The following is a 48929-nucleotide window of genomic DNA, read 5'->3' on the forward strand; positions in this document are numbered from 1 at the left end:
GCGGCCCTCCGTGCCGCCTGCGGCGCGGGCGACGTGGCGGCCGTGATCCTGCGTCTCGCCGCCACCGACGAGCGCGGGCTCACCGCGCAGGTCAAGCAGGTGGCGCCGGTGGCCCAGGAGCACGGGGCGGCGCTGGTGGTGGCCTGCCCGGGCTTCACCGGCGATCTCGCGACGGTGGCGATCCGCGGCGGCGCCGACGGCGTCCATATCGACAAGCCCCGCGACCTGAGGGACATCCGGGACCGGTTGCGGGACGGCCGCATCCTGGGGGTCGGCGGCACGGAGACCAAGCACGCCGCCATGGAAGCCGGCGAAGCCGGGGTCGATTACCTGATGTTCGGCGGCCTCTATCCGGACGGCGTGGCGCCCGACGCCGAGACGGTGCTGGCGCGTGTCGCGTGGTGGGCCGAGATTTTTGAGACGCCGTGCATCGCCGTCGCGACGAGCGCCGACACCATCGGCCCCCTCGCCGCGACGGGCGCGGAGTTCATCGGGCTTGAGAGCGGGCTCTGGCTGTCCGATCCCGCCGCCGTCGGTCAAGCGCAGAACGCGCTCTCGCGGGGGCCGGCGCGATGAGGCGCGCGATCTATCCCGCGCTCGCCCTCGTCGGCGCGCTGTGGGCTGTGCCGACCTGGGCAGCCGGTCCGAGCGATCCGTCGAAGGGCGCGTCACAGCCGATCGGCTCGCCCAATGCCGGACCCGGCAAGAAGCCGATGCCGGAACTACCGAGCCCCTACACGCCGAACTACACCCGCGGCGCGGTCCCGCCCGCTAACGGCCAGCCGGCGGATCTCGCCTATGGCGCGTATCAGCGCGGGCAGTACGTCACCGCCTTCCGGGAGGCAACCAAGCGCATCGAGGCGAACCCCAAGGACGCCGCCGCGATGACGCTGCTGGGTGAGCTGTACAACCAGGGTCTCGGAGTGAAGCAGGATCCGGTCAAAGCCGCCGATTGGTATCGTCTGGCTGCGGCTCAGAACGATGCCGCCGCCATGTCGTCCCTGGGTCTGATGGCGCTCGACGGCCGCGGCATGCCGAAAGATGCGAAGGCCGGTCGTCGCTGGCTGGAACAGGCGACAGCCCACGGCTCACCCACGGCAGCCTACAATCTCGGATTGATCCTGCTCGGAACGGGCACTCCGGCAGACGAGGCGGCCGCGGCCGCGCAATTCCGCAAGGCGGCCGATGCCGAGATCGGCCCGGCGCAGCACGATCTGGGCGTGCTCTACCTCCAGGGCCGCGGCGTGCCCAAGGATGCCAGCAAGGCGGCATCCCTGTTCCGGCGTGGCGCCGACAATGGCGATCTGGCCAGCGAGATCGAGTACGCCATCCTGCTGTTCAACGGGAACGGCGTCACCAAGGACGAGCGTTCGGCGGCTCGCTACTTCCTGCACGCCGCCTCGCGGGGGAACGCGATCGCGCAGAATCGCATCGCGCGGCTCTACGCGGTCGGCCGCGGGGTGACCAAGAATCCGGTCGAGGCCGCCGCCTGGAATCTCGCTGCGGCGGGCCAGGGTCTGTCGGATGCGTGGCTGGATCAGACCCTCTCGGGCCTCTCCGCGGACGAACGGGCACGCGCCGAGCGGCTCGCCAACGAGCGGATCGAGCAGCGCTGAGGCGCTATCCCTCGGCCTTCGACCAGTCGACGCCGGCTTCCAGTTCCGGCAGCAGGACGACGCTCTCCTGCTCGTTCGGATCGGTCCGGGCGATCACGGCCGTGACCGGCTCGGATTGGCTGCGGTTGTAGGGCAGGTGCGGCACGTCCGCGGCGATGTAGACGAACTCGCCAGCCCCCGCGATCGCATGATGCTCCAGGCGCTCGCCCCAGAAGCAGCCCGACACACCCGACAGGACGTAGATCGCGGTCTCGTGCGATTCGTGCTTGTGCGCGTGCGCGCGCTCGCCGGGGGGAATTTCCAGCAGCTGCATGTGCAGCGCCTTCGAGCCGACCGCCTCGGCCGAGATCGCCGGACGGTAGAGGTGCCCCTGCTTGCCGCGGAACGGGGCGCTCTCACGCACCACGCGCAGCCCCCCCTCCGGGGTATCGGAACCGAAACTCATGCGCCCTCTCCCACCCTGAAGGCGGAATCGACGGGAAGCTGCATGCCGTTCACCAGCGCATTGGTCTGGTTCGCCATGCCGACCACCGCCAGGAACTCGCCGTGCTGCTCTGGCGTCAAGCCCTTCGCCCGCGCCGCGGCCGTGTGCGAGTGGATGCAGTAGGGGCAGCCATTCGCGATCGAGACCGCGATATAGACCAGTTCCTTGGTCAGCGGATCGAGCGTCCCGGGTCCCATGACGGCCTTGAGCCCGGTCCAGGTCCGCTCCAGCAGGGCGGGATCGTTGGCGAGTCCCCGCCAGAAATTGTTGATGAACTCCGAGCCGCGGGTGGTCCGGATATCCGCGAAGACCGCTCGGACTCGCGGATCCGCCTCGGCTTCGGCATCACTCAGAAGCGTCACAGTTGCCATGGGTGGCTCCGTCAGAGCTTGCAGGCGCCTTCCAGAGCGCGGTTCTCGGCGTCCGAGAACAGGCGCGAGCGGATATGGAACCGCTTCTCTCGGCCATTCTCAAGCGAGAACATGCCGCCGCGGCCCGGCACCACGTCCAGGATCAGGTGCGTGTGCTTCCAGACCCCGAATTGCGACCGGCTGATGTAGAAATCCGCACCGCCGACCTGGCCGAGATGCACGTCGCCGTCGCCGACGAGGAAGTCGCCGACCGGGTAGCACATCGGCGAGGAGCCATCGCAGCAGCCGCCCGACTGGTGGAACATCACCGGGCCGTACTCGGCGCGAAGTTCCTCGATGAGCTCCAGGGCCTTCGGCGTCGCGGTGACCCGCAGCGGCGTGCCGTCGGCACCGACCTGCTCGGCGGTCGTGGCCTCGCTCCCTGCATTCAGGCCCATGCAATCCTCCTCAACACGATGATCGATATGCGTGCGCAGCGCAGGATTTCCACATTCGCGTCACCAGAACAGCCAAGCTGGTGCCAAATCCCTCAGGACCGCGTTGCTCGCCGAGAATGCGCCCCATCGGGGCGACTTGGAGAGCCCTGCAGGCTGATCGCATCATGAAACCACGAAAAGCCGCCCCTTGTCTGGCCGTCGTCCTCGCCGCGATCCTGGCGGGTCCGGCCAGCGCGGATCCGCTGACGCTGCGGGTCCAGCCCCGGACCCAGCCGCTGTTCCTCCAACACGCATGGCATGTCGCCGGGAACCCGAACGTCACACCCGATAACCCGATGGGCGTCGTCGGCTGGGATGGGCCGCCCGACGACGTGCCGAGCGTGAGCGCCGATGCCGGCCCGATGCCGCCCGGCTCCATCGCCAACGTGCCCTTCGAGGGTTTCGGGTACGGCGTCTATTGATCGGCCGGTCGATCCTGGTGCTCGCGGCGCTGGCGAGCGTTCCCGCCCTGGGGCGCGAGGCTGTCGATGCGCCCGCACACGCAGCTGAGCTGCGGACCTGTCTGAACCATGTCGAATGGGTGGCGCCGCCCGATGCCGTGATTGCGGACCGGTCAACGTTCTGCGCCTGCTATGCCGAGGGGGCAGTGAGGGCGCGCCTTTGGGAGCTTGAGCGGGCCGAGGCCAATCAGGGCGAGGAGGTCCGCCACCCCGTGGCCGGCCGCACGATCAGTCTCCACGACCGGAAATCGGCTGCGATCGCCGCATCGTGCCTGAAGCACTGACGCCAGCTTCGAAAAAGCCCCGGCCTTGCGGCTGGGGCTGAAGTTGTCTCGGGGGATCAACCCGGGAAGAAGCTCAGAAGAAGCCGAGCTTCTTGGCCGAGTAGCTGACCAGCATGTTCTTGGTCTGCTGGTAGTGATCGAGCATCATCTTGTGGGTCTCGCGGCCGATGCCGGACTGCTTGTAGCCGCCGAAGGCCGCGTGGGCCGGGTAGGCGTGGTAGCAGTTCGTCCAGACGCGGCCGGCCTGGATCGCCCGGCCGAAGCGGTAGGCGCGGGTCCCATCGCGGGTCCAGACGCCGGCGCCGAGGCCGTAGAGCGTGTCGTTGGCGATGGAGAGCGCCTCGGCATCGTCCTTGAAGGTCGTGACCGACAGGACCGGCCCGAAAATCTCCTCCTGGAAGATGCGCATCTTGTTGTGGCCGCGGAACACCGTCGGCTTCACGTAGAAGCCCTCGGCGAACTCGCCGTCCTTGACGTTGCGCTCGCCGCCCGTGAGCAGCTGAGCCCCCTCCTGCCGGCCGATGTCGATATAGGAGAGGATCTTCTCCATCTGCTCGCCCGAGGCCTGGGCGCCGATCATCGTGGCCGGATCCAGCGGCGAGCCCTGCGTGATCGCCTCGACGCGCTTCACCGCCCGCTCGATGAAGCGATCGTAGATCGATTCGTGGACCAGCGCCCGGCTCGGGCAGGTGCAGACCTCGCCCTGGTTCAGGGCAAACATCGTGAAGCCTTCCAGCGCCTTGTCGAAGAAGTCGTCGTCCTCGTTGGCCACGTCGGCGAAGAAGATATTGGGCGACTTTCCGCCGAGCTCCAGCGTCACCGGGATCAGGTTCTGCGAGGCGTATTGCATGATGAGGCGGCCGGTGGTCGTCTCGCCCGTGAAGGCGATCTTGGCGATCCGCGGCGACGAGGCGAGCGGCTTGCCGGCCTCCAGGCCGAAGCCGTTGACGATGTTGAGCACGCCCGGGGGCAGCAGGTCGCCGATCAACTCGGCCAGCACCAGCACGGAGGCCGGGGTCTGCTCGGCGGGTTTCAGGACCACACAGTTTCCGGCCGCCAGCGCGGGCGCCAGCTTCCACACCGCCATCAGGATCGGGAAGTTCCACGGGATGATCTGGCCGACGACGCCCAGCGGCTCGTGGAAGTGGTAGGCGACCGTGTCGTGATCGATCTCGGAGATCGAGCCCTCCTGCGCCCGCACGCAGCCGGCGAAGTAGCGGAAATGATCGATCGCCAGCGGGATGTCGGCGTTGGTGGTCTCGCGGATCGGCTTGCCGTTGTCCCAGGTCTCGGCCAGCGCGAGAAGGTCGAGATTCTCCTCCATCCGGTCGGCCATCTTGAGGAGGATGCGGGCGCGCTCGGCCGGCGCCGTCCGGCCCCAGGCTTCGCGGGCGGCGTGGGCGGCATCCAGCGCCTTCTCGACGTCCTGCGCGTCGGAGCGGGCGACCTCGCAGATCACCTTGCCGGTGATCGGCGAGGTATTCTCGAAATAGCGGCCGGCCGCAGGGGCGACCCACTGGCCGCCGATGAAGTTCTCGTAGCGGGCGGAGAAGGGCGACCTGACCTTGGAGTCGCCGAGGAATTCCGGCTTGTTCATCGCTCTGTTCCCTCCATTGGCCCCGGCCTCGCGAACCGCGGCTCTTAGGCTTTAGCTGACGCTCGGGCGGCCGCTTCGCGGGCCGCATCCAGTTCCGCTATGGTCACAGCCAATGGCTTTTGGCCTGTCGAATCAAGGTGGACTTTTGGCCAGTGCGCGAGTGACGGGATCCTACGCCGATCCGATCCTGATCGCGAGGGGACAATGACGGGCGCGGTTCCTGTCGTGGAAAGCGTCGGTTTTCTGACGCTGCAACGACGTTCCGCGCCGGAAAACTGCATCGAGCGGATGCCTGCGAACAGAGCGATCACCGCATCAGGGCGAGCGGCAGCGTCAGCGCGGCGAGCGGAATCGCCGCCAGGGCCGCGGCCCGGAGCGCTGTCGGCCGATACGCGATCAAGGCGACCACGGCGAGCGCCGAGCCGGTGAGCGAGCCGATCCACTGGACGGGACCGAAACACCAGCCGACGGATGTGACCGCGGCGGCGAAGGACAGTCCGAGACCCGACCAGCCGGCCGCGCGCAACCCCCTGATCCGGGATCGGGCGACCGGTGTGCGGATCACCGCCCGGTGATGCCGATCCTGGCTCAAGGCGAGGGCAGAGAAGCCCGAGAAGGCGAGCAGGAGGCTCAGCAACAGGGCCGGCGCGGTCACGCTTCAGCCGTCCCATGCAGGCGCTCCTTGGCCGGGCGCCGTGCGAGCGCACGCCGCCCCGCGAGCCGCGCCGCGAGAAACAGCAGCAGACCCAGGAGCGCCATGGCACCATCGAAGCCCACGAACCGGACCTGGCCAGCGGTCATGGAATCGATCACCGGAATTGCCAGGAAGGCGAAGGCCGGCACGGTCAGAGCGATCGACCAAGCCCGCGGCCGCGGGTAGAGTGCGGACGCCATAGCCGCCAGCACCCAGACGGTGAAGAACGCCCCGACCTCCCAATCCGCCCGAGCGTCGAGCGTGACGGGGAGCAACCGATTGGCGAGGAAGTAGGCGGCGAGGCCCGTAGGAAGTCCGGCGATGGTGCCGAGATTGAGGATGCGGACGAGGCGCAGGCCAAGACCCTCCGGAGCGGCGTTCTTCGGAGCCCGCGCGACGGTCCAGAGCACGAGCCCCGTCGCCACCGTGCCGGCCCCCATGAGGCCGCAGAGGAAGAACAGGAACCGCAGCGGCGCGGCCGCAAAATGCGCCTCATGCAGGCCGATCATCACGGCACCGGTCCGCGTGGCCGCACCGGCCTCGCCCACACGTCCGAGTTCCACGCCGGTCGCCGCATCGTAGGCGATCTGGGGATGCAGATGGGCGAGGCCCGGCGGTTCCTCGAAATAGGCGGTCACGGTCGCTGCCGCGTCGCCCGGATTCGAGACCGTTACGTGTTCGGGCGTCTCGCCGGTCGCCGCAATGGCGCGCGACACGATCTCACCGAGGGGCAGCCCCGCGCCCGGCCGCCCGGCCGGCGGGCGGCCGGCGATCATGAGGCCCGCATCCGCGTAGTACCGCCGGATATCGCCGTGGTAGCCCGTCTTCACCGCCCAGGGCATCAGCATCGACGCGAGCGTGACGAGGCCCGTATAGACGATCATCAGGTGAAACGGCAGCGCGAGGACCCCCATGACGTTGTGCGCGTCGAGCCAGCCGCGTTGCGCCGAGCGGTCACGCCGGAAGGTGAAGAAGTCGGCGAAGATCCGGCGGTGGGTCACGATCCCGGATATGAGCGCGATCAACAGGATCATCGCGCAGGCGGAGACGATCCACCGCCCCCAGATCGGCGGCATGTTCAGCTCGAAGTGGAAACGGTAGAGAAAATCGCCGCCGCGTGTGTCCCGCACCGTCGAGCGCTCGCCGGTCGCCGGATCGAGCAGAGCGTGATGGAACGGGCCGCCGATCGTCTGCCACCAGTAGACCTCGACAGCCGTCATGTCGGCGTTCGGCAGCTTGATGGACCAACCCGCGGCCTCGGGCATCGTCTTTCGGAGGAACGTTCCCGCACCGGTCGCCGCGGCGACGGGATCGGGTATCGCGTCCGGCAGTTCCGGCCGCATCCAGTGCGAGATCTCGGTCCGGTAGTAGCTGGCAGTGCCCGTGACGAAGATCGCGAACAGGACCCAGCCCACCACGAGGCCCGACCACGTATGCAGCCATGCCATCGACTGGCGGAAGCTTTTCGGCCGGTTCACGCGGCACCCCCGGCCTGAAACGCGCCCGCGCACCACAAGGCGGCGATCAGCGACGCTGCGGCCAGTCCCAGGACCAGGGCGGCACGCCCGACGGTTCGGGCGGCGAAAACCCAGATCACCGCCGCTGCCATGATGGCGAAGCTCGCGATCATGCCGGTCGATACGGCCTCGGGCCTGGCGACTGGGAGAACCAATGCCAGCAGCGCGCTCGCCAGGGCGGCGACCCCGTATCCCCCCACGATGGCCAGGAGGACCCGGGCAGCGACCGCCAGCCGATACGCGCGCACCGTGCCTCGACGGGCGTTCACTCCACCGGCGCTCATGGCGCCACCTCGCGTATCCGTGAACCCATGCCGCGACCTAATCGCGACCGCCGGGATGGCGCAACGGCTATGTTCCGGAACGATTCCAGTGAAGCGATAAGGACTTAGAACGAGTCTGAACTGTCCGTGCGTAACACCATGGAAGACCGGGAAGGCCCGCTCGGCCAGACAGCCCCTCATCCGGAGGGGGATGCACGACCGACATCGACGAACAGGTCGGGTCGATCACCGCACGCGAGACGACGGCAGGATCGTACGCAGGCAGCAAGGGGCCTCAGCGCCCGGACGGTGAAGCGACGCGGCCCGGCTCGGAGCGGTGCAGCGCCAGCGCCGCATCCCGCGCACTCGGCGGCAGATCGGCACCCGGTTTGACGATCAGCAACGGCGATTCGTTCGTCGACCGATCGTGCTCATGGCCCCGGGCGTAGCCGGCATTGATCCCGGCATAGAAGCCCGTGAAATCCCCGGCACGGGCCACGCCGGGGAGGGCGAGGAGAAGCATCGAAAGCAGAATACGGCGCATCGCGGACTCTGAAAACGAAGTGAGCGACGGCTCCGACCGGAACCGCCGCCCTCTTCTCTCCGTGCGGATCGCGGCGGCAAAGCGGCCGCGATCGCCTTAGTCTTCGACGTTGATGCTCTGGGCTTCGCGGCCCTTCTGACCCTCGACCACGCCGAGGGTGACCTGCTGCCCCTCGGCCAGCGAATCGAGGCCGGCACGGGACAGGGCCGAGCGATGGACGAACACGTCCTTGCCGCCGTCATTCACCGAGACGAAGCCGAAGCCCTTGGCCGGGTCGTACCACTTCACGGTGCCGGTCATCTCCACGGAGGGACCGCTGGCGAAGCGGCCACCGCCGCCGCCGCCACCACCATAGCCGCCACCGCCGCCACCATAGCCGCCGCCGGCCGCGCCGTAGCCGCCGGTGCGCGGACGGAACTCGCGGCGCGGCGCAGGTGCCTCGGCCGTGGACGTGTCGACGCTCGTGACGCTGGTGACCTGCGGGCCCTTCTGACCCTGTGCCGTGGTCACCGTCAGGCGGGTTCCCGGCATCAGATCCGCATGGCCGGCTGCCTCGACGGCGCGGATGTGAAGGAAGGCGTCGCCGCCGCCGTCACCCAGCTCGACGAAGCCGAAGCCCTTCTCCTTGTTGAACCACTTGACCGTAGCATCCCGCTCCGGCCCGGAAGCGACCGGTGCCGCGCCCCGGGACGGACCACGGTCGAACCCACCGCCGCCGCCGCCGTAGCCGCCGCCACCGCCCCCGAAACCACCACCGCCGTACCCGCCGCCGAATCCGCCGCTGGGAGGAGCCTGGTCAGGCCATCTCGGCTCGCCACTCTCGTCGAAGCCGCGCTTCTGCGGCCCTCTGAAATCACGACCACGTCCCATAGAAAGCTCGCAAAAACCGTCCGCCGCCCTTGTCTCGAATACCGCGTGCGCGCCATCCCAGACAGCCCACGCCCCGCACTATCATTACCCCAGGTCGCGGTAACCAAGAATAACGCCCCAGTCCTGACGCAATCGGGCCTTGACCGCAAGGACCTTCTTGGCTCAAACGCGCCCGTTTCGTTACTTTCTTGCGGTCAACAACGCAGGCACCGCACGCTGCCCGACACAATCTTTCGCATGTGAGAGAACGTGTTAGCGAAGCGCAAACGGTCCCCGGGTAGCGTCGGTGCCGCCTCCCGCATTGCGACCGGCCATGATCGCGACCCCGACCTTCCCCGATCTTTCGGCCCTTGTCGTCGACGAGAGCCTCTACATTCGTCGAATCGTGCGCGACATGCTGATGCGCGTCGGCATCAAGCGGGTTCTGGAGGCGCCGGACGGTGCGGAGGCGCTGGGCGTCCTGGCGGAGAGCAAGCCCGACATCAGCATCATCGACTGGGATCTGTCGATCCTGTCGGGCGAGGAGTTCATCCGCCTCGCGCGCACGCCCACGACCTCGCCCTGCCCCACCATTCCGATCATCCTGATGCTCGCCCAGCCCCGCCGGAACGTCGTGGACCGCGCGGTGGCGCTCGGCGTCAACGAGATCATCGCCAAGCCCTTCTCACCCAAGACCCTCTGGTCGCGCCTCGACGAGGTGATCAACCGCCCCCGCCCCTACTCCCAGGTGAAAAGCCTCCTGCGTCCGATCCCGCGCCGGGCCGGAATGATGAAGGCGGTCGCCTGATCGCGGGCGGCGATCGGACGTTGCAGTTCCCTGCCGAGCCTGTAGGGTCATAAGTCAGTTCAGGCCGAGCACCGCGCTCCCGGCCGACCCGAAGGATCGACGGCCGCGCCGATGAGGGACGAGACCGCCGCGGCCGCGCCGTCCCGAATCCAGATCGGCGCAGCGCCGCCCCAACCGCCCGGCCCGCTGACGGGCCGCGAGCGCCGTCGCCCGGCCTACGGGGCGCTGGACCTTGGCACCAACAATTGCCGCCTGCTGATCGCCGAGCCGACCTTCAGCGGTTTCCGCGTGATCGACGCGTTCTCGCGGATCGTCCGGCTCGGCGAGGGCCTCGGCACCTCCGACCGGCTGAACGAGGCCGCGATCGAGCGCACCGTCGAGGCCCTGCGCATCTGCCGGACCAAGATGCAGGCCCGGGGCGTGCAGCGGGCCAAGGTGATCGCTACGGAAGCGTGCAGGCTCGCGGTGAACGGGGCAGATTTCGTCGAGCGTGTCCGCCGGGGCGTGGGCCTCGACCTTGAGATCGTCGATCGCCAGACCGAGGCCTATCTCGCTGTCACCGGTTGCGCGGCGCTCGCCGACCCGCTCGCCGAATCGGTCGTGATCTTCGATATCGGCGGCGGCTCCACGGAGATCGCGTGGCTCGACGGCGCGGCCGCCAACCCATCGACTGACCCGACGCTTCGGATCCGGGCTTGGGATTCCCTCCCCGTGGGTGTCGTGACTTTGGCCGAGCGCCACGGCGGTGCCGAGGTCACCCGGCGCATGTTCGAGGGCATGGTCGAGGAAGTGGCCGAGAAGCTCTCGCCCTTCGCGATCCGGGCAGCGGCGGCCGCGACGGCGTCGCACTTCCACCTTCTCGGCACGTCGGGCACCGTCACGACGATCGCCGCCATGCATCTGCGGCTCGCGCGTTACGAGCGGCGACGCGTCGACGGCCTGTGGATGAACGACGCCGCCGTCACCACCGCCATCGACGACCTGCTCGACACGCGGCTGGAACAGCGGGCCGACAATCCCTGCATCGGCCGCGACCGGGCCGACCTCGTGCTTGCCGGCTGCGCGATCCTGGAGGCGATCCGTCGGGCCTTCCCGTCCGACCGCCTGCGGATCGCCGACCGGGGTCTGCGCGAAGGCCTGCTGATGAACATGATGCGGGAGGACGGGGTCTGGAACCGGAAGGCAGTTCGATGAAGGCATTGCCGATGGCGGCATCGCCGATGAGAGCAGCACGATGAGCGACCGGCGCGGTGGGGCGAGTTCCGGCGGTGGTGTGCGCGGGGAACTGAAGCAGCGGGTCAAGACCGGCCGCGGACGAACCCTGTCGCAGAAGCGCTGGCTGGAGCGTCAGCTCAACGATCCCTACGTGGCCCGGGCCAAGCGCGAGGGCTACCGGTCCCGCGCGGCCTACAAGCTCATCGAAATCGATGAGCGCTACAAGTTGCTGCGACCCGGTCAGAGGATCGTCGACCTCGGCGCGGCACCGGGGGGCTGGTCGCAGGTCGCCGCGCGGGTGGTGGGTCCCTCCGGCAAGGTCGTCGGCATCGATCTCCTCGAGATCGAGCCGATGGCCGGTGTCGCGTTCATCACGCTGGACTTCCTCGATCCAGAAGCACCGGCCACGCTGACCGCGCTGCTCGGCGGCCCCGCCGATCTCGTGATGTCCGACATGGCGGCCAACGCGACCGGGCACAAGAAGACCGACCATCTGCGCATCATCGGCCTCGCCGAGACGGCCGCGGAATTTGCCCGCGAGGTGCTCGGGCCGGGGGGGGCCTATCTCGCCAAGGTGCTGCAGGGCGGCACCGAGGGGGCGCTGCTGAACGACCTGAAGCGCGACTTCGCCGTGGTGCGCCACGTGAAGCCGGCGGCGAGCCGGGCTGATTCGAGCGAACTCTACGTGCTGGCGACCGGCTATCGCGGGCCGCAGGGCGGCACCCGCTCCTCAGACGAGGGCTGAGCGCGACCACGATGCTGGCCGCCTGGGCGCTGTCGCTGCTCAATCCGGCGCCTTTGGGCCTGCGACGGCGGGGTTACGTCCGGCAGAGCGGATTGCTCCACGCCCGGTCGCGCCGCTGCCGCGCCGCCTGGGCACCGCATCTGGAGCGGGCGCGGCGCGTGATCGCCGCCGCCGCCGAGGCGACAGCGCAGCGTGGGCATGCCGTCATCCTCGGCTCCGGGCTTCTCGACGACGTGCCCCTGGACCGCCTCGCCGCTCTCTTTGCCCGCGTGACCCTGGTGGATGCGGTCCATCCCTGGCCGGCGCGATGGGCGGCCGGGCGTCACCCCAATGTCCGCTTGGTGACCGCTGAGATCAGCGCGGGCCTGACCGGGGGCTCGGCCGCGTTCTGTGCGGGGGCCGATCTGATCGTCTCAGCCAACCTGCTGTCGCAGATCCCGATCGTGCCGCTCGATGTCTATGAGGCAAGGGGCCGGGAAGCGCCGCCCGGCCTCGGTGCGCATCTGATCGAGACCCATCTTGCAGCCCTCGACGCCGTCGCACGGGGGGCTGGGCGAGTCTGCCTGATCACCGACACGGTCCAGCGTGAGGAGGTTCGCGCCGGCCGGATCACCGACAGTCTCGATCTGATGTTCGGGGTCGCCCTCCCCCCGCCGGAGGCGGCATGGGACTGGGACATCGCACCCTTCGGCGAGGTCGGCCGCGGGCACCGTCTGATCCACCGGGTCCACGCCTATCCCGATTGGCGCGCCGCTCGGGCGTGACCACCGCGTAAGCGAAGGGCCGCCCCGATTGCCCGGAGCGGCCCTTCGACGTCACCGATCGGGATCGGTTTCGACTTATTCGGTCGCTGCGTCCTCGGCGGACGTGCGGGCCTCGCCCTCCTCCGCCACGCTCTCGAAGCGCGGGCGGCGGCGCCGACGCGGCTTGGCGGCCGGAGCCTCCTCGGCAGCGGCTTCCGGCTCCGGACCCGCCGGCGGCTCGGCCGCCGGGGCGGGCCGGGCCGGGGCCATCAGGAAGGCCGGCAGGCCGGCCGGATCCTCGGCGGCGACGGGCGTCGCTTCGCGGCGGCGTTCGCGCCGGGGGGCGGATTCCGCCCGTGCAGCCTCGCTGCGGGGAGCCCGCTCCGGGCGTGCCTCCGAGCGAGGCTCCTGCCGGGTTTCTTGCCGGGTCTCTTGCCGGGCCTCCTGGCGTGGTTCCGCGCGCATGGTCTCCCCGCGCCCGTTATCGTAGCGGCCCTGATCGGCCCGGACATCCTGGCGGTTCTCCGGCCGGCTCTCTTGGCGGCTCTCTTGGCGGTTCTCCTGGAACCCCTCCTGCCGGTTGTCGCCGCGCTCCTGCCGATAGTCCGGCCGGCCGTAATCCTGACGGTCCTGCCGGTTGGCCTGCCGCTCCTGCCGGTAGTCCGGGCGCTGGTAATCCGGCCGCTGGTAATCCTGGCGCGGCTGGTCCTGCCGGCGGTAGTCCTGGCGGCCATTGTTGTCGAAGCGACGCTGGTCGCGGTTCTGGAACCGGTCCCGGTTCGGGCGTCCGTCCTGATTCAGGTCGCCGCGCGTCTCGTAGGGCTGAGGCTGCTGGCTCGGATCGCCGTCGTCGTAGCCGTTATAGGCGTGGCCGTTCTGGGACGCGCCGTTGCCCTGACCGTCCTCGTCACCCTCGTCCAACTCGTCGTCGTAGGGTCGACTGGCATAACCGCCTGTATTGGCAGGACGAGTCTGCTCCTGAGCACCGGAGACAATCCGGAAATAGTGCTCACCGTGCTGAAAATAGTTCTCGGCAGCAACCGGATCGCCCGCCGCCAGCGCATCGCGCGCGAGCTGGGCGTATTTGTCGGCGATGTGCTGTGCGGTGCCGCGGATTTTGACGTCGGGACCGTTGGATTCGTACGAGCGCGTCAGCGGGTTCGGACCTTTCGGCCGATTCCGGCCGCGCATCCGTCGATTCTGGTTTGGTCTCATCGGTCTGTAATGACCCTCGTTCACGCAAACGACTGTCTTCGGAGGCGCCCGATCGGGAGTTCGAGACGCGAACCGGTCAAGCGCACCCGGCGGCGCCGCGCGTGTGGCCGCACAGCGACCGTCGCGTCTGTCTGACCATCCCTCGCACCGCGTGCCCGGGCCAGGCACCGGAAACCAGCTGATTGTCAGGTTCGAGTGCAGTTAAACCGCCGCGCCGTCACGCGCGCTCTGGTCCAACGGTTTGGGGATCAGCGAACCCATCGGCGACCTGTGGTCGTCACCGACCATAGCGTTGTCCGTCTTAACGAACCGTTCGCGATCTTCAAGTCAACACTAGCGTTCCCCGGCTCAGGCAACAAGCATTTTTTCGACGCGACGGCGCTCTGTCGAAGTGGGGGCCGCTCGGGCCCAAGAGAGCGCGCCTATAAGAGCGACGCGCCGCGCCTTGATTGCGGCGCGGTCGAGCCGGGATCTATCGGAGCCCGGGCCTGACTTGGGGATCCCGAGAGGCTTTGGGAAGGCCGAAGCACAAGACGCGATCGTGGCCGGCCAGATCGCGGGTCAGGCCGCGATCCGTGAAGCCGGCCGCAGCGGCAAGGCCGCGGACCGCTGCCGCCTGATCGTAGCCGATCTCGAGGGCGAGCGCTCCGCCAGGAGCGAGAAGGTTCCGCATCCGGACGCCATCGAGGATGCGTCTGTAGGCATCGAGGCCGTCGGCTCCGCCGTCGAGGGCCGCCAGCGGATCGTGCATCCGCACCTCCCGATGCAGCCCAGGGATGACGTCGCGCGCGATATAGGGTGGGTTCGAGACCACGAGATCGAAAGTTCCCTGGATCGCGTCGCACCAATCCGCCGCGGCGAAGGCCGAGCGTCTACCGAATCCGTTCGCCACGATATTGTGTCGTGCCGTTGCGAGCGCCGCCGCCGAACGGTCGAGCCCGATCCCGAAGGCGCGGGGAAGCTCGCTGAGAAGTGCCGCCAGGATGCAGCCCGAGCCGGTACCGAGGTCGAGACAGCGCAGCGGCGCGCTCCGGTCCGGTACGGTCGCGAGTGCGGCCTCGACCAGGATCTCGGTATCGGGCCGCGGGACCAGGGTCTCGGGTGCGAGCCGGATGGGCAACCCCCAGAACTCCCAGCTGCCGAGGATGCGGGCAACCGGCTCGCCGGACAGGCGCCGAGCCAGGGCGGCATCCAGCGCGGCCGCTTCGCCATCGTCCAGGGGACGATCCCCGGCGAGGAGCAGGTCGCGGGCCTCAAGCCCGAGGATCCCGAGCAGCAGGAAGCGGGCATCGCCCACCGCTTGGCCGAGGCCGCCCGCCTCCAGCGCCGCCGTGCAATGCCGCAGGGCGGCGCGGCGGGTCAGGCCCCGGCTCGATCCCGACATCGCCACGCCGCTCAGGCCATGCCCTCGGCCGCGAGCAGTTCGGCCTGATGCTCGGTGATGAGCGCGTCCACCACCTCGTCGAGGGCGGTCCCGGCCATCACTTCCTCGAGCTTGTAGAGGGTCAGGTTGATCCGGTGATCGGTCACGCGCCCCTGCGGGAAATTGTAGGTGCGGATGCGCTCGCTGCGGTCGCCCGAGCCGACCTGAGCCTTGCGGTCGGCCGCCCGGGCGGAATCCTTGGCGCTCCGCTCGGCCTCGTAGAGCCGGGCGCGCAGCAGCGCCATGGCGCGGGCGCGGTTCTTGTGCTGCGACCGCTCCTCCTGAACGAACACCACGATGCCCGTCGGCAGATGGGTGATGCGGATCGCCGATTCCGTCTTGTTCACGTGCTGGCCGCCCGCACCCTGGGCGCGCATCGTGTCGATCTTCAGATCCGCGTCGTTGACGTGGATGTCGACCTCCTCGGCCTCGGGCAGCACCGCCACGGTGGCGGCGGAGGTGTGGATCCGCCCCTGCGTCTCCGTGTCGGGCACGCGCTGCACCCGGTGGGCGCCGCTCTCGTATTTGAGGCGCGCGAACACGCCCCGGCCCTTCACCTCGGCCACGACCTCCCGGAAGCCGCCGACCGTGCCCTCGCTCTCGGAGATGACCTCGACCCGCCAGCCCTTCGACTCGGCATATTTCGCGTACATGCGGAACAGGTCGCCGGCGAAGAGCGCCGCCTCGTCACCGCCGGTTCCGGCGCGGACTTCCAGGATGGCGCTCTTCTCGTCGGCCGCGTCCTTGGGCAGCAGCAGGAGCTGCAGGTCGCGATGCGCCGCCTCCAGCGCGGCCTGCGCCTCCGGCTTCTCCTCGGCCGCGAGCGCCCGCATCTCGGCATCGGTGCCCGGCTCGTCGATCAAAGCCTCGACGCCGGCGAGGTTCTCCAGGGAGGCCCGATAGTGGCGGATCGCCGCCACGACGGGATCGAGATCGGACAGCTCGCGCGAGAGCTGGACCACGGTGTCCGGGTCGCCCTCGCCCGAGGCGAGCTGCGCCGTGACGATATCGTGCCGCGCCAGGATGGCGTCGAGGCGCTCGGTGGGAAAGGGGATCATCGCCCGTGTTTCTAGAGCTCTGTGCGCGGCGTCCCGGTCGGGGCGCGGATCACGTCTCGGACGCGGAAAGGTGTTGGTCCGCAGGTTCGAGACCTGGCGTCCAGTTCTCCTCCACGCGTCTCCCGTTCGAGAGCGAGACCCGCGGCGCGCCGCCCGAGAGCGTCGTGGCGTTGCCGTACAACCCCGACCGGATATCCGGCAAGGGTCCAGCTTCTAGATAGGGACGCCGTTTGCATGCGCGAAGGCGGTGAGCGCCGGGCGCAGGGAATCGCCATCGTGCATCCGGGCCATCTCGGTGTCGATGAGTTCGGCGACCGCCTTGGCGTCGAGACTCAGCACCATCGCCTTGACCGGTCCGATGGCGGCCGGCGACATCGACAGGTCCCGGTAGCCGAGGCCGATCAGCGCCATCGCGTCGAGGGGGCGGCCGCCAATCTCACCGCAGACCGTCACCGGGCAGCCGGCGGCGTTCGACCGCTCGGCGATCAACCGGAACGCCCTGAGCGCCGCGACGCTGAGCGGATCGAACCGGTTGGCCACCCGGCGATTCTCGCGATCCACCGCGAACAGGAACTGCATCAGGTCGTTCGAGCCGACCGACAGGAAGTCGGCCTCCCGGGCGATCTCGTCGATCTGGAACAGCAGCGAGGGCACTTCGATCATCGCGCCCAGCCGGCAATCGGTCGGAAGCGCGTAGCCGTGGCGCTTGAGATAGGCCTTCTCGCGCTCGACGATGCCGCGGGCGCGGACGAACTCGTCCACCGTGGCGACCATCGGGAACATGATCTTGAGCGGGTCGCCGTTCGCCGCCTTCAGGAGCGCGCGGAGCTGCATCCGCAGCAAAGCCGGCCGGTCGAGGCCGATGCGGATCGCCCGCCAGCCGAGCGCCGGGTTCTCCTCCTCGAGCTTGGCCATGTAGGGCAGGATCTTGTCGCCGCCGATATCGAGGGTGCGCACCGTCACGGGCTTGCCCTTCGAGGCGGCGAACACCTTGCGGTAGAGTTCCTGCTGCTCGGCGGCCGAGGGCATGCGCTGCGCCACCATGAATTGCAGCTCGGTGCGGAACAGGCCGACGCCCTCGGCGCCGGTCTCCTCCAGATGGCTGAAATCCACCAGCAGCCCGGCATTGAGGTGCAGCCCGACCCGCACCCCGTCGCGGGTCCGGGCCGGCACGTCGCGCAGCGCCCGGTACTGCTCCTGCCGGCGGGCGCGTAGCCGCACCATCTCGGCATAGGCGGCCTCGACCTCGGGGCCGGGCCGGACATGGATCTCGCCCGCCACACCGTCGACGATGATGGCATCGCCCGCGTCGCAGAGCGCCGCGGCGTTCTCCACCTCGCCCACGGCCGGGATGCCCAGCGCCCGGGCGACGATGGCGACATGGCTGGTCGGGCCGCCCTCCTCCAGCACGATGCCGCGCAGCGTCGAGGCCTCGTAGTCGAGGAGCGCCGCTGGACCCATGGTCCGGGCCACCAGGATGGCATTCTCGGGCAGGACCAGCACCCCAGCCGCCTCGGGGCCGATCAGGGCGCGCAGCAGCCGGTTGGCCAAGTCGTCGAGATCGTGCAGCCGCTCCCGCAGGTACGGATCGGACTGCCGCAACATCTTGGCGCGGTTGTCCGACTGGACCCGCTCGACCGCCGCTTCCGCGGTCAGGCCGGAGGCCACCGCCTCGCGCATGCGCCGGAGCCAGCCCTTGTCGTGGGCGAACATCCGGACGGTCTCCAGCACCTCGCGGGATTCCGCCGTGCCGATCCGGTCGCCGCGCTCCACCAGGGCGTCGATCGCCGAGCGCACCTCCTCGATCGCCTCGTCAAGCCGGGCGACCTCGCGCTCGACGTTCTCGGCGATCAGCGTCTTCACGACGACGCGGGGCTCGTGCAGCACCACGTAGCCGAGGCCGATCCCATCGGCGAGGGCGATGCCCCGGGCCAGGACCGGGCGGCGGGCGGCAGTGCCGGCATCCGGTGCCAGCCCCTCCAGCTCGCCCGAGGCGATCATCTCCGAGAGCACCATGGCGGTGGTCTGGAGCGCCTCGATCTCCTCCTCGGAATAGACCCGGTAGGTCCTGTTCTGAACGGTCAGGACGCCGAGCGTGTTGCCGGCGCGCAGCAGCGGCACCCCGAGGAAGGCGTGATAGGCCTCTTCGCCGGTCTCCGGCCGGTACGAGAAGGCCGGGTGGTTCTGGGCGTCGGAGAGGGAAAGCGGCTCGGCCGTGCGGGCGATGAGGCCGACGAGGCCCTCGTCGGTGCGCATCCGGGTCTGGTGGACCGCCTCGCGGTTCAGGCCCTCGGTGGCGAACAGCTCAAGGGTGTTGTCATCCCGCAAGACGTAGACCGAGCAGACCTCGGCCACGACGTTGGCGGCGATCAGGACGACGATGCGGTCGAGGCGCGCCTGGGGGCTGACCGGCTCCGCCATCGCTTCGCGGAGGCGGCGCAGCAGCAGGCGCGGGCCTCCGGGCGCAGCGGGCATCGTTTCGTCGTTCCAGCGTCGGTGAGCGGCCTTGGCGTCGACCACCCTGCAACCTTGGCGCCAAGCTCGGGACGGCCGGCGCCGGATGGACCGTGCCGCACGCTCCAGACACGCTCTGGGATCGGCGAAACGGCCCGCGACAGTTCAGGTCACACCATGCGCCCTGATCGAAACCGCGTCGTCCCAGGCTCAGGCCTGATCAAGGCCGTATAGCGAGTGGAGCGTGCGGACGGCAAGCTCCGTGTAGGCGGCCTCGATCAACACGGAGAACTTGATCTCCGAGGTGGTGATCGCGCGGATGTTGATTCCCTTCTCGGCGAGCGCCCGGAACGCCTTGGCGGCGACGCCCGCGTGGCTGCGCATGCCGACGCCGATCGCCGAGACCTTCACCACATCGGTGGCGCCCTCGATCTGCGCGTAGCCGATCTGCGTCCGCGCCTCGTCGAGGATCTTCCGGGCACGATCGTATTCGGCGGACGGGACCGTGAAGGTCATGTCGGTGGTCGACTGGTCGCCCGACACGGTCTGGATGATCATGTCGACGTTGATGTTGGCGTCGGCCAGCGGGCCGAAGATCGCGGCGGCGACGCCGGGGCTGTCCTTGACCTTGCGCAGGGTGATCTGGGCCTCGTCCCGGGAAAAGGCGATCCCGGTGATGATCTGCTGTTCCACGATGTCGTCCTCGTCGCAGATGAGGGTGCCCGGGCGCGCGGCGTCCGGCGGATCGAAGGAGGAGCGCACGGTCGTCGGCACCCGGTGGACCATGGCGAGCTCCACCGAGCGCACCTGCAGCACCTTGGCCCCCAGCGAGGCCATCTCCAGCATCTCCTCGAAGGTGACCCGCTCCATACGGCGGGCCTTCGGCACGATGCGCGGATCCGTGGTGTAGACCCCGTCCACGTCCGTGTAGATGTCGCAGCGCTCGGCGCCGATCGCGGCCGCCACCGCTACCGCGGAGGTGTCGGAGCCGCCGCGGCCCAGCGTCGTCACCCGGCCGGTCTCGGCATGGATGCCCTGGAAGCCCGCGATCACGGCGACCTCGCCCTTGGCGAATCCGGCTTCGAGGTTCTTCGGGTCGATCTCGGCGATGCGGGCCGAGCCGTGCGCGTCCGAGGTCACGACCGGGATCTGCCAGCCCTGCCAGGAGCGGGCCTTCAGCCCGTCCTTCTGCAGCGCGATCGCCAGGAGGCCGGCGGTGACAAGCTCACCCGAGGCGACGACGGCGTCGTATTCTTTCGGATCGTAGAGCGGGTTGGCGTCCTTGACCCAGTCGACCAGTTCGTTGGTCTTGCCCGACATGGCCGAGACGATCACGGCGACGTCGTAGCCGGCCGCCACCTCGCGGGCGACGTGGCGCGCCACGTTGCGGATGCGATCGACGTTGGCGACGGAGGTGCCGCCGAATTTCATCACCAGACGGGGCATGGTCTCTCGATCGCGGGGTCCCGATGGCGCGGGTTCTTCGAAAGCTGCTGGACAGAACCGAAGCGGGTCGGTCCCAAGGGTGTGGGGCGGGTACAAGCGGCTCGGTAAGGTGTCAACAACCGGCCAAGCAGGACGCCCCGATGGCGCCTGCACGCCGCGGCGACTCCGATGACGCCGTCGTGCTAAGGCGCAGGCAGACTTTCGAGGACGGGACGCGCATGGACAGGGCAGCCACGGATCGCGGCAATGGCGGATTCGTCGACCACGGCGAGGTTGCCCGCTTCGATGCGCTCGCTGCGACGTGGTGGGACGAGGCCGGGCCGATGCGGGTGCTGCACCGCTTCAACCCGGTGCGACTCGCCTATCTCCGCGACTTCCTCTGCCGCCATCACGGACGCGATCCGCGCGCGCCCTTCCCGCTCCATGGCCTCACGATCTGCGATGTCGGCTGCGGCGGCGGCGTGCTGTCGGAGCCGCTGGCCCGGCTCGGCGCGACCGTGACGGGGCTGGACCCGGCCGAGCAGAACATCGCGGTGGCCCGATCCCATGCCGAGGCGGCGGGCGTGCCGGTCACGTATCGCGGCGAGACGATCGAGGCGGTCGTGGCCGCGGGCGAAAGCTTCGACGCCGTGCTGATCATGGAGGTCGTCGAGCACGTCTCCGACATGCCGGCCTTCGTGCGCACGGCCTGCGCGGCGGTGAAGCCGGGCGGGATGCTGTTCGCCGCGACGCTCAACCGGACGATGCGCTCCTTCGCGCTCGCGATCGTGGGCGCAGAGTACGTCCTCGGCTGGCTGCCTCGGGGCACGCACAAGTGGGAAAAATTCGTGACGCCGGACGAGCTCGGCCGCGCGATCCAGGCGGGCGGCCTGTCGGTGACCGATACGGTCGGCGTGGTCTACAACCCGCTGACCGACGGCTGGCGCACCGGCCGCGACAAGGCGGTGAACTACATGGTCGCAGCCGAGCGGCGGAACTGAACTGCGCTCCCCCTTCGCCGTTGGCACTCCGGCGGAGACGACGGCGATGCTCGAGAAGATACCCAGCGTTGTGGGCGAAGCCCTGTCGGGCCTGAGGGCCGGCATCGAGAAGACGGCGTTCCACGAAGTCTTTCCGGACGTTCCGGCCTCGCTCACGCTGAGCAGTTCCGCCTTCGCCGATGGGGCCGCGATGCCGGCCCGCTTCACCGCGGATGGCGCGGGTGTGTCGCCGCCGCTCGCCTGGAGCGGCCTGCCGCCGGGCACGGAATCCCTGGTGCTTCTGGTGGAGGATGCCGGCAGCCCGACGCCGCATCCGCTGGTCCATCTGATCGCCTGGAATCTCCCCGCCGGTCTGGCCGGCCTGGGCGAAGGGGATGTCTCGAAGCCCGCCACCGATCCGAGCCTTCCGCTCGGTCGGAACAGCTTCCTGCAGACGGCCTGGCTTCCGCCGGATCCGCCCAGCGGTCACGGCCAGCACGCATATCTGTTCCAGATCTATGCCCTGCGTCAGCGCCTCGACCTCGCGGAAAATCCGGGTCGCGGGACTCTTCTCAAGGCGATGGAAGGCCTCGTCGCGGCCAAGGGCATGCTGATCGGAACTTACGCGCGTGCATGAATGTCAACGGATTTCGCTCGATATGGGCGAGAACCTCACGCAATGCGTTGTGCCAAGGTTGGAGTGCTTCTAGTATTGCTCTGAGCATCCCCGAGGTCGGGCAGCACCTTCGAAGCGTGATGGGAGAGCAGGCCTGTGGGGGTCGACGCGCGGCCAAGGCGGCGGGGCAGTGAACGTGTGGCACGCGCGCTCGCCGCGTCGGATGTCGGCACCTGGGAATGGCATCTCGACGACGGGGTCCTGCGCTGCGACGCGGTCGCGGCGGCGATGCTTGGTGTGCCCCGGGCCCGGGGCGACCGCGGCAGCACCTTCGCGGTACTGCTCGACCGCGTCCATCCGGACGATCAACCACGGATCGGTTCGCTGATCGACGACCGCCGCCGGCGAGGCGGCCTGTTCGTGGCCCGATTCCGGACGGTTCCGGAGGCCGATGACGTGCGGTGGGTTCTGGCACGCGGGCGCTTCAATCGGGATGCCGGGGATCGCGTTGGCGAGGCGCGCGGGATCGTCATCGATGTGACGGCGAGCAGCCAGGATGGCTTTCTCGACGACGCCGCCTTCTCGGCCGCGGAGGACGCGACCGGCGGACTCGATCGGGTGGCCGAGCTGGCGCTGATGCTGTTCGAGTCGGCGGCCTCGAACCTGCGCCAGCAGGAGTTCGATCGGCTCAAGCCGGTGCTCGACGTCCTGCTGCACGAGATCGGGCGTCAGCTCGTGGAGCTTCCGCCTACCGCGCATCTCGACATCATTCACTGAGCCTCATGACCCGGCTGCGCCTTGCCTTGCCGTGGGGAATCCTGATATGGCGGCGCCATTCCGCGATGCGTGTGCCGTGATCGCCGGACGCGAGCGCGCGTCCAGCCCCGCGACGACGTTCCCGATACACTTTCCATGGACGGCCCTCCGGGCTCGAGAGACCGATGAAGATCCGCAACTCCCTCAAGTCCCTGCGCGGCCGCCACCGGGACAACCAGCTCGTGCGCCGCAAGGGCCGGGTCTACGTGATCAACAAGACCCAGAAGCGCTTCAAGGCTCGTCAGGGCTGAGCCAAACAGTCTGGCCAAGGTCGGACTCCTGCAGCCGCTCCCGCTTGGGCGCGGCTGTTTTCGCATGCGCGGCACCGCGGCGCGTTGACGGGTCGGTCGGCGGGGCACACTCTGGCGGCATGATGCCGGCCCGCCTCCTCGCCGCCCTGGTCTGCCTCTCGGCGCTGACTGCCGCGTCACCCGCTGCACGGGCGGCGCCGGAGCCGAATCGCCAGGGTCGCACGGCGCCGGAAGCGAAGCCCGCGCCGAAGCCCCCGAGCCTCGACGATCTGTTCGCCCGCCTGCGCGCCAGCGAGGATCCGGTCGAGGCCAAGGGCATCGCGCGGCTCATCGAGCGGCGCCTCGCCGGTTCTGGCAGCCCGACCGCCGACCTTCTGACGGATCGTGCCCGTCAGGCCGTCACGGCGCACGACTTCCCCCTCGCGGCCGAGCTGATGGACCGCGTGACAGCCCTTGAGCCCGACTGGTCGGAGGGCTGGAATCGGCGCGCCACGGTGTTCTGGCTGCTGACCGACAAGGACGATGCGATCGGCGACCTGAAGCGCGCGCTGGTCCTGGAGCCGCGCCACTTCGAGGCCTGGGCGGCTTTGGGCCGGATCTACGAATCGCAGGAGGACAAGGCGCGGGCGCTGGCGGCCTTCCGCCGGGCCAAGGCACTTTACCCGCAGATGGACAAGATCGGCGAGGCGATCGACCGCCTCGCGCCGGAGGTCGACGGCCGCGACCTGTGACCCGGGTCCTCGGTATTCTCCTCACGCTCGCGGCCCTGCCCGTTGCGGTGCTGGGCCTCGTCCTAATCCTCGGTGTGCTGGCGACCCTCGCCATCACGATGCGGGTCAGTGCCGCCTACCCGCCGGCCGGCCCCTTCGTCGCCGTGTCCGGCGGGCGCCTCGCCACGATTCAGGACGGTCCGGCGGATGGTCCGCCGATCGTCCTCCTGCACGGCGCCTCGGCCAACGCATCGGACCCGATGGAGGGCATCGGCCGCCGCCTCGCCGCGCGGGGCTTCCGGGTCATCGCCTTCGACCGTCCGGGCTTCGGCTGGAGCGACCGCATCGCCGGCGCCGGGGCCGCCGCACCGGCCGTGCAGGCGCGCCTGATCGCGGAGGCCTTGACCGAGATGGGGGTCGGTCCGGCGATCGTGTTCGGCCATTCCTGGGCCGGTTCGCTGGCTCTGGCGCTCGCCCTCGATCACCCGGAGCGGGTCTCGGCCCTCGTCCTTGCGGCGCCCGTCGCCATGCCGATGCCGGACCGGCTGCCGGGTCTGCCCTGGTACTGGCGGCTCGCCGTTCAACCGCCCGTGGCGTGGCTGCTCAGCCGCACGGTCGGGCCGCCGCTGGCGCAGCGCTTCCTGCCGGAGGCGGCCCGCCGGGTGTTCACGCCCCAGCCGGAACATCCGGACTATCCGGAACTCGCCCGGGCGGCGCTGGTCCTGCGGCCGGGTACGCTGCTTGCCAACGTGCAGGATCTGCTTGGCCTCACGAAGGCGCTGGCCGCCCAGGCTCCACGCTACGGCGCAATCCGGATGCCCACCCTGGTCATCGCCGGCGAGGCCGATCCGATCGTGCGCAGCGCGGAGCAGGCGGTGCCGCTCGCGCGTGCGATCCCGGGGGCACGGCTGGTCCTGCTGCCGGGGATCGGCCACATGCTCCAGTACGTGGCATCGGAGCGCGTGACGGAGGAGATCGCACGGCTGTCTGCCGGTTCCACCAATGCGGCGACGGCGGTTCCCGCCGCCCATTGAGGCGCCGCTTTCTCAACGCGGAGCGGAGCCATCCAGGCCGGTGCAACGGCCGCAGATGTTGCGCGGCCCTCAAGTCGATCCGCTTGCGATCCCCACAGGTGGGAGCCTTCGGCCCCTGAACCCGAAACCCCTCATGCCAGCCCTTTCAAGGTGTTTGGGCTAGATGCAGGGATCCCACCTATGCCGCTTCTAACCGACTGATGGATCAGGCGTATTCCCCATCCCCCTTGCGGGGAGGGGCCGGGGGTGGGGGTGGCGCAGACGGCACCGCAGCGTTCAATCCTGAGCCACCCCCACCTCCAACTCCTCCCCGCAAGGGCGAGGAGCGCGCGTCCGGTCGGTCTCCCGCCGGTCCGAATACACCTAAAAGGGCTGGCCGGTCACGCCTTCTCGGCATGCTCGCGGGTGATGAAGGTGAGCCGCACGAGATTCGTAGCCCCGGGCGTGCCGAAGGGCAGGCCGGCCACGACGATCACCCGATCCCCCACCGCCGCGAACCGCTCGCGGACCGCGAATTTGGCAGCCCGGAACGACATGTCGTCCACGTCGCTGGCGTCCTTGGTGACGATCGGATGGGTGCCCCAAGCGAGCGCCAGCCGGCGTGCGGTCTCGCGCCGGGGTGTCAGGGCGATCACGGTGGCGTTCGGGCGCTCGCGCGACAGGCGCAGGGCCGTCGAGCCGGAACTCGTCCAGGCCATGATGGCGTCGAGGTCGAGGGCGTCCACCATCTGGTGCGCGGCCGCCGCGATCGCGTCGTTGGCCGTGTGATCCGGCGTCGCGCTTTGTGCCCGGATGATCGACCAGTAGAGCGCGTCCCGCTCCACCTGCTCGGCGATGCGGCTCATCGTTTCCACCGCGGCGATCGGGTGGGCGCCCGAGGCGCTCTCGGCCGACAGCATCACGGCATCCGCGCCCTCGTAGACCGCGGTGGCGACATCCGAGACCTCGGCGCGGGTCGGGACCGGCGCCGTGATCATCGATTCGAGCATCTGGGTCGCGACAACGACCGGCTTGCCCGAGCGCCGGGCGCTGCGGGTGATGCGCTTCTGCACGCCCGGGACCTGCTCCAGCGGCATTTCCACGCCGAGATCGCCGCGGGCGACCATCAACCCGTCCGAAATCTCGATGATCTCGTCGAGGCGGGTCAGAGCCTGCGGCTTCTCGATCTTGGCCATCACCAGGGCCCGGCCGGCGCAGACCTTCTTGACCTCGGCGACGTCCTCGGGCCGCTGCACGAATGAGACGGCGATCCAGTCGGCGCCGGCATTGAGGCCCGCGTCGAGATCCGCCCGGTCCTTGTCGGTCATGGCCGGCACCGGGATCACCGTATGCGGCAGCGAGACGCCCTTCCGGTTGGAGATGCGGCCGCCGACCTCGACCCGGGTCACCGCCCGGTTCTCCGACGTCTCGACCACGGACAGCCGCAGCTTGCCGTCATCGAGCAGGATCGCGTGGCCGGGCTCCAGGGCCTGCAGGATCTCCGGATGCGGCAGGTGGCAGCGCGCGGCATCGCCCGGGGTCGGGTCGCCGTCGAGCACGAAGGTCGCGCCGGCCTCGATCATCGCGGCGCCCTCCGCGAAGGTGCCGAGCCGCAGCTTCGGCCCCTGCAGATCGACCAGGATCCCGATCGGGCGCTTGGCCTCGCGCTCGACGGTCCGGATCGCCTCGACCTTCTCGGGCAGCTTTTCCCGGGGAAGATGGCTCATGTTGAGCCGGAACACGTCCACGCCCGCGCGGAACAGCCGCTCGATCATCTCGGGCGAGTCGGAAGCCGGCCCGAGGGTGGCGACGATCTTCGTGCGGCGCGAGCGTTTCAAGCGGGATCCTCCGGGCGTTCTCAGCGCAAGCCGCCGGGCGTCGTCGGCTCGCGTGACGGGTTGGGACGTTGACTACGGTTTGGCGGGCGCGTCCGCCCGGTTCGGATCGGTCAGCTGGATGGTCCAGCTCTTCTGCTCGCCGGTATCGACCTCGAAGAAGCCGTTCCGGTCGTAGCCCCGCGCCAGGCAATCCTCGATCCCACGGATCGTGAATTCCGAGTCGCGGGTGCACATCAGCGAGCGCCCGCTCCACTCGCCGCCGCGCGAGTAATCCACGGCAAAGACGTAGTAGAAGCGCGCCGCCAGCGCACCCTTGAGCAGCGTCTCACAGGCCTTGGGCGCGAGATCCCACCAGCCCTCCGTGACCCAGCCCTGCGGATCGCGGTAGCCGAGCGAGATGCCGACCTTGCTCCCCGTCTGGTTGCAGAGGCGCAGGTCGGCCTTCGCGGGGGCCGCGCCGAGGAGCGCGAAGCCGAGGACCGTGAGGACGGGAAGGAACCGAACCGCCGGGAGGCGAACCTTAATCGACGAGGATGATGCGGCAGTCGTTGACATTGGTACAGGTCGGGCCGGGGTTCACGAGGTCGCCGAGGGCCGCGAAGAACGCGGTGGAGTCGTTCTGATCCAGCATCGCGGCCGGGTCGAGGCCGGCGGCGCGGGCGCGCGCCAGGGTGGTGGGATCGACGAGGCCGCCCGCGGGATCGGTGGCGAGGCCGCGGCCGCCATCGGTGCCGTCGGTGTCGGCGCTGATGCCTGAAATGCCCGGTTCCCCCGCCAGCGCCACCGCGAGCGCCATCGCGTATTCCTGGTTCGGGCCGCCATTGCCCTCCCCCCGGATGGTGACGGTGAGTTCGCCGCCGGAGATCAGCGCGACGCGCTGGCCGGCTTGCCTGTAGCGCTTGGCCGCGACGGCGTGCTCGGCGGCGACTTCGCGGGCCTCGCCTTCCAGGTCGGCGCCCAGCATCACCGGCTCGTAGCCGGCTGCCCGGGCCGCCTCGGCCGCCGCGTTCAGGGCGTCGATCGGGCGGGCGATGATACGGTATTCCGCCCGGGCGAAGGCCGGATCACCCGCCTTCGGGGTCTCGTTGTTGGGGTCGTTGAGCAGGCGCACCGCCTCTTCCGGCAGCGGGATGCCGCGGCGCTCGCAGATGGCGCGGGCATCCGCCAGGGTGGACGGGTCGGGCACGGTCGGCCCCGAGGCGATCACCGCCGGATCGTCGAAGGGCACGTCCGAGATCGCCAGCGTCAGGACCCGCCGCGCGTTGCGGGCGGCGAGCGCGAGGCGCCCGCCCTTGATCCGGGAGATATGCTTGCGCACCGTGTTGATCTCGCCGATCGGGGCGCCTGAGCGCAGCATCGCCCGGGTGATCGCCTGCTTCTCGGTGAGCGTCAGGTCGCCGGCCGGGGCGATCCAGTTGGCCGATCCGCCGCCGGAGAGCAGCACCAGCACCTCGTCGTCCGGCCCCGCCTCGGTGGCGAGCCGCAGGGCCTCCTTGGTCGCCGCGATGCCGGCCTCGTCGGGGACGGGATGGCCGGCCTCGACCATGTGGATCCCGGGCGCCTCCCGCCCGTAGCCGTGGCGCGCCACCGCGAGCCCGACGATCCGGTCGTCGCCGAGCCCGTGCTGCTGGCGGTAGAACCGGCTCGCCACGGCGCTCATGCTGCCCGCGGCCTTGCCTGCACCTAAGATAATCAGCCGTCCTGGGCTCGGCTCGGGCAGGTGCGGCGGCAGGGCGAGATCGGGATGCGCTGCTCGGATCGCCGCCGTGAGGAGGCTGTCGAGGAGCGCACGCTGGGCCTGAATCGCGGGATCGACGGCGGGCGCGGCAGTCTCGGTCATGGCGTCGGACGGGCTCCTCTCTTGACCCGATCGCACGATCCCCGCCCGTTTCTTGCCTGGGCGGCGGGCCCGTTTCTTGCCGTGAGCGCACGATCCTTGATAGGTGATCTGCCCGAGCCTTCGCCCCACGGCAAGCGCCATCGGCGCCCCCGCACAGATTGGAAGACCTGGGAGCCCCGTGACCTGTCCGGAGACTGAAGCGGCCGCCGCACCGCATCCCTGCGAGATCATACCCGGCGATCCGGCCTGCGGCCTCGTCATCGCCTGCGATCACGCTTCGAACTACGTGCCGCCGGATATCGATCTCGGGCTTCCGGCCTCCGAATTCGCGCGGCACATCGCCTACGACATCGGCGCCGCCGCGGTGACGCGGAGCCTGGCGGCGCAGCTCGGCGCCCCCGCGATCCTGACCAATTTCTCACGCCTGATCATCGACCCGAACCGGGGCCGCGCCGACCCGACGCTGGTGATGCGCCTGTCCGACGGCGCGGTGGTGCCGGGCAATGCCCGGATCGACGCGGCCGGCAAGCAGGCGCGGATCGCCCGCTTCTACGCGCCGTTCGACGCCGCCATCGACGCGGCGATCGCTGCCGCCGAGGCTGCCGGTCGGCCGCCCGCGATCCTGACCATGCACAGTTTCACACCGTACTGGCGCGGCATTCCGAGGCCCTGGCAGGTCGGCATCCTGTACGACCGCGACGAGCGCTTCTCCCGGCCGCTGATCGAGGCGCTCCAGGCCGATCCGGCGGGGCTGACTGTCGGCGACAACCAGCCCTATGGCGGCGGTCTGCCGGGCGACACGATCGACCGCCACGCCACCGCGCGGGGCCTGCCGAACGCGCTCGTGGAAATCCGCCAGGATCTGATCGCCGCCGAGGCCGGTCAGGCGGAATGGGCGGACCGCTTCGCCCGGATCCTCCGGCCGCTGATGGCGGCTTGATCCCGGCCTCTGCGATCCCGAGATCCAGTGCGCTCCCGAAGTCAGGCAGGCGATTGATGAACGATCTCGAAGAACGCACGCGCATCGAACTCGAAGCGGCGGTGTTTCGCCGGCTGGTGGCGCATCTGCGCACGCGCACCGACGTCCAGAACATCGATCTGATGAATCTGGCGGGCTTCTGCCGGAACTGCCTGTCCAACTGGCTGAAGGATGCCGCCGACGAAAAGGGCGTGGCGCTCACCAAGGATGCGAGCCGCGAGGCGGTCTACGGCATGCCGTATAATGAATGGAAGGCGAAGTATCAGGCCGAGGCCAGCGCCGCGCAGCAGGCGGGCTTCGCCGCCAATCAGGCCAAGGGGCATTGAGCCGCCGCGAATCGGTTCAGCTTCCGGTAAGTTCGCCCCGTTAACCACGGGTCAGGGCGCAACTGCGCCGTGTAGTCCGGAGAGCTCCATGAACGCCCATTCGATGCCCACCGCCGCCCAGCGGCCCGGCGGCGACGTCTCGTCGGCCGAAGGCGTGGCCGCCGACGAGCTGAAGCAGTTCATCGAGCGCCTGGAGCGTCTGGAGGAGGAGAAGGCCGGCATCATGGGCGACATCAAGGAGGTGTTCGCCGAGCTGAAGGGCCGGGGCTTCGACGCCAAGGCGGTGCGCACCATCCTGCGGATCCGCAAGCAGGATCACAGCGAGCGCCAGGAGCAGGAGGCCATCCTCGAGCTCTACATGCAGGCGCTCGGCATGGCGTAGGCGGCTTTGCCCGTGCCGGTTATCGCATCCGGCACGGGGCTCCGCTGCCGCAACGCATGTTTGAGCATGCGCGGGTGAACGTACGCCGCTCACGGGGACAGACGTCCAAACCTCGCCCTCATCCTGAGGCGCCAAAGCGCAGCGGAGGCCTCGAAGGAGGCCTCCAGCCAGCACTGCGATCCCTGGACGCCCCCTGCGAGGCCCGCTTCGCGGTCACCTCAGGATGAGGTTTCCTCTTGGGATGACAGGTCCACTCAGCGCACTGGCATCGTCAGTGGGCCTTGGCCGGCGCCGAAGACCCTTCGTCGATCAGACCCAGCGTCCGCCCCGGATATCCGGCGGTGTCGAAATAGCGGGTCTCGCCGACCGTCTGATAGCGCAGGATTGTGGTCAGGCCGGTGGCGTCCGGTTCCGAGCGCAGGACCCGGCTCTCCGCCTGCGGCGTCGCGCCGTTCGCCAGCGCCTCCGTGAGAACCCGGCCGACCAGCGTGCCTTTGGCGGGGATGGTCAGATCGAGGATCCGCGCGATCGTCTTGCCGAGATCGGCGTTGCTCGCCGGTACCGGGCTCTCAAGGCCGGCGCGGAAGCTCGGGCCCGCAGCGCCCATGACGTTGCGCGTATCGGACCGCGAGAAGCTGCCATGCATGCCCTGGCCCTGCTGCAGCACCGTGTCGGAGACCTCGACACCGCAGGTGGTCGGATCGGCGCAGCCGGTGGAGAAGCTCCGGAAGTTGACCACGATGGCGGGCATCGGCGTCAGGGCCGAACCGTCCAGCGCGATGGCCGAGAGCGGCAGCGTCCCCGCGATCGGACCCAGAGCAGCGCTCACGAACAGCCCGCTGACGTAATCCTGCCTGGACAGGGCCTCGACCACGCGCTGGGCCAGGGCCCTGTCTCCGTTCGGGATGTAGACGAGGTCCGAGCCGCCATTGGCCGCCACCACCACGTCGGGCTTGGCCGGGTCCGTGCCGATCAGGCCGTTCGCCCGGCTCGGGAAGCTGCCGGCCCCGAGCTTGGCACCCTTGGCGTCCGGATCGAACAGGGTGAGACCCAGGGCGTGGGCGATGTCGATGGCGAGGAAGCCCGGCGGCAGCTGGCGGCTCGGCACGCCCTTGTAGCTCTGGGTCGCCGCGAAGCTGGTCGCGCTCTCCTTGGAGATGGTCGAGAAGCCGTGATCCGAGGTCAGGATCACGTCGGTCGTCTCCGCGAGACCCTGATCCTTCAGCGCGGCCAGCAGGGTGGCGAGGTTGGTGTCGGCGTTCCGGATCGCCGCGAGGGTGGTCGGACCGTTGATGCCCGGAACCAGCCGCCCGAGACTGTCGCCCTGGTTGTGCTGCGTTCCGTCCGGGTCGCGCGACCAGAAGACCAGCACGAACGGCTTCCTGCGATCCTTGAACAGCGGCAGCACCGCCTTGGTGGCGACGTCCGCGAAGTAGGCCTGCTGCTCGACGTTGGCTGAGAGCGTCCCCGGCGTCTCGGCATCGCCGGACGGGCCGTTGGCGCCGCGGGTCGGCGCCTGCACGGGCAGGCCGACCGCAGCCAGGCGCGCCTTGATCTCGTCGCCCAGCGGGATCCCGCCCGCGCGCCCCGTGCTGTCGTCGATCAGGATCGTCTCCTGACCCGAGCGGGCGGTGTGATCGAAGACCGTGGACGGGCCGAGCTTGCCGATGCTGGCGGTCGACAGCCCCTTGGCGTGGGCCGCCCGGAGGATCGTCTGCTCGTTCAGATAATTGCCGGCGAAATGCTCGTCGACATCGCCGAGGACGGGGTCGTTCTCCAGGAACGGCGTGAGGCTCTCGCCCGCGCCCGGGACCGGGAAGGCCGTGTAGATCGTGTTCCCGAACTGGCCGGTATCGCCGAGCATGTGCCCCGTCGATATCGCGGTGGCGTTCGGCATCGTGAAGGTCGGGAACAGGGAATGGGTGTTGGTGAACCGCACGCCGGACGTCATCAGCCGGTCCATGGTCGGCGCGTTGGCGGCATTCACCATGCCGTAGCGCAGACCGTCGGCGACGAAGAGCACGACGTTACGGGGCTCGGCCTGCGCTCCGGACGCAGCCAGGAGCCCCAATCCGATCAGGCAGGAAGTGAGTGCGCGCCGCACGACGAATCTCCGATTGTTCCGGAGACCGGGGTGAGCGGAGCCCATGACAGGCGCGTGACAGGGGGCTTGGGGACCGCCGTTTCTCCCCTCTGCGGGGCAGGCCGGGTCGGGAGAGGGAAGCGACGGCGCAGGATAAGCGCTGGCCTTCATGAAGGCTGCGCCCCGTTCTGAACCCGGGTTCCCCTCCCCCGCAGAGGGGGGAGGGAGGGGGCGTCGCGGGTTCCCGTTCGGGGGATGCGGGCTCGGCTGCCGCATCCCCGTCGCGCTCAGCCTCAGGCCGCGCGCTTGGCGCCGTTGAGCAGCTTCCGGTTCACCAGCACCTCGGCGATCTGCACCGCGTTGAGCGCCGCGCCCTTGCGCAGGTTGTCCGAGACGCACCAGAAGTTCAGGCCGTTCTCGATGGTCGCGTCCTCGCGGATGCGCGAGATGTAGGTCGCGTCCTCGCCCGCCGCCTCGTGAGGCGTCATGTAGCCGCCGTTCTCGCGCTTATCGATCACCAGCACGCCGGGGGCGGCGCGCAGGATCTCGGTGGCCTGCTCGGGTGAGAGCGGACGCTCGAACTCGACGTTCACCGCTTCCGCATGGCCGATGAAGACCGGGACGCGGACGGCGGTCGCCGTCAGCTTGATCTTCGGATCGAGCATCTTCTTGGTCTCGGCGACCATCTTCCACTCTTCCTTCGTGTAGCCATCCTCCATGAACACGTCGATGTGGGGGATGACGTTGAAGGCGATCCGCTTGGTGAACTTGCCGCCCTGCTTGATCTCGCCGGCGGTGAACACGGCGCGGGTCTGGTTGAACAGCTCGTCCATCGCCTCCTTGCCGGCGCCGGAGACCGACTGGTAGGTCGAGACCACGACGCGCTTGATCGTGGCCGCCTCGTGCAGGGGCTTGAGCGCGACGACCAGCTGCGCGGTCGAGCAGTTCGGGTTGGCGATGATGTTGCGCTTGGTAAAGCCCGCCACCGCGTCGGCATTCACCTCGGGCACGATCAGCGGCACGTCGGCGTCGTAGCGGAACGCCGAGGAATTATCGATCACCACGCAGCCCTGCTGGCCGATGCGCGGCGACCACTCCTTCGAGGTCTCGCCACCGGCCGACATCAGGCAGATGTCGGTGTCGGAGAAATCGTAGGAATCCAGCGTTTTGACCTTGAGCGTCTTGTCGCCGAAGGAGACCTCCTGGCCCTGGCTGCGGCGCGAGGCCAGAGCCACGACCTCGTCGGCGGGGAAAGCCCGCTCGGCCAGGATATCGAGCATCTCGCGGCCCACGTTGCCCGTGGCGCCGACGACGGCGACCTTGTAACCCATCTCTCGTCTCCGCGCGGAAAACCCCGACCGATCCGGGCGCCGCGCTCCTGCCAGTCATATCGGCCGAAGGATCGTTCGTGCCGGACAGCGCCCGCCAAACGGACGCGGCCGCAGATCACGTCCTCGACGGAGGTGGGATCGACGGCCTGTCCGAGCAAGGCGCGCATGGGAGAGCGCTGTCAAGGCCGACAATGAGGCAACGATCGATTCACCCTGAAGCGGGGAATCCGGTGACGACATTGGGACCGCCAGGGGAATTCAATCCTTAGCCCTGACGATCGCCGGCGGATTACGAGGTTCTCCGTCCGCGGGATGTCATGGTGGCTGGGTCGGGAGAGGTACGGGAGGGGCGCGAGCCCTCCGGTCTGATGAGCTGGGTGGCACTGTCGCCCGGCGCCCTTGGATTGCGTCTGGTGATGGCCTCGGCGCTGATCGCCCTGTTGTGCGTCTGCGCGTGGCGTCCGGGTCGTGGGACGGGTTCGCGCGCCGGGGGGCTGTCCGCGGCGCTGGAGCTGACGACCGGCTTCAAGCCCACGGCGCAGATCGAATCCGTTCCGGCGCCTGTCCGCGCCGCCCTTTTCGATCTCGCGGAGCCCGGCATCGATCCGGTGCGCGTGACCGCCGGGATCGATCCGCGCACCGGCCTGCGCGAGGATGTGTTGAGCCGTGGGAATGTCGCGGTCACCGAGGCCCCGGCGCTGCGGGTGACGCTCACGCGCGGCAGGGAGGCGAACGCGGCGACCAGCCTCTTCATCCTGATGGCCCGGCGCGCCGCGGCCGGTCCGGCCTTCGACCGGCCGGCGCTGGCGGTGATCCGGACCGGATCGCACGGCAGGATCCAGACCAAGTTCGGCGCGGTCGATACCCTGGAGATCACCTTCGGCAATCCCGCGCCGCGGACCTGCCTGGGTTTCGTCACGCGTGACACCGGGTTCCGGCTCGACGGATGGTCCTGTGCGCCGCTCGGACAGCCGCCTGCCGCCGAGGCGCTGGCCTGCTCGCTCGACGCGCTGAGCCTCGTCGATCTCGCCGATCCCGAGACGACGGCCGCCTTCTCGACGGCAGCCCCCGCGTCGCGATCCTGCCCCCTGACGAAGGTCGCGGACGCGTCAGGGCGGAACGGACCGGCCGGGCAAAAATCGCGAAATAAAAAATGAGGCATGAGTGTGGCAAATCGCACAAGCTCAGCCTTGGGAGCGGAACAACAGCCCCGCCCAAGCGTCTTACCGTCAAAGGCGTCGAACTGTTAAGCTTCGCTCGCCATACTCGTGGCACTCACAGTCAAGGTCAGCCATGCGCTCGCTCAGGATCGCACTTCTTGGTGTCATTGCCGCTGCCGGCTTCGGCGCCGCCGCTCCGGCTCAGGCGCAGGACGGTTTCGTTCCCGGTCCGGTCTATCGTGTCAGCCGCCCGCTCCCGATCCGGGTGCGCCCGCGCAGCTGGCTGGACGCCGGAAACGTGCCGATCACGTCCAACGTTCCGGGCGCCGGCGGCTCGCGCAACCCGGCCCTCAACCCCTACCTGATCGCGGCGTCCAACCAGCTGACCCCGCCCTATGGGCCGACCGATCGCTTCGGCCGCGGGATCCTGCCGGACCCGATCACCAACGCGCCGTTCATCACCAGCCAGCAATCGGCGGTCCGCAACGTCGACCTCTCCTTCGTCGACCGACTGGATCCGACTTCGCCGCTGTACGGCCGCCCGTACTGAGCGCAGCCGCGGAGGCAGATCGAGCAGCGCGGGCCCTCGGGTCCGCGCTTTTCGTTTGCGGCGTGCCGTTTCCGGCCTTCACCCGCGCCGGTTATCCTGTATGCCAGACAAGACAGGCGCCGACGGACTGCCAAAGCGGGGGCTGAACCATGAAGCCGTTCAACTGGGCAGCCGGGTATCCGTCGCTGCGCATGCCGATGTTCGGGCGCAATTGCGTTGCGACGTCGCATGCGCTCGCCGCGCAGGCCGGGATCCAGATGCTCCAGGCGGGCGGCAACGCCGTGGACGCCGCCATCGCCACGGCCGCCGCCAAGACCCTGACCGAGCCGTGCAGCAACGGACTCGGCTCCGACGCCTTCTGCATCCTGTGGGACGGAAAGCAGCTGCACGGCCTCAACGCCTCGGGCGGGGCGCCGGCGGCCTGGACCCGCGACTATTTCCTGAAGACATACGGCCCGGCCGAGCGGCCGCCGATGCGCGGCTGGGATTCCGTGACGGTTCCCGGTGCGGTCGCCGCCTGGGTCGCGCTCAGCGAACGGTTCGGCCGCCTCCCCTTCTCCGACCTGATGCAGCCCGCGATCCGCATCGCCGAGCGGGGCTACCTCGCCCCCGTCGTCGTGCAGCAGAAATGGGCGGCGGCCGCCCGGGTCGAGGCCATCACCCGCCAGCCGGGCTTTTCGGAGTTCTTCCTGCCGAAGGGCCGGGCGCCGGATGTCGGCGAGTTGGTGACGTTCCCGGGCGCCGAGAAGACCCTCCGGCTGATCGGCGAGACCCGGGGCGAGGCCTTCTACCGGGGCGAGATCGCCGAGGCGATCGCCGCGCATGCGCGGGCGAACGGCGGCGCCCTGACGACAGCCGACCTCGCCGCCTACAGACCCGAATGGGTGACGCCGACCGCCCAGGACTACCGCGGTTCCACGCTCCACGAGATCCCGCCGAACGGCCAGGGCATCGCGGCGCAGATCGCGCTCGGCATCCTCCAGCATTTCGACCTCGCCGCCCTGCCGGTCGATGGCCCGGAATCGCAGCACCTCCAGATCGAGGCGATGAAGCTCGCCTTCTGCGACACATACCGTTACGTCGCCGACCCGCGCGGGATGGAGGTCACGCCCGAGGCGATGCTCGATCCGGCCTACCTCGCGGGCCGCGCCAAGCTGATCGACCGCAACCGCGCCCAGGTGTTCGGCCCCGGCAAGCCACCCGCCGGCGGCACGATCTATCTCACCGCGGCCGATGAATCCGGCATGATGGTGAGCTTCATCCAGTCGAACTACATGGGCTTCGGCTCGGGCGTTGTGGTGCCCGGCTGGGGCATCTCGCTCCAGAACCGCGGCTACGGCTTCGTGCTCGATCCGGAGAGCCCCAATTGCGTCGCGCCCGGCAAGCGGCCGTTCCACACCATCATCCCGGGCTTCCTCACGCGGGACGGCGCGCCGGTGATGAGCTTTGGCGTGATGGGCGGCAACATGCAGCCGCAGGGCCACGTCCAGACCCTGGTGCGGATGCTCGACCACGGCCAGAACCCGCAGGCCGCCTGCGACGCGCCGCGCTGGCGCGTGAGCGACGGCCTCGACATCAACGTCGAGTCGGCGATGCCGGCCGCGACGGTCGATCGGCTGAAGGCCCTGGGCCACCGGCTGGAGGTGATCGAGGACAGCTATCAGGATTTCGGCGCCGGACAGTTCATCTGGCGGATGGGCGATCCTGCGGTCGAGGGCTACGTGGCGGCGAGCGACCCGCGCCGCGACGGGCAGGCCGCGGTGTGGTGAGGCGCTACTTCGGCTGCACGCTGTCGACCACCTCGCGGAACTTCGCGAGCACGCCGGCCCGCTGGTCCTCGCGGACGACGCCCAACGCGCGCAGATAGCCGTCCGGGTTGAACCGGATGGTCTGCGAAACGACCACCGGCAGGTTGGTGGGCTGGTCGGTGGCGCGGGCCACGATCTCGTGCCAGTCGACCCCGTTCGAGCGGTAGCTCTGCGCCCGCTCGATCACGAAATCCTTGAGCGTCTGGTTCGACGCCAGCGCCGCGCGGGCGAAACCGTCGCGCTGCTCGGCGGTCGGCGGCTGCTGGACGGCTTGGGCCAGGACCAGGATCGGCTGCTCCAGATTCTGCATCTGGTCCTTCGGCCCCTGGGTCAGCAGCACGGAATTGCCGGCCAGCACCCGGACCGGGCGGAAGCCCGCCATATCGCCGATGCGGAAGGGCAGCGCATCGACCTGCTGGGCGAGCGTCAGCGCGGGACGCAGGGTGACGCCGGTCACCATCTTGCGCATCGTCTCCTCGGTCTCGGCATCGGGCAGCGCCTGGGCGATGACGAGGCCGGTCACGCTGGGCGTGCCGACCACGAGGATCCACTTCCGGATCGCCGGGGCGGAGGCGTTGGGATCGGCGGGCTGCTCGCCGGTGTAGAGCATGCCCTCGTTGTCGCCGATCTTCACCTCCTCGCGCTTCTCGACCGCAAAACCCTGGCTCAGCAGGTTGGCGTCGGTGAAGCCGCTGACGAGTTCCGCGAAGGCGTTCGGCGGCAGTTCGACCACCGAGACCGTGGCGCCGCCTTCCTTGCGCTCGAAGCCGGTGAAGCGCCGCGACAGCGTCATGTCGGCGGGCGGCTCGAAGCCGAAGCGGGAGCCCGGCGGGAAGACGGGCTCGCCCGCCCGCGCCGCGGTGCCGAAGACCAGACTCGCGAGGAGAAGAATCCGCCCGAGACGCAGCGACAGGGTACGCACCAGCATCGACCTTCGTGTCTCCTGAGAGCAGCCGTCCGCGCTGCCGCACCGCAAGATGGGTCCGCTGGACGGCGGGCTCTGTCAAGGCGGGGTTACGGCCCCGTCGTGTTCACGAAGATGGGACCGGATGAGCGGCGCGGCCACCGCGATCCCGAGCGCGTAGGCGAGCAGGTTCCACACCGAGAAGATGCGGCCGAGCAGAAGCTCGCCCGGCAGAGTCCGGCGAAAGACGTCCAGCGCTGGGGCGTGGACCAGCCGGCTCGCTTCGATCAGGGCGGCGAGAAGACAGGACGCGATCACGCAGGCCCGCCGGTGCCATCGCGGCGGTCGCAGGGCGGCCACCAGGAAGAGCAGCATCGCGCCCCAGAGAACGCCGCCGCCGTAATGGTGGATCGGGAGCGGGAGCGGCCAGCGCGGCAGCCGCAGCAGCAACCCGGCCGCCACGACGGTCGCGGCCGCCGCGAGGCAGGCGGCGCGCCTCACGGCGACACGGTTCGCGACGATGATCGCGCCGGCGAGGGCAGGCGTACGATCCCGTTCACCCGCGCGACGAGGGTGTAGGACACGATCATCAGCAGGAACCAGGATGTCAGCTTGGCGATCGGCACCGGCGCCCAGTGCATCCGCTGATTGGGATAGAGCCACGTACCGGTCAGCGTTCCGAGATTCTCGGCGAACCAGATGAACAGGGCCACCAGCACGAGGCCGACCAGCAACGGCATGGTGCGATGCCGGCGCCAGATCTTGAAATGGACCAACGCGGGAGCGAACAGCACGGCGGCGACGGCGATCAAGCCGACGCGCAAGTCAAAACCCAGGTGATCGGTGAGAAAGTTCAGGTAGATCGCCACCGAGAGAAACGACAGGGCGGTGATGGGCGGGTGCCGCGTGAAGCGGAAGTCGCACAGCCGCCAGACGCGGGCCAAATAGCTGCCGACCGCGGCATACATGAAGCCGGTGAACAGCGGAACGCCGCCGATCCGGAGGAGGCTCGCCTCCGGATAGATCCAACTGCCGATCGCGGTCTTGTGGACCTCCATCGCCGTGCCGATCACGTGGAAGATCAGGATGACCTTCGCCTCCTCCCAGGTCTCCATCCGGGTCCGGAGCAGCATTGCCTGGAGCGCGACGGCGGCGACACAGAGGGCGTCGTAGCGGGCGATCGGCGCATGAGCCGGCCATGCGAGCCGCGTGGCGATCATGAGTGCCAGGAGGAGTGCACCGAACAGGCACGCCCAGCCCTGCTTCAGGCCGAAGCGAAAGACCTCGTAACTCGCCGCCGCGACCGGTCCCCGTGCGAGGGCCGCGCGGCCGAGCCGCCGCTCGAGATCGATGAACCGCGCGATCGGTGGCCATAATCCGGCGGCGCTGTCACGCTCGGAGGGCGATACGCTCACGTCAAAAGTCCCGGCAGGTTCGGGATCCGAGAGCGGTCAGGATCGTGGCATTCCCGTGGCCGGACGCGTCACGCGACGCAGCGTGAGATTGCACCGGCCCCCGGCAGGCAGAAACCCCGGACGCGGATCCTCCGCCAGCAGATCGGCCGCCGGATAGAGCCGGTCGATCCCGTGGAAGATCAGCCGCGAGGTGCCCCCGATCACCAGGGCGTCCCCGGCCAGCAGGCGGATCGAGCGGGTCGGATCCCCGCGCCGCAGCCCGCCATAGCGGAACAGAGCCGGCGCCCCGAGCGACAGGGAGACGACCGGCGCGGCAAACTCCGCCTCGTCCCTGTCCTGGTGCAGGCCCATCCGAGCGGCCGGATCGTAGAGGTTGATCAGGCAGGCCTCCGGCGGCGCAGGATATCGCGCCAGCGCGTCCCAGGCGGCCAGGGCGGTCGGCGGGATCGCGGGCCAGGGCCGGCCGGATTCGGGATGCGTCGCCTGATAGCGGTAGCCGTCCCGGTCCGAGACCCAGCCGAGCGGCCCGGCATTCGACATCCGCACCGAGAAGGGTTTGTCGGTGCGCGGCATCCGCGGGATGACGGGCGGGGCCGCCTCGAGCACCGCGGCGACCTCCTCGGCGAGGCGGAGGCGGGCCGCGGGATCGCAAAAACCCGGGTGGTGGATCAGGCCCGGCGCGAGTTCCGTCGCCACTCAGCCGCCCGCATCGTCCCGGGGCAGCACGCGCTTCTCCGCGACCGTCGTGTCGGCGGCGAGCCGGTAGACCAGCGGAACGCCGGTCTTGATCTCCAGGGCCGTAACCGCATCCTGGTCGAGCCGGTCGAGCACCATCACGAGGGCGCGGAGCGAATTGCCGTGGGCCGCCACCAGCACCCGCTCGCCGCGCATCACCCGGGGCAGGATCGTGGCGATGTAGTAGGGCAGCACCCGTGCGGCCGTGTCCTTCAGGCTCTCGCCGCCGGGCGGGCGCACGTCGTAGGCGCGGCGCCACTGGTGGACCTGCTCCTCGCCCCAGCGCTTGCGGGCCTCGTCCTTGTCGAGGCCGGAGAGGTCGCCGTAATCGCGCTCGTTCAGCGCGCTGTCCCGCAGCACCGGGATTCCAGAGAGGCCCATCGCGTCGAGCATGAGCGTGCAGGTGCGCTGGGCTCGCTTCAGTCCGGACGTGAACGCCACGTCGAAGGCGTAGCCCTCCTGCTTCAACCGGCGGCTGGCGGCCTCGGCCTCCGCGATGCCGCGCTCGGTCAGGTCGGGATCGCGCCAGCCCGTGAACAGGTTCTTGCGGTTGAACTCGCTCTGGCCATGCCGGGCGAGGACCAGAAGACGTTCCATAAGATCCCCGTCAGAGGCCGAGCACATCCGCCATATTGTAGAGCCCGGGCGGCTTCGGATGCGCCCAGAGCGCGGCCTTGACCGCCCCCGTGGCGAACAGCCCGCGGTCGGCGGCGTGGTGGCTGATCGTCAGGCTCTCGCCCGCACCGGCGAAGATCACGCTGTGATCGCCGACGACGGTGCCGCCCCGCAGGGTGGCGAAGCCGATATCGCCGGCCTTGCGCGCGCCGGTATGGCCGTCCCGCGTGGAGACGCGCACCGCCTTCAGCTCCACGCCGCGTCCCTCCGCGGCGGCCTCGCCCAGCATCAGCGCGGTGCCCGAGGGCGCATCCACCTTCATGCGGTGGTGCATCTCGCAGATCTCGATGTCGAACTCGTCGCCGAGCGATTTCGCGACGCGCCGGACCAGCTCGGCCATCAGGTTGATGCCGAGCGACATGTTGCCTGACTGCACGATGCGCGCGTGATACGAGGCGGCCTTCAACGTCTCGCGATCATCGTCCGTCAGGCCCGTGGTCCCGACCACGTGGACGATGCGGGCCTGGGCGGCCAGTTCGGCGAACTGGATGGTGGCCGCGGGCGTCGTGAAGTCGAGCACCCCGTCCGCCGCCGCGAAGGCCGCGAGGGGATCGTCGGTGACGGAGACGCCGAGGGGCGAGAGGCCGGCCAGGGTTCCCGCATCCTGGCCGAGGGTCGGTGAGCCCGGGCGGTCGATCGCCGCCGAGAGCGTGCAGCCCTCTGCCTCCGCCACGGCGCGCACCAGCATCCGCCCCATGCGCCCATCGGCGCCCACCACCACGAGCCGCATCCCGGTTTCCGCCTCCGTATCGCGACATTTCCTGGGGGCGCGGAGCCAAGGCCCCTCACCCGAGGCCCCCTCGCTTCTGCCTACCGGATTCACACGTCGCGGTCTAACACCGGCGGCTTGAGAGAGGGCGCTTGTCCCCGCCCCTCTGCGGCTGCGGGCGACGCCGGTTCGCGGCGGGAACCGATGACGCGGCGCGACGTGCTCCCTCCCGGGCGGGCTACCGGATGCCCACAGCTCCCGTGGAGGGGCGCAGGCGGTTCCGCATCTCTCCCCTCCCCCCTTCGCGGGGGAGGGTGGCCCCCGAAGGGGGTCGGGAGAGGGGGCGACGGTGCAGAATAAAGCTTCGTGCTGCGTGAAGGGCGCGGTTCCAGCCCTTTTCAGGTGTTTGGGCTGGCTGCGCGGATCGCAATCCGTGGCCCTGACGGACTGACAGGGCGAGACCTTTTCCCCTCCCCCCTGTGGGGAGGGGCCAGGGGTGGGGGTGGTTCAGGATCGAGCGCCGCGGTGCCGTCTGCACCACCCCCACCTCCAACTCCTCCCCACACGGGGGAGGAGCGCGCGCTTGGCCGGTGTCCTGATGATCCTGCAAACACCTTGAAAGGGCTGGGCGCGGTTCTTTCGGAAGCGTCGCTCCCCTCTCTCCCGACCCCTGCTGACGCAGGGGCCACCCTCCCCCGCAGAGAGGGAGGGAGAGACGCGGCGGCGCCTTCGCCGCTCCAACGGAGATGTGCGGATCCGTAAGCAGGGGCGAGCAGAGATCGCCGCTCCCCTGCCGGGCTCCGGCGGTGCCGGAGCCCGATCCGGATCAATCCTTCTCGGGCGCGATCGGCTCGAGCCCGCCGATGTGGCGCTGGGCGTAGAGCGGCAGGCCGATCTGCTTGATGAGATCGAGCTGGGTCTCGAGGAAATCGATATGGCCTTCCTCGTCCTCGGCCAGCTCCTCGAACAGGCGCATGGACACCCGGTCGTTGATCGAATCGCAGTACTGCGCGGCTTCGAGGTAGAGGTTGCGCGCGCCGTGCTCGGCCGCGAGGTCGCACTCGACGACCTCCTGCACGTTCTGGCCGATCCGCAGGGGCTCCAGCTCCTGCAGGTTCGGGAAGCCTTCGAGGAACAGGATCCGATCGATGAACCGATCGGCGTGGTTCATCTCCTCGATCGATTCCTTGCGCCAGAACTTGGCGAGGTCGATGTAACCCCAGTTATTCAGCATGCGGAAGTGGAGCCAGTACTGGCTGACCGCCGTCAACTCGCTGCGCAGGCCACGGTTGAGATACTCGATGACCTTGGTGTCGCCTTTCATGGCCCCCGAACTCCTGAGTGTCTTCTTGGGCGGGGGCAGTCACATCAGGCGGCGACTCCCTCATCCGCAGTTTGGAATAAAACCAAACTGCACGCCTGAGCGCAAGCCGTCGAGCACGAATGACCCGTCTCCGGCGTGTCGTCCTGGCCGAGCGCGTTGCGCATGATCGCCCGGATGGTCCGCGCGCAGCGCCCGCATTTCGGGCTGCATCCGAGGCAGGCATAGACCTGCGCGGGGGTTCGCGGGCAGCCCGGTCCCGGCGCCAGACACGACCGGACGGCGCCGTCCGAAATGACGTTGCAAGAACAGACGATCATGCGTCCCGCCAATCCCGCCTTTTTCCAGCCCGGCCCATGGATACGGACCGCGCCACTTCCTCTGCCAGTTTAGAAGAATTGAAAAGTAGTGTCTTTTCAATATCTTACCGGACTTCACCGGAAATGGCACCCGACACTCGCTTGGTCAAGGGAAGAGATTTTTCATGCGGATGGCCGCGCCGGCGCGGCGATGCAGCGTGTCGTCAGCGGGCCAGTTCGCGCAGCCCTAAGCGGATCAGCACCTTCGCCTCCGCGTCCGGGCCGGTTTCCTTCAGGGCGGCGGCGATGGCGGTGGCGGCCTGAACCTGCGGGTAGCCGAGATTGACGAGCGCCGACACCGCGTCGGCGACGGGGCCGGTGGTGGTGCCCGTCTCGACCGCGCCGGTCAGGGCGACCAGGGCCGGATCGATCGGCGCGAAGGCGGGTGCCTTGTCCTTCAGCTCGGCCGCCAGCCGGGCGGCGAGCCGGGGGCCGACGCCGGGCGCCCGGCTGATCGCGCCCTTGTCGCCCGTCGCGATGGCGCCGGCCAGCGCCTCCGGCTCCAGCACCGAGAGGACGCCGAGGGCCACCCGGGCGCCGACGCCCTGCACGGTCTGCAGCAGGCGGAACCATTCCCGCTCGGCATCGGACCGGAATCCGTACAGGCGGATCATGTCCTCGCGGACATGGGTCTCGATCGAGAGATCCGCCGGCTCGCCGACCTTCGGCATGCGCTGGAGGGTCCGCGCCGAACAATGCACGACGTATCCGACCCCCGCGACGTCGAGGATCACGAAATCCTCGCCGAAGGAATCCACGATGCCCTTGAGTTTTCCGATCATTTTCACGCCTGCCCGCTGGTGCGGATTGCCTACAGAAGCGGGCGGGGCTTCGCCAGACGCGCTTGAGCCCGCCTGGACTTCGTGAAATCAGGGGCGCCGCGCCGGCCGAGCTTGGCCGGCCAGCCGAGCGGGGACTCCGGGGGGACGATCATGCGCGCGCCACTTCTCGCCCTGCTGGGCCTGCTGTCCGTCGCACCGGCCCGGGCGGCGGACGATCCCGCCACCCCGGTGGCGCCGAGCGCGGACCCGACGCAGGTGCGGGCGGGCGCCTACGTGCTCGATCCCGACCACGGCAAGATCACGTGGTCGGTCTCGCATCTCGGCTACTCGACCTATTACGGCCAGTTCGCCGACCTGACCGGCACCCTCACCCTCGATCCGAAGGCTCCGGAGAAGAGCCAACTCTCGGTCAGCGTGCCGCTCGGCGGCGCGATCACCGGCAGCACGCGCCTGAACGCGCATCTCGCGACGCCGGATTTCTTCGACACGGCCAAGTTCCCGGCCGCGAGCTTCACCGCCACCAAGGTGGAGCCGACCAGCCCGACCACGGCCCGCATCACCGGCGACCTGAACCTGCGCGGCACCGTCCGGCCGCTCGCGATCGACGCGACCTTCAACCAGGCGGGTATTCACCCGATGGACCAGCGCTACACGGTCGGGTTCGACGGGCGGGCGGTGATCAAGCGCTCGGAATTCGGGATCAACGCCTACCTGCCGCAGCTCGGCGACGAGGTGACGCTGCGCATCGAGGGCGAGTTCAAGGCGGCGCCGTAGGGGCGGACCCGTCCGTCGACTGGTTGGCGGCGGCCTCGGGGCGGGTGTAGGCAGCCGCCGTCGCCGCAAGGCATCATGAAGGTGGCCGGATATGATTCAGCTCGGTGTCGTGAGGGGCCGAACGCGCGCCATCTCCGGGCGCGGCCATTCCGGGATCGTCCTGGCGCTTGCGGCTCAGCTCCTCGCCGGCCCGGCCGTCGCGCAGGTGCCGGCCGCGCCCGCTTCACCCGCCCCGGCTTCGCCCCTCGACAACTACGCGGATGCCGCGACGACGACGATCATCGCGGAGCAATCCTGCCCGGGCGTGCAGATGAAGGCCGGTCAGCTCACGAATCTGCGCCTCGCCGCCCGGGTCAATACCGGCCAGGAACCGGTGCTTCAGGAGAAGCTGCGCACGCGCGCGACGCAGGTCCGCCAGCAACTCGCCGAGGTCGGCCGGGACGCGTGGTGCGCGAACGCGCTGGCGGCCTTCGGGCCGGAGGGCAGCGTCGCCAAGGGAGTGCTGGTGACGGGCGCGCCGATCCGCTGAGGCCGGCTGCGCAGGATTGACACGCGGGCCTCCCGCCCCTACTGAGCCGGCATGGCGCGCGGCCTCTGCTCGGGGTCCGCGCGTTTCGCGTTGTCCGGGCTGAAGCCCGTTCAATGACTTCAAACAAGAAGCCGGTCCAGGGGCAGCCGCCCCGGAGGCCGTTCGAGAACACGAGAGAACGATGTTCGCAGTCATCAAGACGGGCGGTAAGCAGTACCGCGTCGCCGCCAACGACACCATCACGATCGCCTCCCTCGCGGGCGAGGCCGGTGAATCCGTGACCTTCGGCGAGGTCCTCCTGTTCGCCGACGGCGCCGGCGCCACCCAGGTCGGCGCCCCGACCCTGTCGGGCATCAGCGTCACCGGCGAGATCGTGCGCCATGGCCGCGACAAGAAGGTGATCGCCTTCAAGAAGCGCCGCCGGCAGAACTCGCGCCGCAAGCGCGGCCACCGGCAGGACCACACGGTGGTGCGCATCACCGGCATCTCGGCCTGAAGCCGGCTCAAAGCTGGGCGCGTACCGGTCCCTGAGGACCCGATCCGCGACCGCATCGCAGCAGATCAGAATTCGGAGCACATCCCATGGCACACAAGAAGGCTGGCGGCTCGTCCCGCAACGGTCGCGACTCGGAAGGCCGGCGCCTCGGCGTCAAGAAGTTCGGCTCGGAGGCCGTGATTCCGGGCAACATCATCGTGCGTCAGCGCGGCACCAAATGGCATCCCGGCGCTAATGTCGGCATGGGCAAGGACCACACGATCTTCGCGCTGGTACCGGGCCATGTCCGCTTCGAGACGCGCCGCGGGCGCGCCTTCGTCGGTGTTACCCCGCTGGCCGAGGCCGCGGAATAAGAGGCGGGCGCCCGGAGTGGCGAAGCTGGCGTCCCGCCCGGTGTCCCACACCGGACCGGAGACGTCGTAGCCGAGCCCCTGACGGGCCGGATCGGACGGAACACCGGGGAGGATGGGACGCCATCCTCCCCTTCGTCGTCTTGAGGCGCTGCCCCGGAGCCGGGCGCATCGCCCTGCGAGGGCACGATGTTCCCCGATCTGACCCGTGACGATGTCTTCCGGATCGAGACGCGCCGGCTGTGGCTGCGCTGGCCGACCGCGAAGGACATTCCCGCCATCGTGACCCTCGCGGGTGACCGGGCCGTGGCCGAGATGACGGCCGGCATCCCGCACCCGCTGGACCGGCGCGCTGTCGATGAATTCCTGATCAAGGTCCGGGGTGCCAACAGCGCCGGAACGGGCCTGACCCTCGCGCTGGCGCGCCGCGAGAGCCCCGGCAGCCTGATCGGCCTGATCGGGCTCGCAGGGGCCGAGGCCACGCCGCATCTCGGCTACTGGCTCGGCCAACCCTGGTGGGGGAACGGGCTGATGAGCGAGGCCGCCGACGCCCTGGTCCATGCCTTTTTCGCCTATACCGAAGGCGAGCGGCTGGCGGTCAGTGCCCTGCCGGAGAACCGTGCCTCGCGGCGGGTGATCGAGAAGGCGGGCTTCCGCTGGACCGAGCGCCGGTCGACACCAAGCCCGGCCCGGGGCGGCGCGCGTGATCTGGACTGGTTCGCCCTGGACCGTGCCGACTGGGCCGGGCGCCAGACGGTGGCCAGACCAGTGCCGGATCTGGCGCTGGCCTCCTGACCGTCCGGATCGACGCGAGGCGGTCCCGCGTCCCATATATCGCGCGGGGCCGCTCCCGGGCGGCCCGCAGCATGAGAGACGAGCCGTGAAATTCCTCGACGAAGCCAAGGTCTATGTCCGCTCCGGTGACGGCGGTCCCGGCTGCGTCTCGTTCCGCCGGGAAAAGTTCATCGAGTTCGGCGGCCCGAACGGCGGCGATGGCGGCCGCGGCGGCGATGTCTGGGTGGAATGCGTCGAGGGTCTCAACACCCTGATCGACTACCGCTACCAGCAGCATTTCAAGGCCAAGAAGGGCGAGCACGGCATGGGCTCGAACTGCCACGGCGCCAACGGGGCCGACACGGTCCTGAAGGTCCCGGCCGGCACGCAGATCTTTTCCGAGGATGGCGAGACCCTGCTGGCGGATCTCACGGAGGTCGGCCAGAAAATCCGGCTGGCCAAGGGCGGCAATGGCGGCTTCGGCAACGCCTACTTCACCACCTCGACCAACCGCGCCCCGAAGCACGCCAATCCCGGCCAGGAAGGCCAGGAGATGTGGATCTGGCTGCGGCTGAAGCTGATCGCCGATGCCGGGCTCGTGGGCCTGCCCAATGCCGGCAAGTCGACCTTCCTGGCGAGCGTCACGGCCGCCAAGCCGAAGATCGCCGATTATCCGTTCACGACGCTCCATCCGGGCCTCGGTGTCGTGCGCTCGGACGGGCGCGAATTCGTGCTCGCCGACATTCCCGGGCTGATCGAGGGCGCGCATGAGGGCGTCGGGCTCGGCGACCGGTTCCTGGCCCATGTCGAGCGCTGCCGCGTGCTGCTGCACCTCGTCGACGGCACCTCCGAGCATGCCGGCAAGACCTACAAGCTGGTCCGCGGCGAGATCGAGGCCTACGGCAACGGGCTCGCCGAGAAGCCGGAGATCGTGGCCCTCTCGAAAGCCGATGCGCTCGATGCCGAGACGCTCAAGAGCCAGGTGGCCAAGCTCAAGCGCGCCGCCGGACGGGCACCGCTGGTCCTGTCCTCGGCGAGCCGGAAGGGCGTGCCCGAGGCGCTGCGGGCGCTCCAGGCCGAGATCGATGCCAGCGCCGAGGCGGAGCGGGAGCCGGTGGCGGCTTGGCAGCCGTGAGTGACGGGAGCCGACGACTGAGCTAAGCAGGTTTCGCAAAAGTGGCCACCGGTTTTGCGACGAAAACTTGCGCTGCAACAAAGATTCAAGCGGATGAAGCGTTGGCTTGCCAATGCAAATCTGCTTAGGCTCGCAATCGTCGGTCTGCGTGAGGCGTGACGGATGACCGAAATCTTGGTCCTAGAGAGCGATGAGGCGATCCGCCTCGCTCGTGAACTTGCGGAGCGGCGCGGTGTCTCGGTCGACGCGGCAATCGTCGATTCGCTGCGCCTCGCGCGGGATGCCCTCGCCACGGACAAGTCGGCGCCGGGAACTGCACCATCCGTACCGCTCACGCCGGAGCAGCAGAGGCGTTGCGACGATCTTCTCGAACTCGCACAAGAATTGGCGCCGTTCCGAAAGCCGGGCACGGGATCTGATCACAGCGACATGTACGACGACAGCGGCCTTCCACTCTGAGCGACCGCTATGATCGCCCTCGATACATCGGCCATCGTCGCGATCTTTCTGATGGAAGCCGAAGCTCCTGAATTCCGCCGTATCGTCGCCCGCGGCCCCGTTTGCGTCGGCGCGCCAACGCTGGTCGAAACCCAGATCGTTCTGGAACGGCGGTTCGGCACGCGCGCGGTCGGAGCCGTCCATCGCTTCCTGACAGTCGGAGCGATCTCGGTCGTACCGTTCGATCAGACGCTGTTCGAGGCTGCGGTGGCGGCGTTCTCCCGATATGGAAAAGGCAGTGGCCATCCGGCTCGATTGAACTTCGGTGATTGTCTGGCCTATGCGGTCGCCAAATGCCGATTTCTTCCGCTGCTTTATAAAGGCAACGATTTCAACCACACCGACCTTGAAGCCGCGACGGGCTAATCACTGAGAGCGTGTTATTGAGTTTTATCCGGTAACCGCTTCTCACTACCGGTCGTTTGAGCTTCGATCGAAAGTTTCCAAAGGGCTAAAGCGCAGCCCTTTTAAGGTGTTTGGGCTAGCTGCGAAAATCGCAAGTCGTGGCTCTAACATCCTGAAAGAGCACCGCCTTTTCCCCTCCCCCT

56 protein-coding genes (1 of these 56 only partly in view) are annotated in these 48929 nt (G+C 69.3%); 28 read left to right on the forward strand and 28 right to left on the reverse strand.

Annotated elements, in window-relative coordinates; translation table 11 throughout:
* Both FVE89_RS19505 and FVE89_RS19510 read left to right on the forward strand, forming a co-directional pair.
* Positions 1-576 carry the 3' portion of a thiamine phosphate synthase gene (locus FVE89_RS19505; RefSeq protein WP_160535848.1) on the forward strand. Its footprint begins 72 nt before the window's first position, so only the last 576 of its 648 coding nucleotides appear in the window; its start codon lies beyond the left edge, outside the window; its stop codon occupies positions 574-576.
* A complete protein-coding gene (locus FVE89_RS19510) occupies positions 573-1616 on the forward strand; it encodes a tetratricopeptide repeat protein (protein ID WP_160535850.1) in 1044 nt (347 codons plus the stop codon). The genes FVE89_RS19505 and FVE89_RS19510 overlap by 4 nt, the downstream gene beginning before the upstream one ends.
* Positions 1617-1620: 4 nt before the next feature.
* On the opposite strand, the gene FVE89_RS19515 is transcribed toward FVE89_RS19510, so the two are convergent.
* Genes FVE89_RS19515 through FVE89_RS19525 form a run of 3 tightly spaced genes read right to left on the reverse strand, consistent with a single transcriptional unit; the run spans position 1621 to position 2908 of the window.
* On the reverse strand, positions 1621-2061 hold the full coding sequence (locus tag FVE89_RS19515) for a cupin domain-containing protein (RefSeq protein WP_160535852.1): 441 nt from the start codon (positions 2059-2061) through the stop codon (positions 1621-1623).
* Positions 2058-2471 (reverse strand): carboxymuconolactone decarboxylase family protein, encoded by a 414-nt coding sequence (locus FVE89_RS19520; RefSeq protein WP_160535854.1) that lies wholly within the window; start codon positions 2469-2471, stop codon positions 2058-2060. The genes FVE89_RS19515 and FVE89_RS19520 overlap by 4 nt, the downstream gene beginning before the upstream one ends.
* A gap of 11 nt (positions 2472-2482) precedes the next feature.
* A complete protein-coding gene (locus FVE89_RS19525) occupies positions 2483-2908 on the reverse strand; it encodes a DUF779 domain-containing protein (protein WP_160535856.1) in 426 nt (141 codons plus the stop codon).
* A 164-nt stretch (positions 2909-3072) separates the two neighbouring features.
* Between FVE89_RS19525 and FVE89_RS19530 the strand changes: the two genes are divergently transcribed.
* Positions 3073-3369 (forward strand): hypothetical protein, encoded by a 297-nt coding sequence (locus FVE89_RS19530; RefSeq protein WP_160535857.1) that lies wholly within the window; start codon positions 3073-3075, stop codon positions 3367-3369.
* Entirely contained in the window at positions 3366-3692 is a 327-nt protein-coding gene (locus FVE89_RS19535; protein ID WP_210254064.1) for a hypothetical protein, read from the forward strand. The genes FVE89_RS19530 and FVE89_RS19535 overlap by 4 nt, the downstream gene beginning before the upstream one ends.
* A gap of 73 nt (positions 3693-3765) precedes the next feature.
* Here FVE89_RS19535 and adh read toward each other — a convergent pair whose 3' ends face one another.
* The 6 genes from adh to FVE89_RS31550 form a co-directional block, all read right to left on the reverse strand.
* Positions 3766-5289, reverse strand: a complete 1524-nt coding sequence (gene adh, locus FVE89_RS19540; RefSeq protein WP_160535861.1) for an aldehyde dehydrogenase — start codon at positions 5287-5289, stop codon at positions 3766-3768.
* A gap of 307 nt (positions 5290-5596) precedes the next feature.
* The gene (locus FVE89_RS19545; RefSeq protein WP_160535863.1) at positions 5597-5944 is read right to left on the reverse strand and encodes a DUF3325 domain-containing protein; all 348 of its coding nucleotides are present in this window, start codon (positions 5942-5944) and stop codon (positions 5597-5599) included.
* Positions 5941-7431, reverse strand: coding sequence for a PepSY-associated TM helix domain-containing protein (locus FVE89_RS19550; RefSeq protein ID WP_160535972.1), 1491 nt, complete (start codon positions 7429-7431; stop codon positions 5941-5943). Before FVE89_RS19550 ends, FVE89_RS19545 begins: the two co-directional genes overlap by 4 nt.
* 26 nt (positions 7432-7457) lie before the next feature.
* Positions 7458-7784, reverse strand: a complete 327-nt coding sequence (locus FVE89_RS19555; RefSeq protein WP_160535865.1) for an iron transporter — start codon at positions 7782-7784, stop codon at positions 7458-7460.
* 274 nt (positions 7785-8058) lie between these two features.
* Positions 8059-8307 carry a hypothetical protein gene (locus FVE89_RS19560; RefSeq protein WP_160535867.1) on the reverse strand — a complete coding sequence of 83 codons (249 nt, stop codon included), beginning with the start codon at positions 8305-8307 and terminating at the stop codon, positions 8059-8061.
* A 96-nt stretch (positions 8308-8403) separates the two neighbouring features.
* Complete coding sequence (locus tag FVE89_RS31550; RefSeq protein WP_160535870.1) at positions 8404-9177, reverse strand: cold shock domain-containing protein; 774 nt, start codon at positions 9175-9177, stop codon at positions 8404-8406.
* Positions 9178-9490: 313 nt separating this feature from the next.
* Here FVE89_RS31550 and FVE89_RS19570 point away from each other — a divergent pair, with 313 nt between their 5' ends.
* The 4 genes from FVE89_RS19570 to FVE89_RS19585 all read left to right on the forward strand — a co-directional run bounded on the left by FVE89_RS19570 (position 9491) and on the right by FVE89_RS19585 (position 12688).
* On the forward strand, positions 9491-9964 hold the full coding sequence (locus tag FVE89_RS19570) for a response regulator (RefSeq protein WP_160535872.1): 474 nt from the start codon (positions 9491-9493) through the stop codon (positions 9962-9964).
* A 111-nt stretch (positions 9965-10075) separates the two neighbouring features.
* On the forward strand, positions 10076-11158 hold the full coding sequence (locus FVE89_RS19575; protein ID WP_160535874.1) for a Ppx/GppA phosphatase family protein: 1083 nt from the start codon (positions 10076-10078) through the stop codon (positions 11156-11158).
* 40 nt (positions 11159-11198) lie between these two features.
* Positions 11199-11924, forward strand: coding sequence for an RlmE family RNA methyltransferase (locus FVE89_RS19580; RefSeq protein ID WP_160535876.1), 726 nt, complete (start codon positions 11199-11201; stop codon positions 11922-11924).
* Positions 11925-11935: 11 nt separating this feature from the next.
* A complete protein-coding gene (locus tag FVE89_RS19585; RefSeq protein WP_160535878.1) occupies positions 11936-12688 on the forward strand; it encodes a hypothetical protein in 753 nt (250 codons plus the stop codon).
* A gap of 75 nt (positions 12689-12763) precedes the next feature.
* Here the strand turns inward: FVE89_RS19585 and FVE89_RS19590 are convergent, their stop codons facing one another.
* The 5 genes from FVE89_RS19590 to FVE89_RS19610 form a co-directional block, all read right to left on the reverse strand.
* Positions 12764-13858 (reverse strand): DUF4167 domain-containing protein, encoded by a 1095-nt coding sequence (locus tag FVE89_RS19590; RefSeq protein ID WP_160535880.1) that lies wholly within the window; start codon positions 13856-13858, stop codon positions 12764-12766.
* Positions 13859-14354: 496 nt separating this feature from the next.
* Positions 14355-15266, reverse strand: a complete 912-nt coding sequence (prmC, locus tag FVE89_RS19595; protein WP_160535882.1) for a peptide chain release factor N(5)-glutamine methyltransferase — start codon at positions 15264-15266, stop codon at positions 14355-14357.
* Positions 15267-15277: 11 nt separating this feature from the next.
* Entirely contained in the window at positions 15278-16363 is a 1086-nt protein-coding gene (prfA, locus tag FVE89_RS19600; RefSeq protein ID WP_160535885.1) for a peptide chain release factor 1, read from the reverse strand.
* A gap of 213 nt (positions 16364-16576) precedes the next feature.
* Positions 16577-18838 (reverse strand): phosphoenolpyruvate--protein phosphotransferase, encoded by a 2262-nt coding sequence (gene ptsP / locus FVE89_RS19605; RefSeq protein WP_160535887.1) that lies wholly within the window; start codon positions 18836-18838, stop codon positions 16577-16579.
* A 189-nt stretch (positions 18839-19027) separates the two neighbouring features.
* Positions 19028-20263: an aspartate kinase gene (locus tag FVE89_RS19610; protein ID WP_160535889.1), complete on the reverse strand. Its 1236-nt coding sequence runs from the start codon at positions 20261-20263 to the stop codon at positions 19028-19030.
* Between the two features lie 218 nt (positions 20264-20481).
* Here FVE89_RS19610 and ubiG point away from each other — a divergent pair, with 218 nt between their 5' ends.
* The 6 genes from ubiG to FVE89_RS19640 all read left to right on the forward strand — a co-directional run bounded on the left by ubiG (position 20482) and on the right by FVE89_RS19640 (position 24649).
* Complete coding sequence (gene ubiG, locus FVE89_RS19615) at positions 20482-21243, forward strand: bifunctional 2-polyprenyl-6-hydroxyphenol methylase/3-demethylubiquinol 3-O-methyltransferase UbiG (RefSeq protein WP_160535891.1); 762 nt, start codon at positions 20482-20484, stop codon at positions 21241-21243.
* 46 nt (positions 21244-21289) lie between these two features.
* Positions 21290-21859, forward strand: coding sequence for a YbhB/YbcL family Raf kinase inhibitor-like protein (locus FVE89_RS19620; protein WP_160535893.1), 570 nt, complete (start codon positions 21290-21292; stop codon positions 21857-21859).
* 135 nt (positions 21860-21994) lie between these two features.
* Positions 21995-22615, forward strand: a complete 621-nt coding sequence (locus FVE89_RS19625; RefSeq protein ID WP_160535895.1) for a PAS domain-containing protein — start codon at positions 21995-21997, stop codon at positions 22613-22615.
* 164 nt (positions 22616-22779) lie between these two features.
* On the forward strand, positions 22780-22905 hold the full coding sequence (gene ykgO / locus FVE89_RS19630) for a type B 50S ribosomal protein L36 (protein WP_003601867.1): 126 nt from the start codon (positions 22780-22782) through the stop codon (positions 22903-22905).
* 122 nt (positions 22906-23027) lie between these two features.
* The gene (locus tag FVE89_RS19635; protein WP_202130919.1) at positions 23028-23636 is read left to right on the forward strand and encodes a tetratricopeptide repeat protein; all 609 of its coding nucleotides are present in this window, start codon (positions 23028-23030) and stop codon (positions 23634-23636) included.
* Entirely contained in the window at positions 23633-24649 is a 1017-nt protein-coding gene (locus FVE89_RS19640) for an alpha/beta hydrolase (RefSeq protein ID WP_160535900.1), read from the forward strand. The genes FVE89_RS19635 and FVE89_RS19640 overlap by 4 nt, the downstream gene beginning before the upstream one ends.
* Positions 24650-25029: 380 nt before the next feature.
* Here the strand turns inward: FVE89_RS19640 and pyk are convergent, their stop codons facing one another.
* The 3 genes from pyk to FVE89_RS19655 form a co-directional block, all read right to left on the reverse strand.
* A complete protein-coding gene (gene pyk / locus FVE89_RS19645; protein WP_160535903.1) occupies positions 25030-26466 on the reverse strand; it encodes a pyruvate kinase in 1437 nt (478 codons plus the stop codon).
* A 72-nt stretch (positions 26467-26538) separates the two neighbouring features.
* Positions 26539-27021: a DUF1036 domain-containing protein gene (locus FVE89_RS19650; RefSeq protein WP_160535905.1), complete on the reverse strand. Its 483-nt coding sequence runs from the start codon at positions 27019-27021 to the stop codon at positions 26539-26541.
* Complete coding sequence (locus tag FVE89_RS19655; RefSeq protein WP_160535907.1) at positions 26987-28306, reverse strand: glycerate kinase; 1320 nt, start codon at positions 28304-28306, stop codon at positions 26987-26989. Before FVE89_RS19655 ends, FVE89_RS19650 begins: the two co-directional genes overlap by 35 nt.
* 178 nt (positions 28307-28484) lie before the next feature.
* On the opposite strand from FVE89_RS19655, the gene FVE89_RS19660 reads away from it, so the two are divergent.
* From FVE89_RS19660 to FVE89_RS19670, 3 genes are all read left to right on the forward strand, one after another.
* A complete protein-coding gene (locus tag FVE89_RS19660) occupies positions 28485-29246 on the forward strand; it encodes an N-formylglutamate amidohydrolase (protein WP_160535909.1) in 762 nt (253 codons plus the stop codon).
* Positions 29247-29302: 56 nt separating this feature from the next.
* The gene (locus tag FVE89_RS19665) at positions 29303-29611 is read left to right on the forward strand and encodes a DUF1244 domain-containing protein (protein ID WP_160535910.1); all 309 of its coding nucleotides are present in this window, start codon (positions 29303-29305) and stop codon (positions 29609-29611) included.
* A gap of 103 nt (positions 29612-29714) precedes the next feature.
* Entirely contained in the window at positions 29715-29993 is a 279-nt protein-coding gene (locus tag FVE89_RS19670) for a DUF2312 domain-containing protein (protein WP_026604676.1), read from the forward strand.
* Positions 29994-30264: 271 nt separating this feature from the next.
* Here the strand turns inward: FVE89_RS19670 and FVE89_RS19675 are convergent, their stop codons facing one another.
* Both FVE89_RS19675 and FVE89_RS19680 read right to left on the reverse strand, forming a co-directional pair.
* Positions 30265-32097 carry a nucleotide pyrophosphatase/phosphodiesterase family protein gene (locus FVE89_RS19675; protein ID WP_342389622.1) on the reverse strand — a complete coding sequence of 611 codons (1833 nt, stop codon included), beginning with the start codon at positions 32095-32097 and terminating at the stop codon, positions 30265-30267.
* Positions 32098-32369: 272 nt separating this feature from the next.
* A complete protein-coding gene (locus FVE89_RS19680; RefSeq protein WP_160535915.1) occupies positions 32370-33407 on the reverse strand; it encodes an aspartate-semialdehyde dehydrogenase in 1038 nt (345 codons plus the stop codon).
* 368 nt (positions 33408-33775) lie between these two features.
* Between FVE89_RS19680 and FVE89_RS19685 the strand changes: the two genes are divergently transcribed.
* The 3 genes from FVE89_RS19685 (at position 33776) to FVE89_RS19695 (ending at position 36886) form a co-directional block, all read left to right on the forward strand.
* Positions 33776-34564 carry a hypothetical protein gene (locus tag FVE89_RS19685; RefSeq protein WP_160535917.1) on the forward strand — a complete coding sequence of 263 codons (789 nt, stop codon included), beginning with the start codon at positions 33776-33778 and terminating at the stop codon, positions 34562-34564.
* A gap of 136 nt (positions 34565-34700) precedes the next feature.
* Complete coding sequence (locus FVE89_RS19690; protein ID WP_160535919.1) at positions 34701-35117, forward strand: hypothetical protein; 417 nt, start codon at positions 34701-34703, stop codon at positions 35115-35117.
* A 149-nt stretch (positions 35118-35266) separates the two neighbouring features.
* Positions 35267-36886 (forward strand): gamma-glutamyltransferase family protein, encoded by a 1620-nt coding sequence (locus FVE89_RS19695; protein ID WP_160535921.1) that lies wholly within the window; start codon positions 35267-35269, stop codon positions 36884-36886.
* A gap of 4 nt (positions 36887-36890) precedes the next feature.
* Here the strand turns inward: FVE89_RS19695 and FVE89_RS19700 are convergent, their stop codons facing one another.
* The 9 genes from FVE89_RS19700 to ruvA form a co-directional block, all read right to left on the reverse strand.
* Complete coding sequence (locus tag FVE89_RS19700) at positions 36891-37853, reverse strand: hypothetical protein (protein WP_160535923.1); 963 nt, start codon at positions 37851-37853, stop codon at positions 36891-36893.
* Between the two features lie 75 nt (positions 37854-37928).
* Positions 37929-38330: a DUF2809 domain-containing protein gene (locus tag FVE89_RS19705; protein ID WP_342389623.1), complete on the reverse strand. Its 402-nt coding sequence runs from the start codon at positions 38328-38330 to the stop codon at positions 37929-37931.
* The gene (locus FVE89_RS19710) at positions 38327-39244 is read right to left on the reverse strand and encodes a DUF817 domain-containing protein (protein WP_160535925.1); all 918 of its coding nucleotides are present in this window, start codon (positions 39242-39244) and stop codon (positions 38327-38329) included. The genes FVE89_RS19705 and FVE89_RS19710 overlap by 4 nt, the downstream gene beginning before the upstream one ends.
* Before the next feature lie 36 nt (positions 39245-39280).
* The gene (locus tag FVE89_RS19715; RefSeq protein ID WP_160535927.1) at positions 39281-39940 is read right to left on the reverse strand and encodes an alpha-ketoglutarate-dependent dioxygenase AlkB; all 660 of its coding nucleotides are present in this window, start codon (positions 39938-39940) and stop codon (positions 39281-39283) included.
* On the reverse strand, positions 39941-40576 hold the full coding sequence (locus FVE89_RS19720) for a 2,3-bisphosphoglycerate-dependent phosphoglycerate mutase (protein ID WP_160535928.1): 636 nt from the start codon (positions 40574-40576) through the stop codon (positions 39941-39943).
* A gap of 10 nt (positions 40577-40586) precedes the next feature.
* Complete coding sequence (dapB, locus tag FVE89_RS19725) at positions 40587-41384, reverse strand: 4-hydroxy-tetrahydrodipicolinate reductase (protein ID WP_160535930.1); 798 nt, start codon at positions 41382-41384, stop codon at positions 40587-40589.
* 805 nt (positions 41385-42189) lie between these two features.
* Complete coding sequence (gene bfr, locus FVE89_RS19730; protein WP_160535932.1) at positions 42190-42687, reverse strand: bacterioferritin; 498 nt, start codon at positions 42685-42687, stop codon at positions 42190-42192.
* Between the two features lie 44 nt (positions 42688-42731).
* Positions 42732-43004, reverse strand: coding sequence for a (2Fe-2S)-binding protein (locus FVE89_RS31265; RefSeq protein ID WP_160535976.1), 273 nt, complete (start codon positions 43002-43004; stop codon positions 42732-42734).
* 203 nt (positions 43005-43207) lie between these two features.
* The gene (ruvA, locus tag FVE89_RS19740; RefSeq protein ID WP_160535934.1) at positions 43208-43825 is read right to left on the reverse strand and encodes a Holliday junction branch migration protein RuvA; all 618 of its coding nucleotides are present in this window, start codon (positions 43823-43825) and stop codon (positions 43208-43210) included.
* 150 nt (positions 43826-43975) lie between these two features.
* On the opposite strand from ruvA, the gene FVE89_RS19745 reads away from it, so the two are divergent.
* The 8 genes from FVE89_RS19745 (at position 43976) to FVE89_RS19780 (ending at position 48747) form a co-directional block, all read left to right on the forward strand.
* Positions 43976-44599 (forward strand): YceI family protein, encoded by a 624-nt coding sequence (locus FVE89_RS19745; RefSeq protein WP_160535936.1) that lies wholly within the window; start codon positions 43976-43978, stop codon positions 44597-44599.
* A 91-nt stretch (positions 44600-44690) separates the two neighbouring features.
* Entirely contained in the window at positions 44691-45128 is a 438-nt protein-coding gene (locus tag FVE89_RS19750; protein ID WP_246731010.1) for a hypothetical protein, read from the forward strand.
* Positions 45129-45309: 181 nt separating this feature from the next.
* The gene (gene rplU, locus FVE89_RS19755) at positions 45310-45624 is read left to right on the forward strand and encodes a 50S ribosomal protein L21 (protein WP_160535938.1); all 315 of its coding nucleotides are present in this window, start codon (positions 45310-45312) and stop codon (positions 45622-45624) included.
* Positions 45625-45710: 86 nt separating this feature from the next.
* Complete coding sequence (gene rpmA, locus FVE89_RS19760; protein WP_012317134.1) at positions 45711-45977, forward strand: 50S ribosomal protein L27; 267 nt, start codon at positions 45711-45713, stop codon at positions 45975-45977.
* A 186-nt stretch (positions 45978-46163) separates the two neighbouring features.
* Positions 46164-46769 (forward strand): GNAT family N-acetyltransferase, encoded by a 606-nt coding sequence (locus FVE89_RS19765; RefSeq protein ID WP_160535940.1) that lies wholly within the window; start codon positions 46164-46166, stop codon positions 46767-46769.
* Between the two features lie 85 nt (positions 46770-46854).
* Positions 46855-47883: a GTPase ObgE gene (gene obgE / locus FVE89_RS19770; RefSeq protein WP_160535942.1), complete on the forward strand. Its 1029-nt coding sequence runs from the start codon at positions 46855-46857 to the stop codon at positions 47881-47883.
* Between the two features lie 162 nt (positions 47884-48045).
* Positions 48046-48342 carry a type II toxin-antitoxin system VapB family antitoxin gene (locus FVE89_RS19775; RefSeq protein ID WP_160535944.1) on the forward strand — a complete coding sequence of 99 codons (297 nt, stop codon included), beginning with the start codon at positions 48046-48048 and terminating at the stop codon, positions 48340-48342.
* A 9-nt stretch (positions 48343-48351) separates the two neighbouring features.
* Positions 48352-48747 carry a type II toxin-antitoxin system VapC family toxin gene (locus FVE89_RS19780; protein ID WP_160535946.1) on the forward strand — a complete coding sequence of 132 codons (396 nt, stop codon included), beginning with the start codon at positions 48352-48354 and terminating at the stop codon, positions 48745-48747.
* The last annotated feature ends 182 nt before the right edge of the window (positions 48748-48929 follow it).

Source organism: Methylobacterium sp. 2A, assembly GCF_009806555.1.
GTDB lineage: Bacteria > Pseudomonadota > Alphaproteobacteria > Rhizobiales > Beijerinckiaceae > Methylobacterium.

Excerpts from the sequence above, each read along its gene's own strand:
- FVE89_RS19585 (WP_160535878.1), top strand. The coding sequence starts at position 11,936 with ATGCTGGCCGCCTGGGCGCTGTCGCTGCTCAATCCGGCGCCTTTGGGC.
- FVE89_RS19665 (WP_160535910.1), top strand. The coding sequence starts at position 29,303 with ATGAACGATCTCGAAGAACGCACGCGCATCGAACTCGAAGCGGCGGTG.
- FVE89_RS19700 (WP_160535923.1), bottom strand. The coding sequence starts at position 37,853 with ATGCTGGTGCGTACCCTGTCGCTGCGTCTCGGGCGGATTCTTCTCCTC.
- FVE89_RS31550 (WP_160535870.1), bottom strand. The coding sequence starts at position 9,177 with ATGGGACGTGGTCGTGATTTCAGAGGGCCGCAGAAGCGCGGCTTCGAC.
- FVE89_RS19635 (WP_202130919.1), top strand. The coding sequence starts at position 23,028 with ATGCCGGCCCGCCTCCTCGCCGCCCTGGTCTGCCTCTCGGCGCTGACT.
- FVE89_RS19555 (WP_160535865.1), bottom strand. The coding sequence starts at position 7,784 with ATGAGCGCCGGTGGAGTGAACGCCCGTCGAGGCACGGTGCGCGCGTAT.
- rpmA (WP_012317134.1), top strand. The coding sequence starts at position 45,711 with ATGGCACACAAGAAGGCTGGCGGCTCGTCCCGCAACGGTCGCGACTCG.
- FVE89_RS19765 (WP_160535940.1), top strand. The coding sequence starts at position 46,164 with ATGTTCCCCGATCTGACCCGTGACGATGTCTTCCGGATCGAGACGCGC.
- FVE89_RS19655 (WP_160535907.1), bottom strand. The coding sequence starts at position 28,306 with ATGACCGAGACTGCCGCGCCCGCCGTCGATCCCGCGATTCAGGCCCAG.
- FVE89_RS19775 (WP_160535944.1), top strand. The coding sequence starts at position 48,046 with ATGACCGAAATCTTGGTCCTAGAGAGCGATGAGGCGATCCGCCTCGCT.
- FVE89_RS19670 (WP_026604676.1), top strand. The coding sequence starts at position 29,715 with ATGCCCACCGCCGCCCAGCGGCCCGGCGGCGACGTCTCGTCGGCCGAA.
- FVE89_RS19610 (WP_160535889.1), bottom strand. The coding sequence starts at position 20,263 with ATGCCCCGTCTGGTGATGAAATTCGGCGGCACCTCCGTCGCCAACGTC.
- FVE89_RS19520 (WP_160535854.1), bottom strand. The coding sequence starts at position 2,471 with ATGGCAACTGTGACGCTTCTGAGTGATGCCGAAGCCGAGGCGGATCCG.
- FVE89_RS19515 (WP_160535852.1), bottom strand. The coding sequence starts at position 2,061 with ATGAGTTTCGGTTCCGATACCCCGGAGGGGGGGCTGCGCGTGGTGCGT.
- FVE89_RS19580 (WP_160535876.1), top strand. The coding sequence starts at position 11,199 with ATGAGCGACCGGCGCGGTGGGGCGAGTTCCGGCGGTGGTGTGCGCGGG.
- dapB (WP_160535930.1), bottom strand. The coding sequence starts at position 41,384 with ATGCGGCTCGTGGTGGTGGGCGCCGATGGGCGCATGGGGCGGATGCTG.
- FVE89_RS19780 (WP_160535946.1), top strand. The coding sequence starts at position 48,352 with ATGATCGCCCTCGATACATCGGCCATCGTCGCGATCTTTCTGATGGAA.
- FVE89_RS19750 (WP_246731010.1), top strand. The coding sequence starts at position 44,691 with ATGATTCAGCTCGGTGTCGTGAGGGGCCGAACGCGCGCCATCTCCGGG.
- FVE89_RS19510 (WP_160535850.1), top strand. The coding sequence starts at position 573 with ATGAGGCGCGCGATCTATCCCGCGCTCGCCCTCGTCGGCGCGCTGTGG.
- FVE89_RS31265 (WP_160535976.1), bottom strand. The coding sequence starts at position 43,004 with ATGATCGTCTGTTCTTGCAACGTCATTTCGGACGGCGCCGTCCGGTCG.
- FVE89_RS19720 (WP_160535928.1), bottom strand. The coding sequence starts at position 40,576 with ATGGAACGTCTTCTGGTCCTCGCCCGGCATGGCCAGAGCGAGTTCAAC.
- FVE89_RS19620 (WP_160535893.1), top strand. The coding sequence starts at position 21,290 with ATGCTCGAGAAGATACCCAGCGTTGTGGGCGAAGCCCTGTCGGGCCTG.
- FVE89_RS19685 (WP_160535917.1), top strand. The coding sequence starts at position 33,776 with ATGAGCTGGGTGGCACTGTCGCCCGGCGCCCTTGGATTGCGTCTGGTG.
- ruvA (WP_160535934.1), bottom strand. The coding sequence starts at position 43,825 with ATGATCGGAAAACTCAAGGGCATCGTGGATTCCTTCGGCGAGGATTTC.
- FVE89_RS19570 (WP_160535872.1), top strand. The coding sequence starts at position 9,491 with ATGATCGCGACCCCGACCTTCCCCGATCTTTCGGCCCTTGTCGTCGAC.
- FVE89_RS19590 (WP_160535880.1), bottom strand. The coding sequence starts at position 13,858 with ATGCGCGGCCGGAATCGGCCGAAAGGTCCGAACCCGCTGACGCGCTCG.
- ykgO (WP_003601867.1), top strand. The coding sequence starts at position 22,780 with ATGAAGATCCGCAACTCCCTCAAGTCCCTGCGCGGCCGCCACCGGGAC.
- prmC (WP_160535882.1), bottom strand. The coding sequence starts at position 15,266 with ATGTCGGGATCGAGCCGGGGCCTGACCCGCCGCGCCGCCCTGCGGCAT.
- FVE89_RS19530 (WP_160535857.1), top strand. The coding sequence starts at position 3,073 with ATGAAACCACGAAAAGCCGCCCCTTGTCTGGCCGTCGTCCTCGCCGCG.
- bfr (WP_160535932.1), bottom strand. The coding sequence starts at position 42,687 with ATGAAAGGCGACACCAAGGTCATCGAGTATCTCAACCGTGGCCTGCGC.
- FVE89_RS19575 (WP_160535874.1), top strand. The coding sequence starts at position 10,076 with ATGAGGGACGAGACCGCCGCGGCCGCGCCGTCCCGAATCCAGATCGGC.
- ptsP (WP_160535887.1), bottom strand. The coding sequence starts at position 18,838 with ATGCCCGCTGCGCCCGGAGGCCCGCGCCTGCTGCTGCGCCGCCTCCGC.
- FVE89_RS19550 (WP_160535972.1), bottom strand. The coding sequence starts at position 7,431 with ATGGCATGGCTGCATACGTGGTCGGGCCTCGTGGTGGGCTGGGTCCTG.
- ubiG (WP_160535891.1), top strand. The coding sequence starts at position 20,482 with ATGGACAGGGCAGCCACGGATCGCGGCAATGGCGGATTCGTCGACCAC.
- FVE89_RS19745 (WP_160535936.1), top strand. The coding sequence starts at position 43,976 with ATGCGCGCGCCACTTCTCGCCCTGCTGGGCCTGCTGTCCGTCGCACCG.
- prfA (WP_160535885.1), bottom strand. The coding sequence starts at position 16,363 with ATGATCCCCTTTCCCACCGAGCGCCTCGACGCCATCCTGGCGCGGCAC.
- FVE89_RS19650 (WP_160535905.1), bottom strand. The coding sequence starts at position 27,021 with ATGTCAACGACTGCCGCATCATCCTCGTCGATTAAGGTTCGCCTCCCG.
- FVE89_RS19525 (WP_160535856.1), bottom strand. The coding sequence starts at position 2,908 with ATGGGCCTGAATGCAGGGAGCGAGGCCACGACCGCCGAGCAGGTCGGT.
- rplU (WP_160535938.1), top strand. The coding sequence starts at position 45,310 with ATGTTCGCAGTCATCAAGACGGGCGGTAAGCAGTACCGCGTCGCCGCC.
- FVE89_RS19695 (WP_160535921.1), top strand. The coding sequence starts at position 35,267 with ATGAAGCCGTTCAACTGGGCAGCCGGGTATCCGTCGCTGCGCATGCCG.
- FVE89_RS19690 (WP_160535919.1), top strand. The coding sequence starts at position 34,701 with ATGCGCTCGCTCAGGATCGCACTTCTTGGTGTCATTGCCGCTGCCGGC.
- FVE89_RS19560 (WP_160535867.1), bottom strand. The coding sequence starts at position 8,307 with ATGCGCCGTATTCTGCTTTCGATGCTTCTCCTCGCCCTCCCCGGCGTG.
- adh (WP_160535861.1), bottom strand. The coding sequence starts at position 5,289 with ATGAACAAGCCGGAATTCCTCGGCGACTCCAAGGTCAGGTCGCCCTTC.
- FVE89_RS19680 (WP_160535915.1), bottom strand. The coding sequence starts at position 33,407 with ATGGGTTACAAGGTCGCCGTCGTCGGCGCCACGGGCAACGTGGGCCGC.